This is a genomic window from Amycolatopsis tucumanensis (genome assembly GCF_021654135.1).
Classification (GTDB): Bacteria; Actinomycetota; Actinomycetes; order Mycobacteriales; family Pseudonocardiaceae; genus Amycolatopsis_E; species Amycolatopsis_E tucumanensis.
In genome coordinates this window covers 60087-117757 of record NZ_JAKGSD010000014.1, presented here as the reverse complement: position 1 = coordinate 117757, position 57671 = coordinate 60087, and the positions used below count along the sequence as shown (strand labels likewise).

24 protein-coding genes (2 of these 24 cut by a window edge) are annotated in these 57671 nt (G+C 72.0%); 13 read left to right on the top strand and 11 right to left on the bottom strand.

The genetic code is table 11. From position 1 onward, the window contains the following. Positions 1 to 688: the 5' portion of a sensor histidine kinase gene (locus L2C96_RS16510; RefSeq protein ID WP_237336823.1), read on the bottom strand. The gene continues 872 nt to the left of window position 1, outside the view; 688 of the gene's 1560 nt are visible here — the first part of the coding sequence; it begins with the start codon at positions 686 to 688; its stop codon lies off the left edge, out of view. Between the two features lie 140 nt (positions 689 to 828). Here L2C96_RS16510 and L2C96_RS16505 point away from each other — a divergent pair, with 140 nt between their 5' ends. From L2C96_RS16505 to L2C96_RS16495, 3 genes are read left to right on the top strand one after another with little or no spacing between them, the layout of a single operon-like run. Then, complete coding sequence (locus tag L2C96_RS16505; RefSeq protein WP_020416763.1) at positions 829 to 1815, top strand: Bug family tripartite tricarboxylate transporter substrate binding protein; 987 nt, start codon at positions 829 to 831, stop codon at positions 1813 to 1815. Then, a complete protein-coding gene (locus L2C96_RS16500; protein WP_020416764.1) occupies positions 1812 to 2339 on the top strand; it encodes a tripartite tricarboxylate transporter TctB family protein in 528 nt (175 codons plus the stop codon). The genes L2C96_RS16505 and L2C96_RS16500 overlap by 4 nt, the downstream gene beginning before the upstream one ends. A gap of 3 nt (positions 2340 to 2342) precedes the next feature. Beyond that, positions 2343 to 3836, top strand: a complete 1494-nt coding sequence (locus L2C96_RS16495) for a tripartite tricarboxylate transporter permease (RefSeq protein ID WP_020416765.1) — start codon at positions 2343 to 2345, stop codon at positions 3834 to 3836. Positions 3837 to 3878: 42 nt separating this feature from the next. Here the strand turns inward: L2C96_RS16495 and L2C96_RS16490 are convergent, their stop codons facing one another. Both L2C96_RS16490 and L2C96_RS16485 read right to left on the bottom strand, forming a co-directional pair. Beyond that, positions 3879 to 4358: a carboxymuconolactone decarboxylase family protein gene (locus L2C96_RS16490; protein ID WP_020416766.1), complete on the bottom strand. Its 480-nt coding sequence runs from the start codon at positions 4356 to 4358 to the stop codon at positions 3879 to 3881. A 61-nt stretch (positions 4359 to 4419) separates the two neighbouring features. After that, positions 4420 to 5271: a Vgb family protein gene (locus L2C96_RS16485; protein WP_237336822.1), complete on the bottom strand. Its 852-nt coding sequence runs from the start codon at positions 5269 to 5271 to the stop codon at positions 4420 to 4422. A gap of 44 nt (positions 5272 to 5315) precedes the next feature. On the opposite strand from L2C96_RS16485, the gene L2C96_RS16480 reads away from it, so the two are divergent. Then, complete coding sequence (locus tag L2C96_RS16480) at positions 5316 to 5945, top strand: TetR/AcrR family transcriptional regulator (protein WP_237336821.1); 630 nt, start codon at positions 5316 to 5318, stop codon at positions 5943 to 5945. On the opposite strand, the gene L2C96_RS16475 is transcribed toward L2C96_RS16480, so the two are convergent. From L2C96_RS16475 to L2C96_RS16465, 3 genes are all read right to left on the bottom strand, one after another. Beyond that, positions 5921 to 6352, bottom strand: coding sequence for a C40 family peptidase (locus tag L2C96_RS16475; RefSeq protein ID WP_237336820.1), 432 nt, complete (start codon positions 6350 to 6352; stop codon positions 5921 to 5923). The genes L2C96_RS16480 and L2C96_RS16475 overlap by 25 nt on opposite strands. Before the next feature lie 356 nt (positions 6353 to 6708). Next, entirely contained in the window at positions 6709 to 7584 is an 876-nt protein-coding gene (locus L2C96_RS16470; protein ID WP_237336819.1) for a 5-oxoprolinase subunit C family protein, read from the bottom strand. 417 nt (positions 7585 to 8001) lie between these two features. Then, positions 8002 to 8922 carry a sigma-70 family RNA polymerase sigma factor gene (locus tag L2C96_RS16465; RefSeq protein WP_237336818.1) on the bottom strand — a complete coding sequence of 307 codons (921 nt, stop codon included), beginning with the start codon at positions 8920 to 8922 and terminating at the stop codon, positions 8002 to 8004. A 231-nt stretch (positions 8923 to 9153) separates the two neighbouring features. Between L2C96_RS16465 and L2C96_RS16460 the strand changes: the two genes are divergently transcribed. Together L2C96_RS16460 and L2C96_RS16455 are read left to right on the top strand one after the other, a co-directional pair. Then, positions 9154 to 10353, top strand: a complete 1200-nt coding sequence (locus L2C96_RS16460) for a type VII secretion protein EccE (RefSeq protein WP_235716065.1) — start codon at positions 9154 to 9156, stop codon at positions 10351 to 10353. Continuing rightward, positions 10350 to 11405 (top strand): hypothetical protein, encoded by a 1056-nt coding sequence (locus L2C96_RS16455; protein WP_020416774.1) that lies wholly within the window; start codon positions 10350 to 10352, stop codon positions 11403 to 11405. Before L2C96_RS16460 ends, L2C96_RS16455 begins: the two co-directional genes overlap by 4 nt. Before the next feature lie 256 nt (positions 11406 to 11661). Here the strand turns inward: L2C96_RS16455 and L2C96_RS16450 are convergent, their stop codons facing one another. From L2C96_RS16450 to eccCa, 4 genes are all read right to left on the bottom strand, one after another. Beyond that, on the bottom strand, positions 11662 to 12270 hold the full coding sequence (locus tag L2C96_RS16450; protein ID WP_237336817.1) for a hypothetical protein: 609 nt from the start codon (positions 12268 to 12270) through the stop codon (positions 11662 to 11664). Between the two features lie 86 nt (positions 12271 to 12356). Continuing rightward, on the bottom strand, positions 12357 to 14516 hold the full coding sequence (locus L2C96_RS16445) for a hypothetical protein (protein ID WP_237336816.1): 2160 nt from the start codon (positions 14514 to 14516) through the stop codon (positions 12357 to 12359). 6 nt (positions 14517 to 14522) lie between these two features. Then, a complete protein-coding gene (locus tag L2C96_RS16440) occupies positions 14523 to 15521 on the bottom strand; it encodes a hypothetical protein (RefSeq protein ID WP_237336815.1) in 999 nt (332 codons plus the stop codon). Between the two features lie 125 nt (positions 15522 to 15646). Beyond that, positions 15647 to 19606, bottom strand: a complete 3960-nt coding sequence (eccCa, locus tag L2C96_RS16435; RefSeq protein WP_237336814.1) for a type VII secretion protein EccCa — start codon at positions 19604 to 19606, stop codon at positions 15647 to 15649. 120 nt (positions 19607 to 19726) lie between these two features. On the opposite strand from eccCa, the gene eccD reads away from it, so the two are divergent. From eccD to L2C96_RS16415, 4 genes are all read left to right on the top strand, one after another. Then, positions 19727 to 21127: a type VII secretion integral membrane protein EccD gene (eccD, locus tag L2C96_RS16430; protein ID WP_237336813.1), complete on the top strand. Its 1401-nt coding sequence runs from the start codon at positions 19727 to 19729 to the stop codon at positions 21125 to 21127. A 9-nt stretch (positions 21128 to 21136) separates the two neighbouring features. Next, positions 21137 to 22537, top strand: a complete 1401-nt coding sequence (gene eccB / locus L2C96_RS16425; protein WP_237336812.1) for a type VII secretion protein EccB — start codon at positions 21137 to 21139, stop codon at positions 22535 to 22537. 149 nt (positions 22538 to 22686) lie between these two features. Further along, positions 22687 to 23037: a hypothetical protein gene (locus L2C96_RS16420; RefSeq protein ID WP_020416780.1), complete on the top strand. Its 351-nt coding sequence runs from the start codon at positions 22687 to 22689 to the stop codon at positions 23035 to 23037. A gap of 29 nt (positions 23038 to 23066) precedes the next feature. Then, the gene (locus L2C96_RS16415) at positions 23067 to 23354 is read left to right on the top strand and encodes a WXG100 family type VII secretion target (RefSeq protein ID WP_020416781.1); all 288 of its coding nucleotides are present in this window, start codon (positions 23067 to 23069) and stop codon (positions 23352 to 23354) included. Between the two features lie 101 nt (positions 23355 to 23455). On the opposite strand, the gene L2C96_RS16410 is transcribed toward L2C96_RS16415, so the two are convergent. Then, entirely contained in the window at positions 23456 to 24733 is a 1278-nt protein-coding gene (locus L2C96_RS16410) for a S8 family serine peptidase (RefSeq protein ID WP_235716066.1), read from the bottom strand. Between the two features lie 80 nt (positions 24734 to 24813). Between L2C96_RS16410 and L2C96_RS16405 the strand changes: the two genes are divergently transcribed. The 3 genes in view from L2C96_RS16405 to L2C96_RS16395 are tightly spaced (at most 52 nt apart) and all read left to right on the top strand, a layout consistent with a single transcriptional unit that may run on beyond the window. Then, a complete protein-coding gene (locus L2C96_RS16405; RefSeq protein ID WP_027935672.1) occupies positions 24814 to 25233 on the top strand; it encodes a YbaB/EbfC family nucleoid-associated protein in 420 nt (139 codons plus the stop codon). Continuing rightward, complete coding sequence (locus L2C96_RS16400; protein WP_020416784.1) at positions 25230 to 25568, top strand: hypothetical protein; 339 nt, start codon at positions 25230 to 25232, stop codon at positions 25566 to 25568. The genes L2C96_RS16405 and L2C96_RS16400 overlap by 4 nt, the downstream gene beginning before the upstream one ends. 52 nt (positions 25569 to 25620) lie before the next feature. After that, on the top strand, positions 25621 to 57671 hold the 5' portion of the coding sequence (locus L2C96_RS16395) for a hypothetical protein (protein ID WP_237336811.1). It continues 20866 nt past the right edge of the window; 32051 of the gene's 52917 nt are visible here — the first part of the coding sequence; the start codon lies at positions 25621 to 25623; its stop codon lies off the right edge, out of view.

Below are 57671 nucleotides of genomic sequence, written 5' to 3'. Positions count from 1 at the left end.
TCACCCGGTGCTGGGAGTCCAGGCCGAGCACGCCCTCCTTGATGCCGTGCAGCAGCGCTTCCCGGTGCTCGGCCAGCGCGGTGATCTCCCGCGGCTCCATGCCCAGCGTCTGCCGCTTCACGCGCCAGGTGAGCAGCAGCGACCCGGCGACCCCGACCACGGTCGCGATGCCCAGCATCGTCAGCGCCGCGCCGGGCGAGTTCGCCACGCCCTCGAAGAAACCAGGCGTCTCGGTGCCTGCCGCGACGATCCCGACGATCTGCCCGGCGTCCCCGATCACCGGCACGTGCGCCACCAGCTGCCCGGAGATCTCGCCGACCCAGGCACGCCCCTGCAGCACGGTGCTCGCGCCCAGCGGCAGCTCCGTGCGCAGCTGGTTCGGGTCGGGGGAGGTGAGCACGATCCCGTCGGGCGCGGCGATGATCACCGAGTCCGCACCGGAGAGGGTCCGCGCGGACTCGGCGAAGGCGGGCAGCGCGTCCCGCCGGATCGGATCGGCCAGGCTCGCCCGCACCCCGGCGGTCGCCGCGACCTGCTCGGCGACGGCGAGCAGCTTGCGTCCCTGCGTGTCGGTGAACGTCCGGTCGGACTGCACGGCGGAGTAGCCGAACACGCACGCGAGCAGGGCGAACACGATGATCAGCTGCCAGCCCAGCAGCTGGCGGGCCAGCGATCCTTGCGCACCCACGCCCCTCACTATCGCATCCGCTACGCCCGATCGTGCCGTGACCACAATGACCACAACGACCGATAGGTGCCTAACGGGTGACAGCGGCGCGGCCCCGGTGCACGATGCCGGGCAACGAAGGTCCACAACGAGGTGCGCTGATGAAGAATCGCAAGGGCTGGCTCGCCGTTCTCGGCGCGGCCGTGGCTCTCCTCCTCGTCCCCCCGCTGGTGTCCGCGGGCGGCGAGGAGACCGGGCCCCAGATCAGGGGCCTGCGGATGATGGTCCCCAACTCGCCCGGCGGCGGCTACGACATCACGGCCCGCACGGCCGTGAAGGCGGTCGAGGACGCCGGGCTCAACGGCAACATCGAAGTGTTCAACCTGCCCGGCGCGGGCGGCACGGTCGGCCTCGGCCGTCTGGTGAACGAGCGCGGCAACGGCAAGCTCGCCATGTCCATGGGGCTCGGCGTGGTCGGCTCGGTCTACACCAACAAGTCGCCGTCGTCGCTGCAGGACACCACCGCGATCGCGAAGCTGACCGAAGAGGCCGACATCGTCGTGGTCAGCAAGGACTCGCCGTACCAGACGATCCAGCAGCTGGTCGAGGCGTGGCGCGCGGACCCGGGCAGCGTCCCGGTCGGCGGCGGCTCGGCGCCCGGCGGGCCGGACCACCTCGCGCCGATGCTGATGGCGCAGGCGGCCGGGATCCCGCCGACGCGGGTCAACTACATCCCGTTCGACGGCGGTGGCGAGCTGATGGCGTCCGTGCTGGGCGGCAAGGTCGGGTTCGGCGTCTCCGGCATCGGCGAGACCCGCGACCAGATCGCCTCCGGCGCGCTGCGGGCGCTGGCGGTGACCAGCCCGCAACGGGTGCCGGGCATCGACGCGCCGACACTCCAGGAGTCCGGTGTGGACGTGTCGTTCACCAACTGGCGCGGGATCGTCGCGCCGCCGGGCCTGTCCGACAGCGACCGGGAACGGCTCATCGGGTTGTTCACACGGCTGCAGGACACGCCGCAGTGGCGGGAAGCGTTGCAGCGCAACGGGTGGACGCCGGCGTTCCAGCCGGGTGACGACTTCGCCGCGTTTCTCAAGACGGAGAACGACCGGGTCGCCGCGGTGCTGAAGGAGCTGGGGCTCGCATGAGCGTGATCGAGGAGAAGACGGCGTCCGCGCCGAAGTCCTGGTGGCGCACGCACTCCGAGCTGGGTGTCTGCGTCTTCCTGTTCGCCGTCGGCGTGCTGGTGCTCGTCGACGCGCTGAGCATCCCGACCGACTTCACGCAGCGCGGGCCGGTCGGCCCGAAGGCGGTGCCGATCCTCGTCGGCTCGCTGCTGCTGCTCGTGTCGCTGCTGCTGGCGCGCGACGTGCTGCGCGGCGGCCGCGGCGAGGCGGAGGCGGGGGAGGACGTCGACCTGGACGCCCCCGCGGACTGGCGCACGGTGCTGTTGTTGTCGGGCGCGTTCCTGGCGAACGCCGCGCTGATAGACACGCTCGGGTTCCCGCTGTCGTCGGCGATCATGTTCTGGGGTGCTGCCTACGCGTTGGGCAGCAGGCACCTGGTGCGGGATCCGCTGATCGCGGCAGGCGTCTCGCTGGTCACCTGGTTCGTGTTCACGGTGCTGCTGGGCGTTCCGCTGCCCGGCGGCCCGCTGATGGGGGTGCTGTAGCTCATGGACCTGTCCAACCTGTGGGCGGGCTTCGGCACCGCGCTGACCCCGTCGCACCTGATGTTCGCCGCGATCGGTGTCCTGCTGGGCACCGCGATCGGCGTGCTGCCGGGCATCGGCCCGGCGATGGCGGTGGCACTGCTGCTGCCGGTGACCTACGGTCTAGACCCGACGGCGGCGTTCATCATGTTCGCCGGCATCTACTACGGCGGCATGTTCGGCGGCTCGACGACGTCGATCCTGCTCAACACGCCCGGGGAGAGCGCGGCGGTGGTCACCGCGATCGAGGGCAATCCCATGGCGCGCAAGGGCCGCGGCCCGCAGGCGCTGGCCGCGGCGGCGATCGGGCACTTCACCGGCGGCATCATCGGCACGATCGCGCTGGTGCTGCTCGCGCCGCTGATCGCCGACCTCGCCGTGGACATCGGGGCGCCGGACTACTTCGCGATCATGGTGCTGTCGTTCGTCGCGGTGACCTCGGTGCTGGGCAAGTCCCGCGTCCGCGGCTACGCGTCGCTGCTGATCGGGCTGACGATCGGCCTGGTCGGGCTCGACGAGATGACCGGCCAGTCGCGGCTGACGTTCGGCGCGCTGCACCTGGCGGACGGCATCGACGTGGTGATCGTCGCGGTCGGCCTGTTCGCCGTGGGCGAGTCGCTGTGGGTGGCCGCGCACCTGCGCCACAACCAGTCCGAGGCGATCCCGGTGGGGCGGCCCTGGCTGTCCCGGTCGGACCTGCGGCGGACGTGGAAGCCGTGGCTGCGCGGGCCGGTGATCGGGTTCCCGTTCGGCGCGATCCCCGCCGGTGGCGCGGAAATCCCGACGTTCCTGTCGTACGTGACCGAGAAGCGGTTGTCGCGCAGGCAGGACGAGTTCGGCAAGGGCGCGATCGAGGGCGTCGCCGGCCCGGAGTCGACGGCGAGCGCGTCGGCGGCGGGCACGCTGGTGTCGATGCTGACGCTGGGCCTGCCGACCACGGCGGTCGCCGCGGTGATGCTGGCGGCGTTCCAGCAGTACGGCATCCAGCCGGGGCCGCTGCTGTTCCAGCGCGAGTCCGCGCTGGTGTGGGCGCTGATCGCGAGCCTGTTCATCGGGCTGGTGCTGTTGCTGCTGATCAACCTGCCGATGGCGCCGGTGTGGGCGAAGCTGCTGCGGATCCCGCGGCCGTACCTGTACGCCGGGATCCTGTTCTTCGCCAGCGTCGGGGCCTACGCGGTCAGCGGCTCGGTGATCGACCTGATCCTGCTGTACGTGATCGGTGTGATCGGGTTCGCCATGCGGCGCTTCGGGTTGCCGGTGCTGCCGGCGATCATCGGGGTCATCCTCGGCCCGGCCGCGGAGCAGCAGATGCGGCGGGCGCTGCAGATCAGCGACGGCGACCTCACCGGGCTGGTGAACTCGCCGCTCGCGATCGGCGTGTACGTGCTGGTCGCGGTGCTGCTGGCGTGGCCGCTGGTGCGGAAGCTGGTGCGCCGCCGGGAACCGGCGAAGGTGTGAGTACCGGGAGGGCGGCCGCGGGTGCGGCCGCCCTCCTCTTTTTCAGCTGTAGTTTTCACCCGGTGGCGCGCCGGGGATCGGCTTGGCGATGAGCGCGACCGGGACGAAGAAGCAGATCTGGGCGATCACCAGGGTGAGCGTCCACAGTTCCCGCTCGTCGTAGTGGGCGGCGGCCCTGGCGAACAGTTCGTCGGGAACGCGTTCGCCGGACGGGTTCGGGGTGAGCACGGCCTCGGTCAGCTCCAGCGCGACCCGCTCCCCGTCGGTGAAGTACGGCGCGTTCCGCCACGACGCCACCGCGGTGATGCGCTCCTCGGTCTCCCCGGCTTTGCGCAGCTCCTCGGTCTGCCGGACGGTTTGGTAGGTGCTGCCGACCAGCTGACCGGCGCGCAGTTGCACCAGGTGGATGGTGGTGTCCGGGACGGCTCCGTTGTGGATGGCCTGCTGGGTGGCGCCGGCGATCGTGCCCACTTCGGGGATGTAGCGGGCGGGGTCGGGCAGGCGCGAGCGAAGAGTGGTCATCGGCTTCCTTTCTCGATGGTTGCTGGAAGTCCGACGACGCGGTGGCCGTGGATGTGAGGTGTTACGGGCGCAGGCGGGCCACCTTGCCGTTCTCGAGCGCGACCCACACCTTGCCGTCCAGGACGGCCAGGCCGTGTGGCTCGGAGCCCGGTGTCGGCAGCGGGTAGTGGTCGAACTCGCCGTCGGCGGTGATGTGCCCGACGCGGTTCGCGCCCCATTCGGTGAACCAGCAACCGCTTTCGCCGTCCGGGACGATCGCGTGCGGGCGCGCTTCGCGGTCGGGCAGCGGGAATTCGGTGACCTCGCCGTCGGGCGTGACGCGGCCGACCTGCCCGGCGCCGATCTCGACGAACCACACCGCCTGGTCGTCCGCGGTGATGCCGACCGGGGCGGCCTTCTCGGTGGGCAGGGCGAAGTGGGTGACCGCGCCCCCGGTGGTGACGCGCGTGATGGTGTCCGCCTGGTTCAGCGTCACCCACAGCGCGCCGTCCGGCCCGGTGACTATTGTGGACGGATAGGAACCCTTGACGCCCAGGGGGAATTCCTCGATGGCGCCGTCGTCGAGGCGGCCGACGCGGTCGGTGTTCATCTCGGTGAACCACATCGCGCCGTCCGGGCCCGCGGTGATCCCGTACGGGCCGCACTCCGGCGGGAGTTCGACGGAGGTCGCCGTGCCGTCGGTGGTGATCCGGCCGATGCGGTGGTCGTGCAGGCGGCTGAACCAGAGCGCGCCGTCCGGCCCCGGGGTGATCACGGCCGGGCCGCAGCCCGGGTCGAGGTCGAAAACCCTTGTGTCGTCGGAGATCCGCGCGATCTGGCCACTGTGGACGAGGGTGACCCACGCGGCGCCGTCCGGGCCGGCGGTGATCCCGTAGGGGCCCTTGCCCGGGACGGTGAGTTCGTCGATCTGCACGTGCTGCCTCCCTAACGCGACGGTTGTCGCGCTAAGATGATGGCATGAGCGACTCGGCACCCGCAACCGGATTGCGCAGGCCCGGCGGCCGCACCGCCCGCACCCGTGCGCTCGTGCTCGACGCCGTGACGTCTCTGCTGGTGGAGGCCGGGTACGACGGGCTGAGCATCGACGCGGTGGCGGAGCGCTCGGGCGTGCACCGGGCCACGGTCTACCGGCGGTGGCGGGACGTGGGCGGGCTGCTGGCGGACGTGTTCGACGCGGCCGCGGGGGACGACTGGGTCCCGGCCGACACGGGTTCGCTGGTCGGCGACCTCATCGCGCTCAACCAGGAGGTTTTCGAGTCGTTGCGGGACGAGTCGTCGGTGACGCGGGCGCTGATCGCGGCGTCGTTCCGGTCCGCGCAGGCCGCGGCTGCGTTGCGCGGGTTCTGGCGGGACCGGTACCGGCGGTGCGAAGTGGTGGTCTCGCGGGCCCGTCGGCGCGGCGAAATCGCGGGCGAGGTGGACGCGCACCGGCTACTGGTGGCCGCGACGGCGCCGCTTTATCACCGGCTCGTCCTGATGGGTGAACCGCCGCACGCGGAAATGGCCGAACAGGCCGCGCGGGACGCGGCCTGTTCGGTTGTGCCGGTTATCGGTGGGCCCGGTTACCAGGCCCGTCCGACGGTGTAGGAACTGGTCCAGATGTTCTGCAGTCGGACCACGTCGCCTGATTCGGGGGCGGCCCAGATCTTGTTGTTCCCGGCGTAGATCCCCACGTGGTAGACGCTGCCACCGCTGGAGAAGAACACCAGGTCACCGGGCCGCATGTCCGACTTGGACACGCTGCGCACGGCGGCCCGCTGGTCGCGGGCGGTGCGCGGCAGGTCGATCCCGACCTGCTTGTGGGCGTACTGCGTCAGGCCTGAGCAGTCGAAGCCGCTGGGGGTCTCGCCGCCCGATCGGTAGGGCGTTCCGGCCTGCGCAGCGGCCGCGTTCACGATGCGATCGCCGGTGGACAGCTGGGTCGCGCCGGCCGGCGCGGTGAGCCCCAGCAGGGCGGCGGTCGCGATGGCACAGGTGATCGGAATGGCGATCATCCTGCGTATTCGAGTGGGCACGGTGTGAACCCCTCCTTCAGTCCTTGAAGGCATTTCGGTTCTTCTTTCCGGAACTGACCCACCGGCCGGAGTCAGAACCAGCGACCGAATTCCCAGGGCGCCGATCACGAAACGGTATACACCCGGAATGGTGAATTAGAACACCATCGGCTTGCGTTCTCGTAGCAGGGGTTTCACCGTCGGTCTTGGTGGCCTGCCGACGCTCGCGTCCGCGCTGGCAGTCGCGCACCCGCGCTGGCTTCCGCGTGTGCTCACACCAACAGCCGCTACCCGCCAGCCGAAAACCGGCCCCGGCCGCAAAAACCCACCCCCGCCGCCGAGCGCGGCAGACCTGCTCAAACCCGCGCCGGCTCCGCCAGGTCGAACCGCACCTGCAAGCCCGGCCTCGCCTGTGCCGCTTTGTCGACGTCTTCCGCCACCACGACCGCGATCACCGGGTAGCCGCCGGTCACCGGGTGGTCGGCCAGGAACAGCGTCGGCTTCCCGGACGGCGGCACCTGCAGCGCCCCGGTCACCATGCCCTCGCTCGCCAGCTCGCCCTGCCGCGCGCGCGGCAGCACCGGGCCCTCCAGGCGAATGCCGATCCGGTTGCTCTCCGACGTCACCGCATACGGCTGGGCCAGCAGCGTCCGCAACGCCGACTCCGTGAACCAGTCGTCCCGAGGCCCGGGCAGGATCCGCAGCGACAACTCGTCCGACGGGGGCGCCGCGACGGGCGTGAAACGCGGCGGCGACACCGGCGCGGCAACCGAGCCCAACGGTAGCAACACCCCGCGCCGCAACGGGTCCGGGCCCAAGCCGGACAACAGGTCAGTCGCCCGGGAGCCGAGCACCGGCTCCACCGCGATGCCGCCGCGCACCGCCACGTAACTACGCAACCCGGTCGCCGGCCAGCCCAGCCTGAACTCTGAACCAGTCGGGACCCGCACGGCCGCGTTCATCGGCGCGCCCATCCGGTCGATCGTGATCGGGCACGGCGCGCCGGTCACCGCGATCGTCACGTCGGCGGTCGCGCGCGCCGCGAATCCACCGAAGGTCACCTCGATCCCGGCGGCGCCTTCGTCGTTGCCCGCCAAGCGGTTCGCCAACCGCAGCGAGGCCCGGTCAGCGGCGCCGGACTCCGTCACGCCGATGTCGGCGTACCCGGGCCGGCCCAGGTCCTGCACGGTCGACAACGGACCGCTGTCGACGACCTCGAGCACGGCGGCCATGACAACTCCGATTCGTTTCGGGTGTCGTGACCGTACAGATTGTTGAACGATCCTGCAAGAGGAATCTGTGACAGATGGACCCGAAACGTCAAAAACCGAAGGGGTCGTCCTGCCTCCGCGAGGCCGGCCGGCACCGGGGGCACGGCGCCTCGCGCGAAGTGATCAGACCGGTCACCGGATCGACGTCGGTCTCCAGGATCCAGCCACCCGAGTCCCCGCACGTCCGGCAGAGGGTGCTCGTGTCAGCCATGGTCAGCCTGCCCATCTTCCCCCTCGATGGTCGTTGCCCGATCGAGTGTGCGCCGCCGCGCTGGCGGATCGAGCGCACCGGCCTGACCGCCCTCGCAGATCGAAACCGCAGGTCAGCCACTCCGGTACGGCGGGAGCACGGCGGGACTGCGGTTGTCCACGACGGACTCAGGAGACGTAGGCCTGCAGCCGGGCGGTGCGCGATTCCTCCCGCAGCTTGCCCAGCGTGCGCCGCTCGATCTGGCGGATCCGCTCCCGCGTCACGCCCAGCTCGCGGCCGACCTCCTCGAGCGTGCGCTGACGGCCGTCGTCCAGGCCGCAGCGCAGCCGGATCACCTGCTGCTCCCGCGGTTTCAGCGTCGACAGCAGTTCGTCGATCTCCCGGCGCAGCACGTGGTAGGACGCCGGCACGCCGGGCCGGTCCGGGTGGCACAACAGGTCCGCGAGAACGCTGCTGCCGTCCGTGCCGACGGTCTGGTCGAGGCTGATCGGCTCCTCGTTGTAGGAGAGCAGCTCGATCACCTGGAACGGCGTCAGGCTCAGCTCCGCGGCGATGTCCTCGTGACCCGGCTCCCGGCCCAGCCGCGCGGCCAGTTCCCGGCGCGCGGCCAGCACGCGGTTGACCTGCTCGGCCAGGTGCACCGGGATGCGGATGGTGCGCGACTGGTCGGCCAGCGCGCGGCTGATCGCCTGCCGGATCCACCACGTCGCGTAGGTGGAGAACTTGAAACCGGGCGTGTAGTCGTACTTCTCCACGGCGCGGATCAGCCCGAGGTTGCCCTCCTGGATGAGGTCCAGCAGCGACATGCCGCGGCCGGTGTAGCGCTTGGCGATGCTCACCACCAGCCGCAGGTTCGCCTCCAGCAGCCGGTTCTTCGCCTCCCGGCCCTCCTCGGCGATCGTGAGCAGGTCGGCGCGCCGCTGCGGGCCGAGCACCCGCGTGGTCGCGAGCAGGTGCTGGGCGTAGAGCCCGGCCTCGATCCGTTTGGCGAGCGTGACCTCCTCCTCGATGGTCAGGAGGCCGGCGCGGCTGATGCCGGTGAGGTACGCGCGGACCGGATCGGCCGGCTCGAAGAGCGGTGGAGTCACCTGCCGTTGCCTCCGACAAGCCAGGGGGAGTCTGCTACGCCTGACAGAGTGGCCGAACGCGCTGGCACGGAACCGACAGCCGGTCGACGTGCGTCGAAGCGGAAAAGGCCAGGTCATGGGAAACCCGGTCGCGCCGTAGTGCGGTACGGTGCGGGTCGGCTACGGGACCGCCGTGCGCACCGCGGATTCTCGCCGGGTGATCACGGCCGGGTCCGGGGATATCGTTGGCTGGTGGAAGGGGCTCCGCAGGTGATCACGACTGGCCAGCAGCCGCAGGCAGCCGCGCAGTTCGACGCGCGCGGCGGCGGCTCCGCCGAGCTGCGTGCCCAGGCCAGGGGGCAGGCGTGGTTCCGGCCGGTCCGTGGCCGTGGGCGGCTCGGTGTGGTGAGCCTCGCCCGGCTGCTGGCGTTCGAGATCGTGCTCATGGTCGTCGCCGCGGTCGGCGTGCAGGAACTGTGGGCGATGATCGCCGCCGGCGTGATCGGGCTCGCGGTGATCATCGGCATGTTCGGCCGCTCGAAGGGCCGCTGGTGGACCGAAAGCCTGATGCTGTGGATGGGTTTCCGGTCGCGCCGAGGCACCTCGGGGGAGAAGCGGGACGACCCGCGGCTGACCGCGTTGTGCGAGCTGGCGCCGGACCTCGTCGTCGAGGACATCGACGGGCCGGGAGAGACCAAGCTCGGCATGGGCAGCGACGAGGCGGGCTGGTTCGCCGTGCTCGAGGTGTCCGGCGGCGCGGACGTGGCGACCCCGCCGGTGCCGCTGGCCGCGCTGGCCCGCACCGCCGCCGACGCCGAGCAGGCCGGCGTCGTGATGCAGGTCGTCACGCACTCCGTGCCCGGCCGCGAACCCGGGACGCGTGACCGCGCACTGTGGGTCGCGGTGCGGCTGGACGCGCGGGCCGTCGCCGAGTCCATGATCGATTCGCCGGGCGGGCGCCTCGACGTGCCCGCCGTGCTGGCCGAGATCACCCGCCGCGCCGAGCGCGTGCTGCGCCGGCGCGGGCTGCGGGCGCGGATGCTCACCGCGGACGAGGTCGTCGACGCCCTCGCCCGCTCCTGCGACCTGCTGCCCGGCGGCGGCCCGGCGCGGGTGCACGAGGCCTGGGAGTCGTGGCACTCCACGCGCCTGACGCACGGGTGCTTCTGGATCCAGTCCTGGCCCGACCCCGACCGCGGCACCGGGCTGCTCGCCGCACTGGCCGAGCTGCCCGCGGACCTGGTCAGCATCGCGCTGCTGCTGGAGCCGTCGTTCGACGGGACCACGCTGCGCTGCCTGGTCCGGGTCGGCGCGACCGCGCAGCGGTACCCGCAGGTGTGCGACCTGGTCAAGAAGCTGGCCGAGCGCAACGGCGCTCGGGTGTCGCGTTTGGACGGTCAGCACGGCCCGGCCGTGTATGCTTCGGCACCGAGCGGGGGAGGTGCACGATGAACGCGGGACAGTACCCACCGTCGCGGCCGCAGCCGCCGGCGCAGGCGATGCCGCGGCCCATGCCGCCGGCACAGGCCCAGCCCGGGCCGCCGCCCGCGCAGCAGCAACAACAGCACCAGCCCATGCCACCCGGTCAGGCCGTGCTCGGGGCGCCCGCGATGCCGCAGGCGCCCGCCGTCGTCAACGTCGCGGCGCCCGCGCCGCAGACCCAGCAGGCCGGCTCGGCCGAGGCGGCCGCCGCGACGACGGTCGAGGTCGCCCGTCCCGCGCTCGCCATCGGTGTGCCGACGCCGATGCCGCCGCAACCGCCCGGTCCCGGCCCCGTCGGTCCGGTCGTTGGCGCGCCACGCGAGCACCGCGACTGGCGCACCCGGCGGCACCGCTCGATCCCGCGGCTGCGGATCGGGGCGCACCACGCGTCTGATGCCGCGCTGGAGTTGCTGCAGGTGTCCGCGTCGTCGGTGGGGCTGCCGCTCGGGCGGGACCAGAACGGGTTCCCGGTGGCGCTGACGTTGTTCCGCCCGGAGCCGGTGTCGGTGAGCCTGATCGGCGGCGCCTGGGCGGCGCGGCTGATGGCGTACCGCGCGTTGCGGGCCGGCGCGCGGCTGCTGGTGTTCTCGCAGCACCCGGCCGACTGGGTCCAGCTCGGACAGTCGGCGACCGGCCGCACCGACCGGGTCGCCGTGGTGGCGCCGGGTTCGCCGCCCGCGGTCACCGCCAGCGCCGACGCGCCCGTGCTGTGCCTGCACGACGCGCCCCAGTCGCAGAGCGAGCCCGAGGCGTGGCAGACGCGGGTGCTGCTGCACCGGCGGCTCACGCCCGAGCGGGTGGGCGCCGTGCCGGGCTCGGACCTGGTGCTCATGCAGCGGCTCACGCCCAACGAGGCGTCGCTGCTCGCCCCGGCGCTCCGGCTGGCCCAGCGCACGACCCAGCAGTTGCAGATGCTACGGGACGACATGCTGGCCGTGCTCGCGGGCGAGACCAACCACTACGTGTGGGTGGACCCGGCGCCGGCCGAGCGAGCCCGCCTGGGACGGCCCGGGCGGTACTGACTCCGGGCGGGGAAGGCCGACCCGCCTGCCGGTCTTCCCCGCCCGGTCCCTTGTGATCCGGTGCTGCCCGCCTCCCGTGCGGTCCCTCGTGGCTGGGTCCGACCTCCCCGGCCCGGTCCCTGTGGCTGGGTCCGACCACCCCCGCCCCCTCTCCCGCCCCGATGCCTTGCGCCGGGTGCCCTCTGCCGTTTCCGGACATGGCAGCCGCGGCCGCACTCCACCCCCAGGTGAGTGCGGCCGCGCAGCTCGGGAAGGACTACTTGGTCCAGATCAGCGGGGCGTCGCTGTACTCGTCGTCGTCGAATTCGGCTCCGGCGATCTGCGCGCCGTCCTGGGTGGCGGACAGGTCGCAGGCCTCGTACTTGGCGCCGGCCGTCGTGAAGTCCTCCGGGGCGCCGTCGTCGGTGCAGCTGCCCAGCTCGCCCGTGATCACCACGCCGGTCGGGCCGCCGTCGGCCATGGCGAGGCCGAAGTTCGGCGACGAGGCGAAGGCGTGGTCCGCGCCGTCGACGTTCTCCACGGTGTACCGGATGTAGTACGGCGTCAGCCCCTTGGCGCGGTCGCCGTACTGACGCTCCATCGCGGCCTTGTCACCGGCCTCGACCGCGGTGACGGTGACCGCCGCGGTGCCCTTGTCCCACGAGATGACCGCGCGGTCGCCGACCTTGAGCTTGGTGCCCGGGGCGGTCTTCTCGGCCGCACCGGCGGGCGCCGCCTGCGCCGACGAGCTCGGCGCCGCCGAGGACGACGAAGCCGCCGCGGTGGTGGTGGCCGGGCTGCTCGGCTCCTCGTCGCCACCACAGGCCGACAGCGCCAGCACGGCGGCGGCGAGAACGGGCAAGGCGGCGATACGGGTGCTCTTCATGAAGGGGTACAACTCGCTTTCCGGTGCGTCAGTCCACTGAGGACGCGGTCAACGTCTTCTGTGGATCCGACGCACCGGAAAGCGGTTCAGTTCCGTCCGTCCAAGGCGGACGGTTCGGCCGGCCGGTACCGCTTGTCCGGCTCCCCGCCCGCGACGACCGGCCCACCAGGGGTTTCCACCTCGAAGACCGACTCGTCGGTGACGGGCGCCTTCTCGTCCTTGCGGGCGACCCGCTTGGCCTGATCGGCGTGCACGACCGGCTTGGCGTGCCGGTCCGGAACCGCGACCACGGGCGCCGGGCCCTGCAGGCCGAGCGGGATCTCCCCGAAGGAGGTGACGACCCGCTCCTCGGCGGACAGCCGCCCGTCGAACACCGGGCTCGTGCCTGCCGGGAGGTTCGCCGCGAACTCGGCTCCCGGCATTCCGGGCAGGACACGGCGCCTGGCGCGCTCACGCTGCTTCTCGGTGAACGTCTTCTCCGGCGGCTTGCGGTGCGGATTGGACAGCACTGGCGGGGCGCCGAGGCCGAGCCCACCAGGCGGGGTTGCCGGCGCCTCGGCACTGCTGCCACCACGCCGGGCTTGCTTGGCGTTGTTGTTCAGCACCGGGGGAGTGGTGGTCGGCGGCGGCGTGAAGGCAGGCGCCTGCTCGGTGTAGCCGCCATCGGCGAACGCCGATGCGGGTGCGGCCTTGTCCACCTCGCGTGTGTTCGGCATGGACGTGCCCGGCGGCAATGGTGGCGGCGGGGTGGCCGCGGCCGCCTCTTGGGCGATGGCCTTCGCCTCCATGTCCAGGTGGTCCGTGAACGACTGCGAGCCGTACGACGGGATCCCTGGCTGGTTCTCGCCAGGGGCCTTCTCCTGCGGGGTCTGCGGCGCCTGCCCGCCGGGCGGCGGCGTGATCGTCCCCGGCGGATAGAGGCTGCTCTGGTTGAACGACGGCGGAAGACCGCCAGGTGGCGCGCCCAGAGCCTTGTTCAGCGACGTGTCGCCCAGCGTCGGCGGTGTCGTGGCCGGCGTCCGTGAGCCGTCGAACAGCCCAGGCGCCAACGTGTTCGCCGAGAACGCGTTCGGCGCGACCTTGCCCCCGCCGCCGTTGAACGCGAACGGCGTCACCATGGGCGGCACCCCGCCAAAGGCGGCCGGCGGCACGCTCGTCGCGTCCGGCGGAGTGGCGCCGGGTGGCGTGGCCGGTGGTGCGCCGGGCGGAGTCCCGGGCGGGGTGACTTCGGGCGCGCCCGGCGGCGTGGCCCCCGGCGGCGTGGCGGTGGTCGTGGGCGGGTTGACCGCGGGATCACCAGGTGGGGTGCCGGGCGGCTGGGTGGTCAGGGCGTTGGGGGTGTTCGGGTTGGGCGCGCCCGGTGGCGTCGCGCCGGGCGGCGTGGCGCCGGGCGGCGTGGCGCCGGGCGTTCCCGGTGGCGTCCCGCCGGGAGCACCCGGCGGAGCCACCGGCGGCATCTTCGGGATGTCCTGGCCCAGCGCGGTGGGGTGGGCGATCGCGTCGAGCGGCGGGCTGAGCGCCTTCGCCCGCCCGGCCTGCAGCTTCGCGAGGTATGGCGCGTACTCCCCGATGTACCGGTTCGCGAGGGCACGCGCCTCCTTGTCGTACTTCTCCTTCTCCTCGTCGACCTTGCGCTGGGGCATGGCCTTCGCCACGCCGACCGGGGTGCCGACCGGCGGCAGGTCGGCGAGGTACTGCAGCCCGCCCACGACGTAGGAGTACTCGAGGTACAGCTTCCTCATCTCGGCCTGGGCCTCGTACATGACGTTCGACAGGCCGTACAACGCGACCGAGTTCTTGATCGCCGCGTCCTGCCACACCCGCAAGTACGCCAGCGTCTCGCCGACCTTGCTCAGGAACACGTCCTTCGCGCCTGGCGACTCCCAGTTCTCCGCGAGGGCCTGGGTCTGCTCGCGCAGGGTGTCGGCGGTGTTCTGCAGCAGCTGCGCGATGTTGGTCCACTGCTGGGAGCGCTCGGCGGTGGTGCCGGGCTGCTCACCCATGATCCACTTGTTGATGACCTCGATGTCGGCCCCGTCGACCTGAGCGCTCGCATCCCCGCCGCCGTCGTCGCCCTGGGCGCCGGTCTGGCCGTTCTGGCTGTTCTCGATGTCGGAGTAGTAGAAGTTGCTGCCGAGGAGCGGGCCCTGCGGTGGCTGGTAGCCGGGGGCGTACGGGACGGGCATGTAGCCCGGCTCGAGCGAGTTCGTGTTGAACCCGAAGTACGGGTCGTTTTCGTCCGCCATCCCGCGTCACATCCCCCCGGTGGCCCGCCGCGTGGCCTCCATCCGCTTCTGTGCCAGCTCCGTCCAGTCCTGGCCGGTGACCGGATCGCCCTGCACCCCGATGTGCCGCGTCTCCGACTTGTTCCCCTTGTCGTCGACCGAGTAGTAGTCCCGCGTGTGGGTCCCGTCCTGGAACGTCGTGGTGACCGCGTGGTCGTACGTGGTGCTCACGACGTCGCCGTCCGCGTCGTACTCGGTGTTCGTCGTGACCTCGTCGGTCATCCCCCGCGCCCGTTGCACCGTCTGCGTGCTGGTCACGGTCTTGCCGACCGGCTTGCCGTCCCGGTAGTTGACGGTGGTCGTCTGCCCGCTCGGCGTGGTCGTCGAGGTGTAGACGGTGTTGTTGTCCTTGTCTGTCACGGTCTCGGTGATGCCGTCGGCCGTCCTCGTGATGCTGCGGGTGCCGCCGTCGCCGGTCCGGTAGAGCTCCACGTGCCCGCCGGGGAAGTTGTACGAGCCGATCAGCTCGTCCTCGCCCGGTTCGGCGGTCTTCTTGTCCTGCTCGGCGGCGAGGCTCTGGAGGGTGTTCTTCGGATCCAGGTAGGCCGGAGCGTTGTCCGGCCTCTTGGCGCCCGGCATGCCCAGCGCCCACTGGATCGCGTTGAGCATCTCGGCGTTGTCGCCGTCCATGCCCTCGAACACGTCGCCCATGATGCAGGCGACCGAGGAGATCGCCATGCAGTTCTGGCCGATGTTCGGCAGGAACTGCGCCACCTCACCGGCGTTGCGCGCGGCCAGCTGCGCCATCTGGGTGCCAGGGGGGAAGCCACCGGTGCTCATCGACGTGTCCTTGCCGACGCCCTGCAGCGAGGTCGAGGCGGGCAGCATGTCGCTCTGGAGGTTGCTCTGCAGCGTCGCGATGTTCTTGCCGTACCCGCGGAACGAGTTCGGCTCCATCTTCAGCGGCTTGCCCTCGGTGACCCACTTCGCGAGAGGGGTGCCCTCGCCCTCGTCGGGAATAGCCATCGTGTCCCTCCCTGACCTCGTGCTGCCTGACGAGCCTGGCAGCGGGTGCCGACCGGGGGTAGGGGTCGGACGGCACCCGCCTCTCTCAGGTAACCATCCGATGTCAACCCCGGTGGAAAACTGTCCTATTCATCCGCGGGCAGGTGCGCGAGCTGGACCAGCCGGGCGCCCGCGCCGCGGGTGATGAACCAGCCGCGGCCCGGTGGCAGCTTCTGCGGCTTGATGTTGCCCAGCAGCGGCCCCTCCTCGCGGCTGCCCGACATCAGGATCCCCGGCGAGGCCAGGTCCCGGATCCGGGCGATCACCGGGTCGTACATCGCCCGCGCGGCGCCACCGATGCGCCGGGTGACGATCAGGTGGAGCCCGATGTCCCGGCCCTGCGTCATGAACTCCAGCAGCTGGGTCAGCGGGTTGTCGTGCGGGTTCGGTGCGACCAGGTCGTAGTCGTCGACCAGGATGAACAGCTCCGGGCCGCTCCACCAGCTGCGGGAGCGGAGCTGCTCCGGCGTGATGTCACCCCCCGGAAGTCGTTTCTGCATCGCGTCGATGGTCAGACGCGTCATTTCCTGAACGGTTCCGCTCGTCGTCGCGTAACCGATCAAGTACTCGTCCGGAACCAGGCCGAGCATGCTGCGCCGGAAGTCGATCAGCGCGATCTGGGCCTCGTCGGGGGTGTAGCGAGCCATGATGCTCTTGGCCAGCGCCCGCAGGAACGTGCTCTTGCCGGACTCGACGTCGCCGAAGAGGACCAGGTGGGGTTCGGTGACGAAGTCCAGGTGGACCGGCTGCAGGTCGGTCTCGGAGATCCCGATCGGGATTCCCCTCTTCTCGTCCGGCGCGGGCAGCTCGGCGTACGGCAGCACGTCCGGGAGCAGGCGCACCCTGGGGGCGGGCTTGCCGGTCCAGACGCCGCTGATGGTCTCCACCAAGTGCTGGACGCCGTCGGCGAGCCCGTCGGCGGTCTCCTGCCCGTCGATGCGGGGCACCCCGGACAGGAAGTGCATGGCGTCCGGCGACAGGCCGCGTCCCGGGGACTGCTCCGGCACACCGGCGGCCTGGCGGCGGCCGATGACCGAGTCGACCGGGTCGCCGAGGCGCAGCTCGATACGGCTGCCGAACATGTCGCGCACGTTCATCCGCAGGTCCAACCAGCGGTTGGAGCTGGCGATGACGTGGATCCCGAACGCCAGGCCACGGTTGAGCAGCTCGGTCACGCCCGGTTCCAGGTCCTCGAACTCCGCGCGCACCGTGGCCCAGCCGTCGATGACCAGGAACAGGTCGCCGAACCGATCCTCGGGGAACCGGCCTTCGCGCAGCAGCTTGCGATAGGTCGCCATGCCGTCGATGCCGTGCTCGGCGAACCGCTGCTCGCGCTCGGCGAGCAGCGTCCTGGCCTCGGCGATGCTGCGCCGGACCCGGTCGACGTCGCGCCGCGTCGCCACCCCGCCGACGTGGGCGAGGTCGCGCATGGCGGTCAATCCGCCGCCGCCGAAGTCGAGGCAGAAGAACTGCACCTCCGCGGGGGTGTGGGTGAGCGCGAGGCTGCCGATGATCGTGCGGATCACCGTGCTCTTGCCGCTCTGCGGGCCGCCGACGACGGCGATGTTGCCGCCCGCGCCGGACAGGTCGAGCCAGCACACGTCGCGGCGCTGGTCCGCGGGCCGGTCGATGATGCCCGCCGCCGCGTGCAGCGCGCCGCGGTACTGCTCCTGGCCGGTCGTGATCCCGCGCTGCGGGTCGTGCACCAGTGGTTCCAGCAGCTTGTCCAGCGACGGGGGCTCCGCCAGCGGCGGCAGCCACACCTGGTGCGCCGGCACGCCCTGCCCCTCCAGCCGCTCGACCAGCACGTCCATCAGCGTCTCGCCCAGGTCGTCGGACTCGGCGGGCTTCGGCTGCTCCACCGGCTTCTCCGCCAGCCGCGGGCGCAGGTAGGCCGTCGAGTAGTCCTGGACCGGGTCGATCTGGCGGCCCTCGTCGTCGGTGCGCTGGATCGTGCCGCGCCGGTGCACCCCCGACACGTACGCGGCCTTGAAGCGGGTCAGCTCGTCGACACCGGTCTTGAGGAAGCCGTTGCCGGGGGAGCGGGGCAGCTGGAACGCGTCCGGCGTGCCGAGCACGACCCGGCTCTCCATCGCCGAGAACGTCCGCAACGCGATGCGATAGGACAGGTGCGAGTCCAGCCCGCGCAGCCTGCCCTCCTCCAGCCGCTGCGAGGCGAGCAGCAGGTGAACGCCGAGCGAACGGCCGACGCGTCCAATCTGGACGAACATGTCAATGAAGTCCGGCCGCGCGGTGAGCAGCTCGGAGAACTCGTCGACGACGATCAGCAGCGCGGGCAGCGGGTCGAGCGGGGCGCCCGCGGTGCGGGCCTTCTCGTAGTCGCGCTGTGAACCGTAGTTGCCCGCCTTGCGCAGCAGTTCCTGCCTGCGCACCAGCTCGCCGCCGATCGCGTCGAGCATGCGGTCCACCAGGTGCAGCTCGTCGGCCAGGTTGGTGATCACCGCGCTGGTGTGCGGCAGCCGGTCGAGCTTGGTGAACGTGGCGCCACCCTTGAAGTCCACCAGCACGAAGTTGAGGATCTCCGAGTCGTGGGTGACGGCCAGCGCCAGCACCAGCGTGCGCAGCAGCTCGGACTTGCCCGAGCCGGTGGCGCCGACGAGCAGGCCGTGCGGGCCCATGCCGTCCTGCGCGGATTCCTTGAGGTCCAGCTCCATCGGGCGGCCGTCGGCGGTGATGCCGATCGGCACGCGGAGCCGGTCCCGGTTGGACCGCGTCTCCCAGCTCTTCGCCAGGTCGAACTCGTACGGGTCGCCCAGGCCGAGCAGGTCGGTCAGCTCCAGCGACCCGGACAGCGGCTGCTCGCTCGCGGTCAGCGCGGACAGCCGCAGCGGCGCGAGCGTGCGCACCAGGCCGCGCATCTCCTCGACGCCCAGCCCGTCGGCGGTGCCGATGTTGCCGGCGCCGTCCATGGTGCGGCTGGTCAGGTTGCCGTCGGGCGAGATGTCCAGGACCAGGGTGGCGGCGTCCAGCAGGCGCGGCGGCTCGCCGGAGAGGTCGATGACGGTGACGCCCTCGACGCCGCCCTCGATCATCAGGTGCTCGGACCCGCCGGTGTCGCCGCCGTCGACGAACACGACCACGTGCGTGGAGCCCTCGATCGGCTGTGTGCCCGGGTTGAAGCGCGGCCGGTTGGCCACCACGTCGTCGAGCATCGCCTCCAGCGCCGTCACGCTCGGCGCCACCAGCCGGATCTGGCCGACCGCGTCGGTCTTGGTCGGGTGCAGCGCGTGCGGCAGCCACTTGGCCCAGTCCCACAGCTCGCGCTCGCGCACGCAGAACGCGGTCAGCACGTCGCCCGGCGCGTGGAAGGTGCCCAGCTGCGCGACCAGCGCGCGGGCCATCGCGCGCTTGCGGTCGTCGTCGCCGGTCAGGTAGATCCGGGAGAACCCGCGCAGGGCGACCGCGACCGGCAGGTCGGGCACCGTCGAATAGGTGGTGACGAACTTCCGCAGCGCCATCGCGCACAGCGGTTCCAGCTCGTCGATCGGCTTGGTCTCCGGCGGCACGAGCGGGGTGGCGAGCTCCTGCGAGCCGAGGCCGATCCGGATGACAGTGAAGTCCCAGTCGCCGGGACGGCGTTCCCACACGCGCGCGCTCTGCGCCGTCGACCACAGCCGCGACGGGTCCGGGTGGCGGTAGAACATCGCCTTGCGCTGCTGGTCGATCGTGTCCCGCACCTGCGCGCGCAGCTGCGACAGCCGCCGCATGTACCGGCGGCGGTTCGCGATCATCTCCTGTTTGCTCGGCCCCTGCCCGTTCTGGCTGATGATCTGGAACAGGATCATGCCGAGCACCGCGACGCCGTACAGACCGCCGGCGACGTACATCAGGGGACCGGACCGGCCGGCGCCGATCAGCAGCGCCATGCCGCCGGTGCCGGCGAGCATGGGCAGGATCATCAGCACCCGCGTCCAGCTCTTGCCCGCGGGCGGCGGATTTTCCGGCGGGGGATCGAGCACCACGTCGCCTGAGGGCAGGTCAGGCGCGGGCCGCCGCAGTGGCCGCTTGACTATGATCGTTCCCAAGACCGAAAACCTCCCGAGCGCCCGGGTGCGCCAGCATAGAGCTTTCCGCCAGCCTAGTGTCGCGCTTTAATTGATACTCTCCCAGCCGGTCTCGGGGTCCAATTTGGAGGTAGGGGCAGCATGACGTCGGCGATGGGCACGACCCTCGCGAAGGTGAGCATCACCACGCCCAAGCGCGGGATCGACGTCGCGCTCCCGGAGAACGTGCCGGTCGCGGAACTGCTCCCCTACATCCTGCGCCACGCGGGCGAGGACGCGCCGGACACCGGCGAGCAGCACGGCGGCTGGTCGCTGCGGCGGCCCACCGGCGAGCGCCTCGACGGGCAGCAGACGCTCGCCGCGCAGCAGGTGCGCGACGGCGAGATCCTGCACCTGGTCCCCGGCCCGGTCGACTGGCCCGAGATCGAGTACGACGACCTGGTCGAGGCCATCGCCAGCGGGGCCCGGCGCTACGGCCGCAGCTGGGGTCGCGGGGCCACTCGGCGGGCCGGGCTGGTGATCGCGGCCGTGCTGCTGTGCGCGGGCAGCCTCGCCGCCCTGTTGTTCGAACCACCGTGGCTGAGCGCCGGCCTGATCACGCTGGGGGCCGCGGTGGTCCTGACCGCGCTGGGAATCGTGGTGGCGCGCGCGGTGCCGGACGCCTACGCGGGCGCGGTGTTCGCCGGATCGGCGCTGCCGTACGCCTTCCTCGGCGGTTACCTGCCGACCGCGCCGGACCACCTGGGACTGTTCTCCTTCGGGTCCGCGCAGCTGCTGCTGGGGACCATTTCACTGCTGGTCTTCGGCATCGTCGGCTACCTCGGCGTGGGCGCGATGAGCCGCGTGTTCGTCGCCGCGATCAGCACCGGATTCCTCGGCGCGCTGGGCGCGTTGTTCGGCGGCTGGATGGACCCGGACGCGGCCGGCGCGCTGGTCCTGACCATCGCGATCGGCCTGCTGCCCGGGTACCCGTGGCTGGCGCTGCGGCTGGGCCGGGTCCCGCTGCCCGCGCTGCCGCAGCGCTCGGCCGACCTGCTCAACGACGAACCGCACCCGGCCACCCCGGCGGTGTTCGACGCCGCCGCACGTGCCGACGAACTGCTCACCGGCTTCCTCACCGGCGCCGCGCTGATCAGCGCGTTGTCGTCGATCCCCCTCGCCGCGCACGGCGGCGGATCGCGGCTGATCATGCTGATCCTCGCGTGCGCGGCGCTGCTCCTGCGGGCCCGGCTGTTCCCGGTGCCGCGCCAGCGGATCCCGCTGCTGGTCGCCGGGCTGTGGGTGTTCGCGCTGCTGGCCGACTGGTGTTTTTCCACCGCCTCCGGCAACGGCGGGATCGGGCTGTTCCTGCTGGCGCTGGTGGTGCTCGCGCTGCTGGTCGCGGCGGCCGGGCTGGTCTATTCCCGCAAGAACCCGTCGCCGTGGTTCGGCCGGATCGCGGACATCGTGGACGTCATGGCTATCGTGGCCCTGATCCCGTTCGCGGGGTTCATCACCGGATTCTTCGCATACGTCCAGGGCCTGATGGCCTCGATCGGCTGAGGGATAGGCGTGCCCACTCGTCGCGACCAGCTGCAGGCCTACCAGTTCATGATGCAGCGGGTCACCTCCGCGCTCATCGTGCACGAGACCGATCCGGAGCTGACCCCGTTGCGGCGCGGAGTGGGCGCGGTGTTCGCCGGGGTGATGATCGCGGTGCTGGTCGCCGCGGGCTTCGGTGTTTACGGGGTGTTCACCGGAGTCGGTGGCACGTCCTGGAAAGCCGACGGCGCGGTGGTGATCGAGCGCGAGACGGGCGCGACGTTCGTGTACCAGTCCGGTGAGCTGCAGCCGACCCTGAACTACGCCTCGGCACGGCTGCTGACCAGCGCGGACAAGGCCGGACCGCACCGCGTGGCCGGCAAGGACCTCGCCGGGCTGCCGCGCAGGCCCGCCGTGGGCATCCCCGGCGCGCCTGCCTCGTTGCCGCCCGCGAACCGCGCGACCGCGACGCCGTGGACGATGTGTTCGGTGCTGGGGCAGAACCTGGCCGGCGCACCGCTGACCACGACGACGCTGATGGTCGGGCAGTCGATGCCGGGCGGCGCACCGCTCGGGCAGCGCGCGATCCTGGCCCGCGACTCCACCGACGGCACCGTCTACCTGGTGTGGAACAACCACCGCTACCGGATCACCGACGTCGCGGTGATCCGGTCGGTGTTCGGCGCGCAGGCCGCCGCGGTGGACGCGGGGACGGCGTGGCTGAACGGGCTGCCGGTGGGGCAGGACATCGGCCGCATCGACGTGCCCGGCCAGGGATCGCCGTCCACAGTGCTGAGTGGGTTCGCCGTCGGCGACGTCGTCTACTACCCGTTGTCCCGCGGCGTGCAGTACTACCTGGTCCGGCAGGAGGGGCTGGCCCCGCTGACCGAGCTGCAGGTGCGGATCATCTCCGGCCAGTACTCCATGCAGCCCAAGGAGATCCCCGCGGCGGCCGCCAACGCGGCCCCGACCAGCAACGCGCTGGCACCCGCGGAGGGTGAGGCGGCCCCGCCGTCGCTGCCGCCGGAGCTCGCCACCGTGCCGGACGAGGGCCGCGCCGCCTTGTGCTCGGAGACCCACGACGCGCGCACCGACCCGGTGATCTCGATCGGCGGTGACCCGAACGCGATGACGGCCGCCATCGACACCACTGTGGAGAGCGGCACCGGCACGAAGCTTGCCGACCGGGTGCTGGTCCCGCCGGGCAGCGTCGCCGTGGTGCGGGTGCTGCCGTCGGCTACGGCGACCACGGGCGCGTACACGCTGGTCACCGACACCGGCCTGCGGTACCCGGTGCCGTCGGAGGACGTGCTGGCCCAGCTCGGGTACTCGGCGTCGTCGGCCGTCGACATGCCCGCCGCGCTCGTGCAGCGCATCCCGGAGGGCCCGACGCTGAACCCGTCCGCGGCGATGGTGTCGGCGGTCCCGTAGTCGGCCCGCACCGGGCGTCCGTGAATCTCTGGCAGAAAGTCTTGACCAGCGGTTTTGCTTCGTGCCAGGGTGGTACGGGGCGACGGGGGGATGTCAGCCGCGCCGCCTATTCTGCTGATAAATGTCCCGTGATATGGGGGTGATCAGGCGTGGTCCTGAAACTCGATGAGACACAGACCCAGCACCTGAGGACGCTGCTCAGCGATGCCAAGGACCAGGGTGAGCAGCTCTGCTCGAGCATCCACAGCGACTACGCCGGCGTGGTCGGCGCCAGCTGGCTGGGCGGCGCTTCGACCGCCGCTCTCGGCAAGCAGGACGAGATGCTGAACTTCTGGAAGAGCCAGCTGGCTCCCATCCTCGACAACCTGGTGAACGGCATCCTCAGCACCACCAACCTGCTGACCAACCAGGACCAGGACAGCCAGAACGTCATCAACGCCATCGCGCCGGGCTCCGGCGGCATGAACTTCGGCCGGCTCGGCGGAACCGCCTCCGCCTGACGGCGCAGCAGCTTCGGAAGGGGACAGACATGGTTCTGCGTTACGACGGCACGGTCGGTGACACCGGCACCACGAACATCACGAAATCCGGCGAGCTGATCCAGCTGTTCGAACAGTTCAAGCAGAAGGCCAAGAACATCCTGGCCGAAGACTGGAACGGTGCGGCCGCCACGGCGTTCGACGAGGCCCAGGAGATCTGGAACCAGCGCGTCAACAACTTCGGCAGCACCCACCAGGACATGGGTAACGCCGTCATCAGGGCAGCCGAGAACGCGTTCGACAAGGACATGCAGGCGAGGGGCTACTTCAACATCTGAGAGCTCGACCGCCGAAGCCGGTCCCGGAGCGCGAACACGCTCCGGGACCGGCTTGTCTCACGCTGGGAACACCGGGGAGGGAATCGTTGTGCAGCAGGGGATCAGGACCGCTTGGGGCGGTCGCTGAACAGTTCGACGGGCGGCTCCGGACGCTCGTCCTCGGGCCGGTCCTGCGGAACCGGGGCGAGTCCGGCGCGCCAGCGGCGGCGGCGGCCGAGCGGTCCGAACACGACGATCGCGGTCACCAGCAGCACGAGCGCGAAACCGGCGGCCGCCAGGATGAACGCCCAGTCGTCACTGCGGTTTTCGGCGGCCTGTCGCGCGGCGACCTCGGGGTCGACGGTGACCGGGGTGAGCGGTGGCAGCGTCACCGGGTTGCCGGCGGCGATGTCGTCGGACACGGCCTGGTACGGGTTCACGACACCGAAGCCGTAGTACGCGCTGCCCGTGCCTTCGGGGGCCGGGGACGCGGTGGCGTACAGCCGCTGCACGACGTCCGTGTTGGACAGTTGCGGCCGGTAGGAACGGACGAGCGCGACCGTGGCCGCCACGTACGCGGTGGCGAACTGTGTGCCAGAAGCGGTGCCAAGGCCGGCGTTCGGGAAGGTCGTCACCACGTTCGCGCCCGGCGCCACCAGATCCACGGCCGTGGGGCGCGAGTTCTGGGTCACGACGCCGTTTTCGGCGATCGCGCCCACACCGACGACGCCGTCGTAAGCCGCCGGGTAGGGGACCAGGCCGGGCGGTTCGTTGCTCGCGGTTTCGCCGACGGCAGCCACGACCACGATGCCGCGGGAGAGCGCCCGCTGCACGGCGCCGCGCAGGGCGGCGTTGTCGTCGTAGGTGATGGTCGGGACCGCGATCACCGTCGCGCCGCGGTCGACGGCCCAGTTGATCGCCGCGGTCAGCGTTTCCGGGGCGACGGTCTCGCGCGGGTTTCGGTTGGACGGGTACTGGTCGGCGACGACCTTCGCGGACAGGACCTGCGCTCCCGGCGCAATGCCGTGGAACCCCACCGCGCCGCTCGGTTGTGCGGCGATGATGCCGCTGACCCCGGTGCCGTTGCCCAGGCAGTCGGGCAGGCCGCTGGGCTGACCGGTGCCGGCCGGAGCGAAGTTCGCGCGCTCCGCGATGTGCCCGGCCAGGAGCGGGTTGTCGCTGATGCCGGTGCTGAGGACCGCCACACGTTGCCCGGCCCCCGTGCTCAGCGGCCACACCCGATCGGGTGCGAGCATTTTCTGGGACCACGGAACGGGAACCAGGAGCTCCCCCGAAACGACACAGTTCTGCTGGGCCTGCGCGGCCTGCGGGGTCACCGTGACGACGGCGAGCCCGGTGACCGCGGCGGCCAGTGCCGATCGAAGACGCTTGGCTTGCACGCGCCGAATGCTATCGGAGTGCCCGCCGCATGTGGCAATGTCGCCGCTGTGCCGGGGGGACGAACGGATGGGAGACGGGCTTGAACTTCTCTTCCGACCGGGTGGACCCGGTTTTCGAGGAAATGCTGGACGAACTGCGGCAGGCGACCGCGAACCTCCCGGCGGCGCAGGAGCGGATGCTCGGCATGACCGGGGTCGCCTGGTCGCCGGACCGCACGGTCAAGGTGGTCGTGGGGCTGCGCGGCCAGCTCGTCGACCTGGAGATCGACCCGCGGGTGTTCCGCAAGCCGGACGCCGCCGCGCTTCAGGCCGCGATCCTGGAGGCGTCCGCCGAGGCCGTGGCCCAGGTGCAGGCTCAGATCAAGGAAGTGATGGCCGAGAACTTCTCGCCCGTGTTCACCGAGCTGCAGAACCAGGTGCAGCCCGAACGCGCCGGCGCCATGGACTACCTCCAGCGCACCGACGCCGAAATCTACGCCGAGCGGAAGGCAGAGCAATGAGCGGTGGTTTCGTCTCCATCAACACCAGCGCCCACGAGATCGCGTCCATGGGCGGTCAGCTGAGCGGCATCGGCACCGAGTTCAGCGGACAGGCCGCGGCCGCGAAGGCCGAACACGCGAAACTGGCCACACTCGACACCTTCGGCAACGACCGCATGGGAGAGGGCTTCTTCGCCAAGTACGGCGAGAACGACAACCCCGAAAAGGTCCTCAAGGCGCAGGGCACTCTCGGTGATCAACTGGCCGAGATCGGCGGTATGGTCAAGAAGGCTGCGATGACGCAGTACGAGGGGGAGCTGGAGAACCTCAAGATGGTGAACGACGTTCAGACCTAGTTCTTCCGCGCCAGCAACGTTTTTTCGTGTCGTCGATTCGGGGAGGTGATCGGTGAGCAGTCCCACGGATGACTGGACCGAAGCCTTCGCGAACGCGATGATGGATTTCGCCGGGCAGGTCGACGCCTACATCGACGCCTGGGAGAAGTTCCTCGGGGTCACCCTCGTCCCGGTCAAGACCACCACGCTCATCCGCGGGTTGTTCGGCGAGTACCCGAAGGGCGACCCGGACAAGATCGTCGAGGTCGTCAAGTTCTGGGCGGACCAGCAGCAGGCGACCTACGACTTCCAGATCGACGCGTCGAAGCTCACCGAGCGGATCCAGCAGCAGTACCACGGAGCCGCGCCGGCCGAGTTCGGCATGATGATGTCGCAGTTCAACACCACGGTGCTGCAGCTGGCCGAGGGCAGCCGTCAGATGATGGAGGCCAGCCAGCAGTTCCTGCAGACCGTGGTGCTGACGAAGAACAGCTACCAGCTCAACCTGGCGATGATGGCGTTTGAGCTGGGGCGAGCGCTGTTCCAGGCGCTGGCGACGTGGGGCGTCTCGCTGATCGAGATCCCGATCATCATCACCACGGTGTCGATCACCCTCCGGCGCCTGATCATGGAGGCGCTGGACGCGATCCGCAACATCGCGATCCGGGTCGCCCTCCGCGAGTTCACCTGGGCGGGTGCCCGGAGTGCGGCGATCCACGGGCTGATCGAGGGGCTCGAGCGCCTGGGCAGCGGCCTCGTCCACCTCGGGGCGGCGGCGGGACGGCGCGGGCTGGAAATCGTCACCCATCTCCCGCAGAACCTCAGGTTCACCAACATCGCCGGACGCCAGGCCGCCCGCGAGGTCCAGCAGAAGATCATCCGCCAGGCGCTGGAGAACGCGGCCGGCCGCCAGCTCGGTTTCCAGGAGCTCCGGCAGCTCGGCGGCGGCGCGGTGCAGCGGGAGATCGCCATCCAGCTCGGCCGCGGGTTCCGCGGCGAGGCGATCGCGGCGGGCGCCCGGGTGCCTGCCGCGATGCGCGGCGTGATCGACGACGCCGTCCGGCACACGCTCCGGGTCGAGGGCCTGACGGCCAGGCGGGTCGTCGGCGGCCGGGTGGTCGGTTACGGCCTGCGCAGCGCGGCGATCTACGGCGTCATCCCCGATGTGGTCGGGCAAGCCAAGACTTACTTCCAGCTGAAGGAGTACGGCAAGTTCGACAACGGCAAGCCGGTCAGCGGCGACTTCTCGTACAACGGCATGAGCACCCTGGGGGCGTTCGCCGGTGCCGCTCTCGGTGGTGCGCCACTGGGCCTGTCGACGAAACTGCCCGGCTACCTGGCCGCCGGCGCCCTCGGCGGGGCGGCCGGCCAGTTCGGCTCCGTGGCGTTCACCAACCCGGAAGCCTTCAAGGGGTTCGGCAAGAGCCTCGTGGAGTTCGCGAAGACCGGCGAGTGGAACGAATACGGGGTCGACAGCAAAGGGGACGTGGTGCCCGTCGGCGCGCAGCGCGGTGGCGCCGACAACCCGCTCGGCTGGGAGGCGATCAAACAGGCCGCGTGGGGTGGTGCGGTCGGTGGCGCCTGGGAGAAGTACATCGGCGAGGCGAGCTGGAAGGAAGCGGGGCTCAACCTCCAGGTCCTCAACACGAGTTTCCAGCACCTGACGACCCCCGACTTCACCCGGTTCGTCGCGCCGTCCCCCACGGCGACACCGTCGACGGTCGGCGCCTGGGGCGGATACAGCGATCCCGGTGGCGCGGGCTCGGCCGGGGGCTCTGGTGGTTCCGGTTCCGCGGGGTCGCAGGGCGGCGGGAACACGGGCGCACGCGGCGGCGACACCGGGACGCGTGCGCAGACGTCGGGCCAGAGCGGCGGCACCACCCGGGGAGATTCCGGCAGTGGTCCGGGACGGCAGACCGACGGCGGCAACACGGCGCAGCGTTCCGGCGGTGCGGGTGCCGATGGCGGGCAACGTTCCGCGGGCGCGGGTGCCGACGGCGGGCGACGTTCCGGAGGCGAGGGTGCCGATGGCGGGCAGCGTTCCGGCGAGGCAGACAGCGGCCGCACCGCCAGTACCGCTGCGGACAACGGTGCCCAGGCGCAGCCAGGACGGCAGGTCGCCGCGGGCGCGGGCCCCGGCACGACGGCGCCCGAAGGCGCTTCCGCCGCGAACGCCAACGGCGACGGCCGTCCGGCGGACGCCGGCAGCCAGGGCGCGGATGCCGGCGGGCGGTCCGCCGACACCGGCGACCAGGCTGCGAACGCCGGCGGCCGGGACGGTGGGTCCGCGGATGCCGGCGGCCAGGGTTCCGGTGGCCGGGACGGCGGGTCAGCCGACAGCGGCAGTCAGGGCGCGAACGCCGGTGGTGAGGGCAGCGGGCCCGCGGGCGCCGGCCGCCAGGGCGCGGACACGGGCGGTCAGAACGACGGCCGGTCCGGCGACAGTCAGGGCGTGAACACCGGCGGCCAGGACGAAACCGGCCGCCAGGGCGACGACCGCACCGCTCCGGATCACGGCCGCACCACTGACGACCACCGCACGGCCGGCGAGGAGGAGACCGGCCTCAAGGTCACCGACCGGCGCGGGGCTGGTGACCACGTCCCCGGTCTGGACGAGCAGCGCCACCGCACGCCGGACGACCAGATCCCGGACAGCGAGCGCGAGCCCACCGGCCCCAAGACCAGCGACACCCGTGCGGCTCCGGACGAGGTTCCTGGCCTCGACGAGCACCGGACCCGGACGCCGGACGACCAGATCCCCGACAGCGAACGGGAACCGGCGGCCGGCCTCAGGACCACCGACCACCGGTCCGAAGCGGCGGGCGTCCAGCGCTTCGCGAGTCCGCAGACGCCGGAGTCCACCACGGAGTGGCCCGACGCCGCGAAGTCCGTCGTGGCCCGGTTCCTGGAGGGGTTCCGGCCCGACGGTCACATCGAGCTGGACAAGAACACCGGCGTGTTCACCCTCACGTCGTCCGACGGCCAGGTCGTCCAGGTGCGGGTGGTGCTCGACAGCACCCTGCCCGCCGAGACGGTCGAGGTCCACGCGGGCCGGTTCGAGGGCGCCGTCCAGGTCGCTCCCGCGGTGCTCCACGTCTCTTCGCACGTCTCGCTCGACCGCGGGCAAGTGGTCAAGCGGCGGCTCATCCCGAAGTTCCGCCAGCCGCGCGAGTACGTCGAGGAGGTGTCGACCCTCGGCCGGAACGCCCACTTCGCGCTGAACCAGGCGATGGACCACCTGTTCGCGCAGTCGCCGGTGGTGCGGCCGGACTCGGTGTCCGCCGCGCACGGGCGGTCGGTTCCGCGCGGCGGTATGACCCGGCACCCCGAGGGGACGCACTGGCGCGCGCTGCCCCGCTCGCTGAGCGCCGGTGAGCCCCGGAGCGACGAGGTGACGACCGAGGACACCCTCGCCGGCGCGCTCCGCCACCGCCAGGAAAGCGCGTCCGTCCCCGGCTCCACCGCCTTGCCCGACCGCGGCCGCCTGCACGCCCTCACCGGGGACCCCGGCGAGGGCACCATGCTCGCCCACTTCGACGGCGGCACCCGCGTCGCGTTCGACGTCGGGCTGGACGGTCGTGTCCCGGCCGGCACGGTGCGTGTCGACCCCGGCTCCTGGCTGGTCGGCGCGGACGGCACGGCCCGGCAGGTGACCGAGGGGACCATCCTGATCGGCGAGGGCACCACGGCCGATCAGCTGGATTCCCTGCTGGACAACGGTTTGCGCACGCTCGCGCAGGGCGTGCCCGGGCTGGAGCAGCCGCACCAGGCGGTCGGCCTGCGGCAGATCCAGCAGGTGCCGACCGAACCGGTGCAGCGGACCGTGGGCACCCTGCGCTCGGAGACGGCCGACCACAGCGCCGAGGTCGGCAACCGCATCGAGGACTACCTCCGCGGCCTCGGGCAAGCCGCCGCACCGACCACGGTGCTGACCCCGACCGCGCCGTCCCTCGGTGACGCGATGCCGGTGCGGCTCGACGGCGACCAGCCCGTCCTGCCCGGCAGGGCGGAGATCGGCGCCCGCACCGCGCGGGTGTTCTACGACGACGTCAACCTCGACGTCGCTCCGGTGGTGGACTCCCAGTTGCCGCCAGGCACCTACGTCGTCGTCCCGCCGCGCGTGTCCGCCGAAGGCGTGCAGGTGAGCCCCGCGCAGATCCGCATCTCCGGCCAGGCCCCCGGCGACACCGCGCAGCAGCGGTTCGTGGTGAACATGCTGATGCGCCAGGCGCTCGGCACTTTGCACGGCATGGTGCGCGGCCTCGGCGACCTCTCCGACGGCTCCGTCGCCGCGCACATGGATCCCGCGCTACGGCCGGTGGCGCACGCGGTGGCGACCTCGGTGCGGGGTGCGCGGCTCGTGCCGGATCCGCTGGCGCCGGAACCCGGTCCCGGTGAGGCGGTGCGGTATTCGGTGCGGATGCCCGAGCCCGCGACGTTCGCGCACGACACCACGGCGGTGCTGCAAGCGCTTTCTGACACCGGGCTCCGCCTCGACACCACCCGGCTCGCGTGGGACGGCGACGATCCCGGGGTGACGACCGAGTGGACCCGCACCGAGTCGGGGGAGCGGATCGTCCTCCGGTTCGAGACGCCCGATTCCGTGGCCGCGCGCGCCCACCTCGCCCGGCTGGACGGCGCCTCGCCGCAGCAGCGGCAGGAGATCCTGGGCGCCGCGATCGCGCCGCACGGCGTCGACGAGATCGCGCTTCCGCAGGGAGCGGGAACCCGGCCCAACGCCTGGGACTCGCCGGAGGTCATCGGACACCCGAAGCGCCCCGCGCTGGGCGACATCAACCTGTCTGCCGACGTCCGCGACCGGCTCGCGGACGAACACGGCCCCACGGCGACCGATCCGCGCCGCCTGCGCATCGCGGCCGGCTGGTTCGACGAGGGCGCGGATCCGCGGACCGCGCTCGGCGCCCTCGCCAGGGACATCGCCCGGCGGCCGGACTGGGTGCAGTGGAACGCCGACAGGGACGTGTGGCTCGTGCGGGGCGAGCGGGACGGCGTCGTTCTCAACCTTCTCCTGAGCGAGCGGGGCGACATCCTGCGTGGCCAGCCCTCGCCCGGCCCCCACACCGAGGCGGGGCGCCCGGGGCCCGGCGACGCGGGCCGCTGGCTCTCGCCGCTGGTGGCGGCGGTCGGCGCAGCCGAGGGCGCCCTGCTCTTGCCGGAGGCGGCCGCGTCGCTGGCCGACCTGAGCGCGGGCCGTCCCGTCCGGTACCTGGTGCAGGTTGCCGAGGCCGGTGACAGCCGGACCGTGCTCGACTCTCTGCAGGACAACGGTTTCCGCCGCACGGGGATGACGGCGGACGGCCGGGTCGCGATCACGCACCAGGACTCCGGTCAGGTCCTGCACCTGCGCTTCGAGGAGCCGGTGACCGCTTCCCTCGACCGGCGTGACACGGACGTGCCCGCGGTCGGCGAAGCGGTGCGGGCGGTGCCGGGCGCGGCGGTGACGACGGACGAGCCGCTGAGCTACACGATCACCCTCGCCGAGGACTCCTTCGCCGACGGGGCGCAAACGGTGATCGACGACCTCGCGCGGCGCGGGCTCACCCTGCGGGACGCCGACATCGCGTGGGGCCGCCGCGGTGACCACGGCTGGCGCACCACCTGGCGTACTCTGGGTGGCCGCTCGCTCACGATCCGCTTCACGACGCCCGAGGCGGTGGCGCACGCCGGGCGGGTGGCCGAGATCGACCGCCGGATCGCCGAACTCGGCCGCGCCGACGCCCTCCAGCGCCGGTGGCTCGCCGCGCGCAGGTTGGAGATCCTGCGGACCGCGCCGGTGCCCTCCGGCGCCGACCAGCTGCGTCTGCCGGAGAACCGGAGCGCCGGGGTCGTCGTGCACCAGAACCCCGGTCAGCCGGCGGTCGTCGTCCTCGACGGCGAGGGCAGGTCGGCACCGGACGAGCTGGCGCGGCGGGCCGCGGAACAGTTGCGTGCCGAGGACAGCCCGTGGTCCGGCGAGGACGTGCTCGTCACGGTCGCGGCCGACGTCCCGCGCGACGCGCTGACCGGCGACCCCCGGGTCTTCGCCCGCACGCTCGCCGACGAACTCGGCGCCGTGCTCGACGGGCCGGACGTGGCCGGCTCGCCGCGGATCCACGGGGTGACCCCCGAGGGCTGGTCCGACGTCGCCTATCCCGGAACGGTCTCCGTCGCGGACGACGTGGTCGCCGCCGTGGCGGCGGAAGTGGGTGATGACGCCGCGGACCGGGTGCGGGAGGCGCTGCTGTCGGTCGCCAGGGAGCCCGAAGAGATCCTCGCCACCGCCCGGGGTCTGTTCGGCGCCTTCGAGGTCCGGGGCGCCCACGACGGATTGCCGCTCACCGTCGTCGTCCGCGCCGACGGCTCGATCGAGTCCGCGCGGATGGTCACCGCGGCGCCGGCGCCGTCGTCCGAACTGGCCGGTGTGCTGCGGTGGTCCGCCGGCCTGGACGGTCACGTCGTCCGCGCTGACGCCCTGCGCGATCTCGTCGGCTCGCTGGAGCCGGAGCAGCAGGTCGAAGTGCTGCGCGCCGGGATCACCGGGCAGCAGCTGTTCGAGACCGGCCGTTACCAGCGTCACTGGGAGGGCAAGGGCTGGCCGTACACCGACTCGGCGCTGCTGCGGGTTGCCGAGAACGACGCGAAGGTCCTCAACGCTGCGGTCGCCGGACAGTCGTTGCCCGGGCTCGACGACCTGAACCACGTGGGGGGCAGGCAGGGGTCGTTGCGCGGCGGCGTGTTCGAAGGCCCCGACGGCCGCTGGTACGTGAAGGCGCCGGTCACCGTCGAACAGGCGGAGGTGGAGGTGCTCGCCGCATCCTTCTACCGCATGGTGGCGGACGAGGTGCGCACCGCGACCGGGATCGACGCCCCGGTGCCGGAGACCAGGCTCGTGCGACTGGACGGCCGCTTCGGGGAGAGCCGGCCCGTCGGTGTCGCGAGCCGCTGGGTGGACAACACCGGAGCGCTGACCGACTTCGCCGCCTTGGACGAGCAGCAGCAGCGGGTGTTCTGGGCGCTGTTCGGCGCGGATGCCTGGCTCGGCCACTCCGATCTGCGTGGCTTCGAGGGCAGCAACATCGTGATGACCGCGAAGGGGCCCATGCGGGTCGAGTTCGGCGGCACGATGACGCACGCCAACACCGGTGACCCGAAGAGCTCGATCGCCGGTCACCTCCCGTTCGGCGCAGTGGTGACCGAGGCGGAGCACCTCCGCTCGCCGGTGCGCAGCCCACAGACGGCCGAACTGTTCCGCGACATGCCCGCCGACCTGGAACGCGCCTCGGTGCGTGCGGTCACGTCGATCAGCGACGACGCGATCCGCCGGACCGTCCGTGGCATCATTTCGGACCCCGTCCTGGCCGGGCAGCTGGCCGAGATGGCGATCGCCCGCCGCGACGACCTCGCCGCCAGGTACCCGGACGGCACGACCGAGCCCGCGCGCGCCCCCGACACCGTGCGCGACGACCGGGAACCCGTCGACGTCGGTTTCCTGGAGCGCCTGGTCGTGGCCGAACGGGACGGTGGCGACTCAGCAGGGCCGATGCGCCAGTTCGCCGCCGGGAAGGTCGCCGCGTTCGCGGCCGCTAGCCTGGGCGTGCAGGGGCAGGTGACCCTCGTCCGGGTCGACGGTGAGCAGACCGGTGCGGTGCCCGCGCACTTCACGCTGCGGCGCGCCGACGGCACCGATGTCGCGGTGGTGCGGCTGCACGGCGACCTCGCGGCACTGCGTGCCGAGCTCGAAGTCGTGGGCCCCACCCTGCCGGTCGCACTCGTCGGGAAGGCGGCGCTGGGCGACGCCGTCGTCGGCATGGCCGTCGCGCCGCTCGTGGACGGCCGCACCGTGGCGGAGACGGTGGCCGCCTTCGCCGACGGCACCCGCCCGAACGGCTGGGACTCGCCCGAGGTGGCCAGGCATCCGCAGCGCCCTGACCTGTCCACGCTGCGCGTCGAGGAGGACCGGCGCCGACACATCTTCGAAGGCGACGAGACCGGCGGCGGGCACCGCTCTGGTCAGGGCGTGCCCAACAAGTCCGAGTTCCCGGCGCGGTGGGGCGAGGACCCGGCTGTCCTGGACATCATCCGGGCGATCGCCCGCCACCCCGACCGCGTCGAGTGGGACCCTGACCGGGGGCCGGCGTGGCGGCTCGAGGCCGAGCGGGACGGGGTGCTCGTCCGGGTCGTGGTGCTGCCGGGCGGGCAGATCAAGACCGCCTACCCGATCGACGGCCGCGGTGTCGTCAAGAACCCGGCGGGGCCGCCGCGGCACGCCACACCGGCCAGCATCCTGCCCAAGACGCTCGACAAGCTCCTGAAGCGGCGCGGGCCGGCGAGCCGGGCGCCGGGAGTGACCCTGTTCCCCGAGGCCTGGACCCGGGAACCGGGCGGTATCGAGGGCGTCCTGACGCGGATCACCGACGAGGCGCTCCTGGCGGGGAACTTCGAACCGGCGCCGGGATCGGACGACCGGGACGTCGTGCACGCGCACTACGCTGGCGTCGACGTCGAGATCTTCATCGACCAGCAGAACAGGATCCGCGACGCCGTGCCGGACGCCGACGCGCCGGGCGTCCGGACGAATCCGCCGAGGGGAGAGGGTGGAAGCGGTGGCGCTGTCCGAGGACGAGGTGGCCGCGCTGATGGCGAAGCTGCCGGAACGGCTGGCCGACCGGATTCCGCCGGACAGGCTGCGGACGGTGCGGCAGGACCGCGACGCGGGGGAGTGGCTGGAGACCGCACAGGTGCTGATCGGGACGCTGGCGCGGACGGACAGGCCGGTGTCGACCCGGGAACGGGCACAGCTGCGGGAACTGCTGCGGACGTTCGCGAAGCCGGGACAGCCGGAGTGGCTGGCGACGACGCTGGACGGGTTGCGCAGGGCGCTGACCGGGCTGCCCGAGGTGACCAGCCTGAGCGAGCCGCAGATCGCGGAGAAGGCGAAGACCCTACGGGCGACGTTCGGCGAGCGGATTCCGGAGACGGACCGCTGGGAACTGGAGGACGCCGAGGACGAACAGGACTGGGAGGACCTGACGCAGGCGACGGTACGGTTGCTGTCGCGGCACCGGATCCCGGTGACGGCGGCGGAACGCCGGACCCTGTGGCTGCTGCTGGACGCGATGGATCTGTCCCGGGAGGGACTGCTGGCGATCCCGGAGCGCTGATCGCGGACGCCCGTGCCGTCACCGACCTCGCCGACGGCACGCGGCAGGCGCTGGCCGACTTCGGCAAGTCCGGCGCCCAGGCGATCGCCGACGCGCTTGGCGTGCCGCTGTCCACAGTGGAGGCCCGGTTCGACGAGCTGGCGGCGACGGCGTTCGCACTGGGGGAGCAGGGCATCGCCCGCGCGTTCCCCGGAGATGACGCCGCTCGGGAGCGGCTAGCACCGTACGTGACCGCGGCGAGCGTGTACGACGCGGAGGCCGGCCGCGTCGGTGTCCGGCTCGGCGTACCGGCGGCTGACGTGGTCACCGAACTCGCCCGGGGTGTCATCGCCTCGCTGAGACCGACGACCCTGGCCGAGGACGTCCGCGGTCTCGACTCCCGCGACCCGGCCGAGGTCCGGCGATTGACGGCCCGGCGCCGGGCGGCGGACCACCGTGTCGTGATGGCCTGGCTCGACAGTTTCGACGGTCCGCGGCGCGAGGTGCTCGCGGACGTGCGGGCCCGGGAAGGTCGAGTGCTCGGCGCCGCGCCCCAGCTCGGATTCCATGACCGGATCGACCACGTCGGCGAGGTGCTGTCGGCGGCGGACGGCAGACGCGCGATGCCCGAGCCGAACCTGGGTGCCGAGCAGCGCGCCGGGCGCGTGCTGCAGGTGGCGCTGCCGCGCTCCTCGTCGATCTTCGTGACGGCACCCGACCAGAACGGGATGGCCGATGCGGTCGAACGAGCGCTCGCCGGCGCCGGCGTGCACGCCGACCGCGAGGCCAATGGCGCGACCACGACCTGGACGCTGACGGACCGAGGCGTCTCGTGGCGGTTGGCGGTTCGCGTGGACCCGGACGCCACCGAGCCCGCGGTGACGGTGCCGCCGCCACGGTTCGATGGTGCGCGCTGGGTCCAGGACCCGGTGACGGTTGTGGTCCCTCAGGTGCCGGTGCATCCGATGTGGCAGGCCGAGGTGGCCGAAGCGCTGGTCCAGGCGCTCCTGACGCGGGTGCCTCCCGCCATCCGCGGGCTCGCTAAAAACGTGGCGTCCACCGGGTGGCCGGCGCTGGCCACCCGGGAGATCACCGCGCCCGAATCCGGCACGGCCGCGGCCGACCCGTCCGTGGTGCTGGCGGTCGACCCGGCACTGGTGTTCCACACCCTGGACGGCACCGTGGCACTCGACGTCGCCCCGGTGTTGCCTTGGCTGACCACGTCGGCCGACCCGGCGCTCGTGGCCGCCACCATCAACGGCACGCTGGACGACACCGGCGCCCGCGACGTCACCTTCGACGGCACCACGGTGTCCGGGGTCTTCGGTCCAGAGGGGTTCGGGTTCACCGTCCGGGTCGACCCCCGGGCAACCCACCCGTCCGTGACGCTGCCGGTCGTCCGGTTGCGCGTCGATCCAGCCGCGGACCCGGCGACCCGGCTGCGGGACGGCCGCTGGGAGCAGTCACACGCCGTCGAGATCGTGCTGCCCCCGGTTGCGGTGGATCCGGTCTCCCGGCACCCGATGGTGGTGTCCGCGCTGCGGGACGCGCAGTCCAAGGCCGGTCAGCCCGTGAAGCGGGTCATCGAGAACCTGCGGCAGGATGACCTGCCGTCCCTGACGGACCTTTCCTCGAACGCCCATTCCCGCGCCGCCGTGGCGGTCGAGCCGCCCCGGGGTGAGCAGACCGTCGTGACGCTGCCGGGACGCGAGCGGGACGTGCCGGTGCGGCTGGATGGCGGGTCGTGGCGCACCAGCACCACGGACGTGCACCGGATCGAGAGCACGCTCCTGGACATGCTCACCGGCGCGTACTGGGCCGGCGATGTCCGCCCCGACCCGGACGGTGACGGGACGACGTGGCTGCTCGTGGCTCGCGACGCCGGACCGGTGATCCGGTTCCGCGTGCGGGTCGATCCGGCCGCCACCGCTGCCCGGGTCGTGCAGCCGGGCCTGGAGCTTCGCGCCGACGTCACAGCCGCGGCGGAGGGCGGTTCGTGGGCGCGGCTGGCCGGCGGACGCTGGGTGCAGGACGGCGTCGCCGAGGTCGTGGTGCCCCCCATGCCCGTCGAACCGTCCTGGCAGCGCCGCGCGCTGGTCCCCGTCGCCGTCGCCCTGGGCGTCACCCTGCCGGAAGCCCTGCGCTCCTCCGTAGAGGACCTCCGGGGGCGGTGGGCGGTGACTCTGCCCGACCTCGCCCACCTCGCCACCGAACCTCTCGCCGGCACGGCGACGGTCGCGCCGCCGGCACCGGCCTCGACCGCTGTGCTGGCGACCGGGCCGTCGGAGATGGGGCTGCCGTCCTCCGCCGTGGATCCCACCGCCGATCCGGACGGGGTCGTCCGTGCCGTGCACGAGGCGTTCGCCGCCGCCGGCGTCGGCACATCTGTCGACGGTGTGGCGATCGGCATCGTGCGTGCCGACGGGTTGCGCTGGCAGTACCAGGTGCGTGTCGATCCGGACGCGTCCGCGCCGCGGGTGCACGTCCCGGCCATCGAACTGCACCTCGGCCACAGCTCGATGGCCGGCCACGGCCGTTCCGGCAGCCGCGTCGCGGACGGCCGCTGGATCCAAGCGGCCCCCGTGGAGCTCGCCGTGCCGCCGACGACGGACGCGGCGGCGCTCACCGAACTGGCCACTGCGACGGTCGAACTGGTGAACGGCCACATCCGCGGCGACGTGCGGTTCCTGGACAGCGCGCTGACCGGGGAACCGCCACTCCCGCACCCCGGTGACCTCGTCCCGTCCCCGTACCCGGTCGCGACGTCCCCGACCGCGTTGCGCGCGGAAATCGGGGCCTTCGCCAAGCAGGGCAGTGAGGCGGTCGCCGAAGCCCTCGGGGTGACGGTGGCCGAGGTCGAGCGCCGCATCGACGAGAAGCTCGCGTCGGTCTTCGACCTCACGCCGCGCGGAATCGTCCGCGCGTTCGGCGGTGACCGGGCGGCCTGGGACCGCCTCACGCCGTACCTCGACTCGGCGGCGGTCTACGACTGGGCGTCGGGCCGGGTCGGCCTCGCGGCCGGCGCGGCGCTGGACGTCGTCGCGGCCGGCCTGGTGAAGGAAGTCGTCACCTCGTTCCGCGAATCCCCCGCCGAAGCCGCCCACGATTACGCCGGCTCCCCGGCCGACCTGCTGCTCGACCGTGAGATCGCCGACCACCAGGCGGTGCTGGCCTGGATCCGTTCCCTCGACGCACCGCTCAGCGCCGAGCTGGCGGAGGTGCGGACCTGGACGCCGGAGCTGCTGACGGAGGTCCTGCGATGGCGGTATCCGTCCACAGTGGACCACGTCGACCGGTTCACCACGGCGATCCGCGAGGGCAAGCCCGTGGTCGAGCCGAGCCTGGGCGGGGAACGCACGACGAGGCAGGCGCTCGCCGAAGCCGTCCACGATCGGCTGCCCGGCGCTGTCGCCGAAGTAGAGGCTCACCCGTCCGGCGTGACGATCCGGGTGTCGACGGCCGATCGTGACACCACCATCGTCGTCCGGGAGGGCTCCGGCAGGGTCGATCTCCCGGCGCTGCGGGCTCGGCTGGCCGACGCCGGGGCGGACCGCGGCGAGGTCGCACTGGAGCTGCCGCTGGCTCGGCTGGGAGACCTGGTCGTGCCGGTTCTCGGCGACATCGCCGCCACTCTCGCCGGCCCAGAGGCGTCAGCCGGGGAGTCCGGTGCCGCGGCGGCCACGGCCGCCGGCATCGCGGCCCAGGGCATCGGCCAGGCCGATCTCGAAGAGATCGTCCGTCGCGGGATTTCGCGCGCCGGGCTGTCCGAATACGTCCCGGACCTCGTCCTCATGCCCATCGCTCCGCATGGCGTCGCAGTGGCGGGAACGGACGCCGCGGGTCGGAGGTTCCGGTTGGTCATCACCGCCCCGTTCGGGAATGACCCGGCGCTGCGGCTGCACACGGGCGATCCCGCAGTCCACCGGCTCGAGCTGTCACCGTTGTTGCTGGCTCCGGGCAGGCGGGAGCGCGAGGTCGCGCTGGCCCTGCACGCGGTGGTCGCGTACCGGGCGCTGCTGACCGGCGAGGGTGGTTTTCCGGCACCGGGCGAGCGAGGCCCGCAAGTCCCCGCCGGGTGGATTTCCGCGTGGGATCTGGGGCAGGTTCTCGAGGAGGCGGCACAGAACATCGCGGCGGCGGCGCAGTTCTTCCGCACAATCAAACAAATCGGGGGACGCCAGTCGCCGACCGACCGCTGGTCTGCGCGCTACCTCGCTCGCGCGATCGAGAACACGAGCTCGACGCTGATGGCGCCGACCCACGAGAAGGATCTCGTGAGCTTGACCGAGGAAGTCCAAAGCACGCACAGCAACATGGTGTTCCTCGACGAGTGGCTGCACCACGAGGAGCCGAACCTCGTCACACGGGCGCACCCGGCTCCGGCTTCGTCGTTGCTCGAGACCCTGCGCGGACAGCAGGCCTTCACCACCTGGATGCGCGAGATCGGCGGGCCCCTCGACCGCCGCTACCTGAGCCGGTTGCCGGCACGGGGCACGTTCGCGCAGGCGCACCTGGTCGCCGCGCTAGGACGGCACATCGGCCCCGAGGAGAACGCCCGTTGGATCCCGGCGGCGCAGAAGCTCCTGCCGGTGGGTCCGGGCACACCGTCCTACGAGGACGGTGTGTCGGTCGTTGACCTGGTGGACCTCGCCACTGCCGTGTACGGGCCCGGCGCCGAAGTGGCTCTCGTGTCCAGGATCCTGACTGCGGTCGACGACGCGTTGCGCGTGACGGGGTTGACGGATGCGGAGCGCGAGGCACTGACGGAAGTCGCGAAACGGGTGGAGCGGCTCGACGACGCGGTGCACGACGCCGAGCGTGGCCAGATCGATCCGGTCGCGAACGCGTTGTCGGACCTGCGCGAGAGTCTGCGGCACCTCGCCGTCTTCGGCATCGATGTCTCGTCGCCGACCTGGACCTCGCCGGCCGCGCACAGCACGGGCGCCGAAGTTTTCCTGCCTCCCGCGCCACCGAAGCCCGCCATGGGCGAGAACCTCATGGGCGGCGGTTCCGGTCAATGGGGCTCGGAGCGGCCCACTGTGTGGTCCCAGGGGTTCAAGGCACTCGGAAGGGCCATCGTGCTCGGCGGTCTGGCGCGGGGAATGCCTGCCGCCGCCGGGATGTTGCGTCACTACCTCGGCAACTCCGGGCAGGACTTCGTGGTCCAGCCCGATGTCCTGTTGCGCGAGATCCCTGGTTTGCGTGAGCGCGTGACGCAGCGCGTGCGGTTCGAGGCGCTCCGGCTCGCCCAGGCCGCCGAAGCGCGTGATGAGGGCGGGACGTACACGTTCTCGACGCGCTGGTGGCGCTACGAGCCTGGATCGACCGGAGCCAGCAATGACTGGTTCCACGCGGTCGGCACGTTCTACTACGCCGTCACCGGAGTCGTGACCGTCGGCCCGAGCCCCACGGGCGGACGCCCCCAGGTGCAGGTGGAGTACCAGGTCCACGTGTACGACCGGTACAGCTGGCACGCCGGACCGGGTCTCACCCTCACCAAGTTCAACATTCCGCCCGCGTTGTGGGGTCGCGTCGCAGGCACCAAACTGGGACGGCTGCTCGAACGAGCGAACGATCCTGGTCGCCTGTTCCAGGTCGGGCCCTTCCCGCAGGGGCTGGTCCACGTTCAAGACGAGGCGTGGCAAACCCTGCATCGCGCGGGCCTGGCGCGGGAGTTCGACATCGTCGGCTCGACGGGGCGAAAGGTCCACCACGGGACGATGGCGTCGCTGTACGACCTGGAGGTGCCTGCCGGACGCGTGCCCTCCCGCTGGGACCGCCTGCTGGACGGCGTGCTGCGCCCCGTCCTGCCCCACGCCCTCGAGCCGGAGAAGGTCGAGCAGGTCGCAGGCACGTGGATCCACTACGCCGCTTCCGAAGACGGAACCGCGGCCACGTGGATCCGGTTCGACGCGCCGTCGCGATCCGTGCTCGTCAGCCGTCCCGGTGACGACCCGGACGGCGAATGGACCGCACGGCTGCACTGGGACGAGGCAGAGCGAGCGTACGTCGGCGACGCCGGCCGGATCGAGCTGCTCCTCGACGGCACGCGGACGAACGGCCTCGACGGAGTGGCAGACACCTTGCGGGTCCGGTTCGCGGACGGGTTGCGGGGCACTCTCGCGTTCCAGGGCGTCCACACCCCTGATCAGCTCCGGGTGAACGGGCATCCGGCGCACTCGGGAATCGTCGGCGTGCGTGACGCCGTCACCGAAGACGTGGTCGCCCGGTACGAGATTCGCGACGATTGGCGACGGCAGGAGCCGGTGCGCATCCCGGGGCGCGACGTCGCGCTGACGTCCGAGCTGCCCGGTGGCGCTCCCACCACCAGCGATGCCGGGGCCGTCGAAGTCACGGTCGCCGAGTTGTTCGGGGAGGGTGTGCCGGATGTCGAAAGCGCACGCCGGATCCCGGATCCCTCCGGTTCCGGTGTGCTCTGGCTCGTCCGGCTGACCGGCGGTTCCGAGTTCGCGCTGCGCGTCACGTCCGAGACAACGCAGACCGGCGCCTGGCTGCACGTCGCTCCGCTGAGCGTGTCCAAGCGGGTGGAGCAGCTCATTCCGATGGAACTCGCCGTTCCCGCACTCCCCGCCGACGGCGGCGCACGGCGCGCCGTGCTCGGGCGGATCCTGCAACAGGCGGTGGACTTGCTGCCGCAGGCCCTCGATTCGATGCTCGCGGCGGTCGCCGAAGCCAAGGGACCGGAGTTGGCGGAGCCCGGTGACCTCGTCCCGGAGGTGATCCGCGAACAAGACGGCGAGCGGACGGGCCTCCGCGAGTGGACGCTCCGGCGGTGGCGGCTCGACGAGATCTTGATCGGGCAGGCACGTGGGCGGAAGCAACCGCCGCAAGACCTCGAGATCGTCTACGCCGGGACCCGGCCGCGCACTCCGCTCTACGTCGCCACCACTGACCTGAGCCCGCGTGCACTGGACTCCCACCGAACTCTGCTGACCAAGTCCCCGCTCGTGTCGACCGCCGACCTCGCGAACGCTGTGGCGGTCGCGACGGCCGATGAGGTGGAGACGGTTTGGATCTACGAGCACCACGCCGGCGGGGGCGAGGCGGAAACCGATGACGCGACGGGGGAGACGCGCATCCGGCACGACCGGGTCCCGATCGAGGAGATCGCCGGCTGGTGGGAGATCACCCGGCGATCCGGCCGGTTCCTGGAACAGGTCACCTGGTACGAGAATCCCCGCTTCCGGGGGGTGCCCGGTCCCGCTGAAGCCGTGGTGGACACCCTCGACGACGGCGCCCGGCGAGACTTGTCCACGTTCGCGAAGCAGAACGTCGAGAAGCTGGCCGATGCACTGGGCATACCGGCCGAGGAGGTCGAGCGGCGGATCGACGAGAAGCTTGCTTCGTCGTTCGAGTTGAGCGAAAGCGGGTTGGCGGAAGCGTTCCCGGACGACGAGGCCGCACGGACCCGTCTGTCGCCCTACCTGGACTCGGCGGCGGTGTACGACTGGGGGACGGGCCGCGTCGGTCTGCGGCCGGGGACCCCGCTCGCCGTGATGGCGACGGGTCTGGTGAAGGAAGTCGTCACCTCGTTCCGGACGGTGCCGACGGCTCTGGACGGTTCACCCGCGGACGTGCTGATGCGGCGGGAGGTCCAGGATCACCTGGTCGTGCTGCGCTGGGTCAAGGCACTGAAGGGAGCGTTGCCGGACGAGCTGGCGGAGGTGCGGACCTGGACGCCGGAGCTGCTGACCGAGGTGCTGCAGTGGCGGTATCCGTCCACCGTCGACCATGTCGACCGGTTCACCACCGCGATCCGGGAAGGTTCTCCGGTCGTCGAGCCGAGTCTCGGACGGGATCGGAGCGTCGCGCAGGCTGTCGCCGCAGCCGTCACCGACGGCATGGCCGGCGTCCGCGCGCGCGTGTTCGATCTGGTGGACAAGCCGGCGGTCGGCCTGCTCCTCGACGTCGCGATGGGCGACGTGAGCTTCACCATGGTCGTGCGCGACGGAATCGCGGCCAGGCCATCCCGGTCTGCTGACGCGACGAACACCTTCGAGGCCTCGTTGCCGCTCGCGAAGCTCGGCGAGCTGTCGTCGCCGCTGTTGGGCGAGATGATCGCCGACCTCATGAAGATCGAGTTCGGGCAGGACCAGACGAGCGGCGCTCCGGTTGCCGCCGAGCGGACACGGGGAGCGGAACCGGGGCAGACCCGCGAGTCGTGGGACGGGGTGGTCCGGAGCGGCCTGGGCAAGGCTCGCCTCGACGGGTTCCTCCGCGGCGTCGAGATCGTGCACAGCCCGCCCACGGTCACGATCACCGGTGTCGACCGGGCCGGTCGTGAGTTCGCACTGCGGATCAGCTCGGAAGCGGAACTCGCTGAGCCGCGGTTGCGGTTGTCGACCGGCGACCCGTCGACCCACCTGCTCGACCTGCCGACCGCGATGGACCGTGCGGACCAGGAGCGGGCGATCGCGGACGCCTTGCGGGCGATGACCGCGTACCGGGCGCTGACCGCCGGGACCGAGGACATTCCGCCACCGGGACGGGACAGTGCGCGGGGCTGGATCGACAACGACGACTTCGAACAGCTTCTGCGGGACGTCGCGGATGCCGTCGAGCGGTCCTACGGCTACCTGGACCGGACCAGGGACCCGTCGGACGCGCTGCACATCTCCGAGCAGTACCGGACGCATTCGGGCGCGGTGGCGCTCGCGCGTGGCTGGCCCGAGCTGCACGGGCCGCGACGGTCCTTCGCGCCGGCCGAGGGAATCTCGGCCCTGCACGACAACATGGTGCGGGCCGCGGAGTGGTTCCTCCGCTACGCGCCGGAACTGACCGTGCGCGCGAACGCGTTCCCGGGCGTTTCGATGCTCGAGCACCTGCGCACCCAGCGCGCTCTGATGTCCTGGATGGACACGACCGGCGGTCCGCTCGACCGGCGGTTCCTGGACCGTGTTCCCGCTCGCGGCGAACTCGCGCGGCTGCACCTGGTTGCCGCACTGGGCAGGCACATCGGCCCCGAGCTGTCCGCCAAGTGGCACCTCGTCGCGATGCAGCTGTTGCCCACGGGAACGTCGGCTCCGGCGTTCCTCGACGGGGTTTCGCTGGGCGACCTCCTCGACATCACCGCTGCGGTGCATGGAGCGGGCGGGGGAACGGACCTGACGGGCAGGGTGCTCACCGCCGCCGCACGTGCGGCGGAGCAGCCCGGCCGCACCACCGAAGCGCGCGCGGCGCTGGACGCGGTCGTGGCGGACGCCCGTGCTCTCGACAATGCGCTCGCCGAGGCTGAGCCCGGCGAAATCGGCACGGTGGCCCATGCGCTCGCACGGCTGCGCGACAGCCTGCTCACGCTCGGGATGCACGGCGTGGACGTGTCGACCCCGGATTGGGTGGCACCGGCACAAGGGGACGGTAGTGCCGGCCCCGTCCTGCCCGGCCGCCCCGCCAAGCCCGCGCCGGGTGCCAACATGATGGGCGGCGGCTCGGGCCTTTGGAACAGTGAGACGCCGAGTCTTCGGGCGTACCGGACCAAGGCCCTCGGGTACGCCATCGTCCTTGGCGGGTTGCTGACCGGCAGGCCAGTCGCCGCGGGGATGATGCGTCACTTCCTCGGCAACACCGGCGAGGATTTCATCGTCGAGCCCGACCGTCTCCTCCGGGACATCCCGCAACTGCGCGAGAACGCGGCGGCCCAAGTGCGCTACGAGGCGCTCCGCCTCGCCCAGGCCGCGGAGGCACGAGGCGAGACAGGCAGGTTCACGTTCTCGTCGGGGTGGCAGCGGTTCGACACGGTCACCGTCGCGGAGCAGAGCCAGGACTGGTACCTGGGTGTCGGCACGTTCTACTACGCGGTGAGCGGGTCCGTCACCGTCGTGCCGGGTGCCGACGGTGCTCGCCCGGACGTCCGGGTTGACTACCAGGTGCACGTCTACGACCGGTACAACTGGCATCCGGGGCCGGGGCTTCCGGTCGGTCCGTTCGTGATCCCCGACGCCAGCTGGCAGGTCCTCCACCGCAGTGGTCTGGCACGGGAGTTCGACATCGTCGGCTCCACCCCGCGGAAGGTCCACACGGGATCGATCGCGTCGCTGTACGACCTCGAGGTGCCCACGCCCGGAAAGCGCCTGTGGGAGCGGATGCTCGACGGCGCCACCACGCTCGCCGTGCACCACGTGCCTGAACCGGTGGCGGTGGACCGGTTGTCCGGGCGGTGGTTGTACTACTCGTCCCCTGGCCACGACGCCGGTGTCGTCTGGATTCAGCCGGATCCCACGACCGGGTCGCTCGTGGTCAGTGTGCCCGGGACCGAGGACGGCGCCCCCGGCTGGGACGCGCGGCTGACGTGGAACACCGCGGAGGGCGCCTACGTCGGTGATCACGGTCGAGTCGAGCTCTTGATCGACGGCGTGGGGACGGACGGGCGCTCCGGTGTCGCCGACGCGGTGCGCGTGACCCGTCCTGACGGCACGATCAACACCCTCGGGTTCCAGGGTCTCTACTCACCGGAGGCCGGCACCAGGAGCGAGCACCCGGTGCGGTCCGCCCTCGTCCCTGAGATGGGCAGGGCGGCCAGGACCGCGGTGATGCGGTTCGCGAGCAACGGCTCGGTGCGGCTGCCCGGGCGCGCTCTCGCGTTGTCGGAGGTCTGGCCGCGAGGCGAGAGCACCGCGGACCCGGCGGCGATCGACTCGACCCTCGCGGAGTTGTTCGCCGAGGGGGTGGCGGGCGTGGAGTCGGTGCGTACCGTGCCGGACCCCGGTGACGACGGCGTTCTCTGGCTCGTCACGACTACGGGCGGTCTCGAATTCGCGCTGCGGTTCCGGGCCGACGACCAGCTGACCGGGCCGTGGCTGCAGGTCGGCGCGCTCCGGGTCGGCGACCGGATCGAGCAGGAAGCACCGATCGAGGTCGTCACGCCGGGTGTGCCAGTCGACGGCGCCGCCCGGCGGATCGCATTGGAACTCGTGCTCCGCCAGGGGCTCGACATGGTGCCGCGCACCATCGACGCGATGACCGGTCCCGTCATCGCCGCGGTCCCCGAGCACCGCCGACCGGTTCCCGGCCGGCTCGTGCCGGACGAGATCGCCGGCGAGAGCCGCCGCGGGTCCCGAGCGCGGGTGTGGGAACTGAACCGCGCACTGGCCCAGCACGAACAAGGCGCGACGCGTGAGCGCGGTACCGTCGCTCCTCGCCCCGGCGATCCGTTGCCAGCCAACCTGCGGACGGTGCCGCTGAGCGATCCCGGTGGTGAGCCGGTCCCGGGCGCCCAGCGCACCCGGCTGCATCCCCAGGCTCCGGTCTATCACGTGAGTACGCTCAGCCCCGCCGAAGTGGCGGCCCGCGGTGGAATCACCGCTGTGAACCGCGGCCGGACGCCCACCGCCGCGGACGTCCGCGGGCTGGATGGCGGCGAGACGCCGTGGCACCTGGTCGTGTCCGGCGGCGACCTCGTGGCCGCGCTGCGGATCCTGGGTTCGCGAAGCGGGTGGATCTACGAACATCACGCTCCGGGTGGTCTCGACGTCGATGCCACCAACGCCCTCCAGGGGAACGAAGCGACGGAGCAGAACCTCGTTCTGCACTCCGGTGTTCCGCTGAGCGAGATCTCCGGCTGGTGGCAGGTCAGCCGGGACCTCGCGGACGAGATCGAATCCGTCACGTGGTTGCCGAACCCGGACTTCCACGGCGTGCGGACACCGGCCGAGACCGTGGTCGGGACCCTGGACGCGGGGGCGCGCCAGGACATCGCCGACTTCGCGAAGCGGGATCTCCGGGCGCTGGCCGACGTGCTGGGTGTGTCGATCGCCGAGCTGGAGCGGCGGATCGAGGAGAAGGCCGTTTCGGCGTTCGAGCTGACCGATGACGGTCTGGCTGCGGAGTTCGTCTCCGACGGCGCGGCGTACGAGCGGTTGTCGCCGTACGTCGGTGCGGCGGCGGTGTACGACTGGGCATCGGGCCGGGTGGGGTTGCGACCGGGCGACCCGCTCGCGGTGATGGCGACGGGCTTGGTGAAGGAGGTCATCACCTCCTTCCGCCCCGACCCCGCAGTGGCCGCGGCGGAGTTCGAGGGATCGCCGGCGGACTTGATGTTGCAGCGCGAGATCGAGGACCACCTCGCTCTGCTGGAGTGGGTGCGGGGGTTGCAGGGAGCGTTGCCTGCGGAGCTGGCGGAGGTGCGGACCTGGACGCCGGAGCTGTTGACCGAGGTCCTGCGGTGGCGGTACCCGTCCACAACGGACCACGTCGATCGCTTCACACTCGCCCTGAGCCGGGGAGAGCCGATCGTCGAGCCGAGTCTGGGGCGTGACGAGGACCTCTGGCTGCTGCGGATGGCGGAGAACCGTCTGCCGGCGGAGCTCGGAGCCCCGGTCCACGTGAGTGCGCACGTCGACGGGGATCGCGTGGCGGTGCGAGTGCACTACCGCGGGCAGCGCACCGCGACGGTGTTCCTGCAGCCCATCGCGCCCGCCGAAGAGCTGGCTGAGCAGGTCCGGCTTGTCGAGGAGCGGTTCGGGACCGAGCCACCGGCAACCGGAGTCGTCGAGGACGTGACGACTGCTCTCGCCCGGCTGGGAGTGCGGGACGGCTCGTTCATGCTGACCGAACACACCGACGGGGCCGACCTGACGGTGCGCGACCGCGCCGGCGGGACGCACCGGGTCGAGATCCGGTCCGGGGACGACGCCGACGTCTTCGCCATCTCCTCACCCGGTGGATCGAACCAGGTGGTGGTCTCGGAGTGGGCCGGGGACGGCAGCCGGGCGGACCGGATCGCGGACGCGCTGCGCCAGATCGTGGAGTCGACCGCGCGTGTCGTCGACGTGGATGAGGTGGTGCCCCCGGCCGAAGGGAACGCGGATGACCAGTGGCTGTTGACGATGGCCCTGGACGGTGCCCCGGCCGGCCGGGGCACTCCGGTGCACGTGATGGCGCGGGTCCGCAACGGCCTGGTGCTGGTCCAGCTGTACTACGCCGACGGCTCGATCCAGTCCGTCCACCTGTCGCCCCGCGCGCCGGCGGAGGACATCACGGAGCAGGTCCGGCGCATCGAGGAGCGGTTTGGCACGAACCTGCCTTCCGGACTCACCGCGGCGCCCGAGCTGGTGAGCACCGGCGAGATCGCGGCCGTGATGCGCGAGCTGGGGTGGAGCGACTCCGAGTTCACCGTGGTGCGAGAAGCGGACGGCATCACCGTGAGCGCGGCCGGTCGGGAGCGGTCCGTCGAGATCCGGACGGCGATCTACCCGTACATCGCCACACTGCCCAACCGGGACGACGGCGTCGAACGGATGGCGATTCCCGCGTTCACCGACGAGGACGGTCGGGCGCGCGACCTGAACAGGCTCCTGCGCTCGGTGGTCGGAGCGCGGTCGCAGGAGCCGGAGATCCTGCTGCCGAGCATCGGGCACACCATCCCGAGTCCGACGCCGGCGGAGCTGGCTCAGCGAGCGCTGGACAGGCTGCTGCCGACGGCGGCGCCGGAACCCGCCGCGGCGCCGGACGAGGCCCAGCAGGCCGCCATCGCCTCGCTGCACGCCTCCGTCGAACGCGCCGTCGTCGACGCCGGCCTGCGGAGCCATGGCGGCCAGGCCGCCAGCGTGCGCGAGGCCGACCACGTCGAGGTCGTGGTGATCGACCGCGCCGGCCGCTCGTTCCGCGCTCGGATCAGCCTCGGCGACGGGCACTTCGTGGAGCCGGAGGGCCGCTGGGTCGGGACGGCCCGGTTCACGGTGCCGCGCGACGCCACCGACGAGATCCGCACTCAGATGATCACCGCCGAGCTGCGCAGCCTCGCCGCCGAATGGGCGCTCGCCGAGGCCGAGCCGTTGCGGCCCGGCCCGCAGGAGATCCAGTCGCCGGCGCCGGCCGAGATCCGGTCCCGTCCCGCGCCCGTCGTGGAACCCGTTGCTCCCGCCTGGATCCGCCAGGGCGACGGCAGCGACGGTCCGATGCGGACACTCGCCGAAACCGTCGTCGCCCGGATGGCCGGGCACCCCGTTCAGGTCACCGCGACCCGCGTCGACGCGGGCGAGGTCCACCTCCAGATCGCCTACGGCGACCAGCGGCCCTTCACCGTCGTGGTCCGCGAAGGCAGCGAGGTGTGGCCGTACTTCCAGGACCTGCGCGACGGCGTCCCACCGCGCGACGACACGTTCGGGCTGCGGACCGGCAACACTTACGACATCCAGCTGCCCCTGGCGGCGCTCGGTGACACGCTGCCCGCGGTCGTCGCCGACGCGGTCCTGCAGATCACCCTGTCCCGCTTCCGGGCGCAGCTCAACACCCCGGACGCGGTCCGGTTCTCGCACGAGCGGGGCGAAGCCATCCCGGCCGCGGTGGCCGAGCGCGGGGTGGCGCGGGCGAGCCTGGGGAGCTCGGCTCGCGACCTGCTCGTCACGGCGGGCCCGGAAACCGGCACGGTCACCGTCCGGGCCACCGACTCCGGCGGGAGGCCCTTCCGCGTCGAGTTCCGGACCGTCGAGGGCATCGACGCCCCGCGGCTGCGGGTCGCGGTCGGCGACCACCGGCCCTACGTCGTCGAGGTGCCGCCGGGCGCCACGCAGGCGACCCAGGTCCGCATGGTCGCCGACGGGCTGCGAAACGTCCTCGGGTACCGGCACGCCGCGCTCGGGCTGGGGGACCCGCCGCCGCCCCGCGCGGCGACCGCGCCGGACAGCCAGGCGGACCTGCTGCCCGCGATCCCCGCCGACCCGGCGCTGCCTGCGGAGTTCGGCATCCGGTCGATGGACCTCACCGCGCTGTTCCCGCAGGCAGAGCCGCTGCGCACCGCGGTGGACGGGATCGCCGACCGGGTCGGCGAGGCGCACGCGGAATTCCTCCGCGCGCAGCAGGCGCACCTGGCCGCGCTGAACGCGATCGAGGACGACGAGTCCTACCTGCCGTGGGTCGCGCAGCGGCTGTCCGACCTGCTCGGCGTCCCGCTCAACGACGGCCGGGTGCTCGACGCCCTGGAGACGGCGTACGACCTTCCCCGCGCGGAGATCGAGGCGCGCATCGTCGAACCGGCGAAGGTGCTCCCGAACGCGCGCGTGGTCGAGCCGCCGCCGAAGATCGCGCGCGAGATCATCGGGCAGGACGCCGCGGACACCGTGCGGCTGGTCGCCGACCACCGTGATCGCCTCCTGGTGGCGGCCGAGAACGCCGGCAACCGCATGGTCGAGGCCGAGCAGCGGTGGACCCGGGAGCGTGACGGCGGCGTCCGCGAACTGGAACGGGTCCGCCAGGACGCGATCGACGACGGCCTGCCGGACTGGGCCGCGCGGAACGCGACTTCCCAGGCGCTCGCTCGCATCCTCGACGCGAGCAGGCGGCCCGGCTTCACACCGCGAGAGTTCGACCACCGCACGAACAAGATCACCTACGGGGTGCGCCGGTTCCGCGCGAGCGACCTGGTGGGCACCCGCCGCGATCTCTCCCGTGCCGTGCGGGCCAACGAACCGGCTCGCCGCGCCGCGGAGCGGCGATACCGCGCGGCCGCGGCGGACCTGCGCCAGGCGCGGTCGCGGCTCAACGAACGCCGTGGCTGGGTGCCGGGCCTGCTGCGCAACGAGGGCGACTCGCCCGGCGCCGCGCAGGTGGTGGCCAACGCCCTCAACCTCCCGGTGCGGTACGTCACCGCGAGCCAGGCCGCCGACGCCGAGCTGCCGTTCCGGGGCAACCGGGCCGAAGTGCTGCGCCAGGCCGCGAACTCCGTCCGCGCCGCGCAGGCCGAGCTGGACCGGGCGATCGACGCCTACCTGGCTGCCGAGCGTGAGCGGGACGCCGCGCACGAGCAATACGTGAACGCACTGCGCCCGGCGGTCAACGCCGCCGCCGACGACGGGGTCCGGCTCGTCGAGATCGCGCACCGCACCGGCCTGACCGACGCCGAGGTCAGCGAGATCACCGGGCGAGTGGTCGCCTCCGGCCGAGCCGAGACGGAGTCGCGATACAGCCTGCCGTACGTCGACCGCTACCTCGAGGGCCGCGGCCTGCTGGCCAAGCTCGGCCGCCGGTTCCTCGGCACGCAGGCGCTGATCGACATCGACGGGCTCATCGCGCAGGTCGAGGCGATCGACCCGAACTCGCCGGACGCCCTGCAGCAGCTGCTCGACCTGGGCACGTCGATGGACACGGCGCTGGCGATGTTCACCAACCGCCTGTCCACCCGCGACATCAGCGACGTGCACCACCACCTGCTCAGCTACGCGCTGGACAACCAGTACCTGGGGGCGGGCCGGGAGAACACCGAAGAAGCCAAGACCCGGATGAAGCAGCTGCTCGAGTGGCTCAAGCAGGAGCCGAAGATGAGCCTCGCCGAGCGGCAGTTGCGCTACCGGGCGGCGCGCGGCGACCTCGGGCGGATCCTGTACTCGGCGATCCGCGAGCGGGCGTTCGGTCTCGCCGCGGCCAGTGGCGCGACCTACTACGGCCTGGTCCACTCGCTGCGCGCGGGCCTGATCGACAAGAAGAACGTCCTGGAACTGCAGGGCAAGCTCGCCGACGCGCTGATGCTCAAGATGTACCGCGAGATGTCCGAGGACGTGCGGTGGCGGGCCGACGTGGGCCTGGTCGGCACCCGCTGGGACATCACCGGCGCCGAGGGCTACGACCTGACCATGCTGATGGCCGAGTTCGCCTACCTCGGCGCCGAGCAGACCGACGACAAGGAGGCCATCAAGCAGCTCCTCGGCGACGAAGCCAACACCACCTACAACCCCCGGTGGATCAACCAGCTGAAGCTGTCCGTCGCCGCCGCCGTGCAGGTCAAGAAGGACCTGGCCGAGGGCAGGCTGACCGGCACCGCGGCCGAGGAGGCCCGGGCGCTGGTCGGCGACTCCCAGTCCGTGACCTCGCCCGTGGACCAGGCCGACTACCTGGAGCACTTGGTGCGCAACGGTGACACCCTGCGGTACCTGCTGCGCGCGGCCGGGCATCCGGAGATGGCGGCGAGCCTGCCCGCGGAGGTGCCTGGAATGTTCAACCCGCACCTGCTGTCGAAGCTGCGCGGGAACCGGATGACGGGCCAGACCTTCCTGCTGCACAAGGACAACGGGTTCGCCACCGTCGACCTGAACGGGCTGTTCCGGGCGGGCGAGCCGGACGAGCGCGGCCTGATCCCGATGATGGCGCTGATGAAGCACCACCCCGAGTTCCGGGACAACCGGATCATCTGGGCGCACCTCGGCGTCGGGAACTGGACCCACCTGACCCCCGAGCACATCGACATGCTCGACCGGATGATGCAGCTGGTCCCCGGCCTGCACTACGACTTCTCGTGGACGCCGCTCGGCCAGTACATGCGCGACGACCCCGCGGTGTTCGAGCGGTTCATCGAGTTCGCGGTGAAGTACCAGGACCGGCTGATCTTCGGGTCGGACGGCATCAGCATGATGCCCAGCACCCAGCTGGACCGGCACTCCACCGAGATGGAGCCGGTCTACCGGGCGATCATGCAGCGCTTCCCGGACGGGGAGGCGATCGTCGCGAAGATGCGCGGCGGCAACTACGTCCGGGTGATGAACGAGGCCGAGCGGGACGCGAGCCAGCGGTTCGTCGACGAGTACTTCTCCCGGCACCACAACGCCTGGGTGGAGCTGCTGTCGAACTACCCGCAGCACGTCCAGGAGGGTTTCCACCGCAAGGCTGCCGAGCTCGTCGAAAAGGGGTTCGTGCCGCACCCCGACCAGGCCGTCGGCCCCGGTGTCGGCATGGGCGACGGGTCCGACGCGCGGCAGGCCGAAACCCCGGACGACCGCAGCCAGCGGTTCGTCGACGAGTACTACTCCGACCACCGCGACGCCTGGTTGGACACCATGGCCGACGCGCCCGAGGAGGTGCGGCAGGCCTTCCACGCCCGCGCGCAGGAGCTGTGGGACCAGGGCTTCCGCCCGCGCGAAGGCCAGGCGGCCGGTCCGGCCGGCACCCGGGATGGGATCTGGCGCGAGAACCCGCAGATCCAGTCGTCGATTCAGGCCTACCGGATCGCCTACGGCGACTTCCGGCGTACGGAGGCCGCCGGGCAGGTCGTGCGCGACATGCGGTCGCAGATCCGCCGGACGGTGGCCGAGCGCTGGGCCCAGCTGCGCAACCGCAACCGGCTCGAGCCCGTGGAGCGGGACGGCTCGAAGACGCCGGTGGAGGCGCTGATCGCCGCGCACTTCGCGTTGCAGGCGGCGGAAGACCTGAGCCCGGAGGACCGGCGGAAGTTCGTCGGCAAGGTGTTCGGCGACGTCACCAGGACCGAGGAGCAGCGCCTCGCGACCGAGGAGACGCAGCGGAAGCTGCACAAGTACTGGCGCAACCGCGGCCTGGTCGGCTGGACGACCGTCACGGCAGGGACCGCGGCCGCGGCCACCGCCGTCGTGGTCGGTGCCGTGCCCGCGGCGATCGTCGGCTCGGCCACCGCGATCGCGGGTTTGGCGTTCGTCACGCGGTCGCTGCTGTCGAACCTGAAGGTCGCGCACGGGCAGGACCTCCGCGTCACTGTCGAGTCGATGATGGAGCGGGAGCGCGTCGACGTCGAGTCGGTGCACCGGCTCATGAAGATGACCCGGCAGCTGATGGTCAACGACATCGCGCCGGGCGGGAAGAACCTCCGCGAGCGGTTCGCGCACATCGTCGAGCGCGTCGTCACGCAGTTCGAGCAGCGGGTCAAGCAGATGCTGATCGACTACATCGTGACCGTCCACTTCAGACTTCCGGACGGCGTGACCGCGCAGAGCAGGCGGGTCTGGGCGAACATGAAGTTCTCCCAGCTCAAGGATTACGTCAACCGGATCATCGGCGCCACGGCCGACTCGATGAACCGGATGAACCCGACCGCCGGCTTCTTCGGCCGCGGTTCGCACGTGGTCACGGCACTGACGTGGCTGGTGAACGGGCTGAACCAGCTGTACCAGGGGTTGCACACGGTGGGGCTGGCCGCGTGGGTGTCGCTGGCCTACGTGCCGTCCTCGCTGTTCTTCGCGATCACCGCGGTGCCCGGCATCTGGGCGCAGTACGACCCGGTGGCGCGGCCGGGCATGCGCAAGCTCCAGAACCTGTTGGCGTTCCCGTTGCTGACCCTGGGCAACGCGGCGCTCACCGTGCAGTACATCGCGGAAGGGAACTGGCTCAATGCCGTCGTCGCGACCAGCCTCACCGCGGCCACCGCGAAACTGACCCAGATCGGCTTCAAGATCGAGCGCAAGGAGGGCCGGGTCGGCGCCAAGCTCGGTCCCGGCGCGATGTTCTTCGCGCAGAGCGCCCTGACCGCGATCGGCGCGTCGATGATCACCACCAATCCGGTGGTGCTGGCGGCGACCGGGGCGTTCGCACTCGCCGGCCCGGCGATCTACCTCGCCCGCGGCGCGTGGGCGAGGTTCCGGGCGATCGAGCGGTTCAAGCCGGCCGTGCACACCCGGTACGAGGGCGACTCGCCGGAGCGGGCGGAGCGGCCGGAGATCGCCGCGACCGCGCTCGGCGACGGCACCCAGCTGTCGTGGGGACGGGTCCGGCGAGGCCTGGACGCTGTCAGCCGCCTCTCCCACCAGCCCGAGCCCGCCACCCCGGCCGAACGGTCCACGCTCGCCGCCAAGGTCGCGGAGAACCTTCGCGAGGGCGACGCGGAGAAGCTGGCCGAGCACGCCCGGCGCGCGTCGCGCGGCCCGGCGACCGGCCCGGGCACCCGTCGCGACCCGGCACAGGGCCCGGCCCGCCCGGCGCGGACCGTGCACCGCGGCGATAGTCCGGCGGAGGCCGGTGGTCCGGCTCGGACCGCGGACCGCGGGGATGGGCCGGCGCAGGGCCCGGCCCGCCCGGCGCGGACCGTGCACCGCGGTGACGACCCGTTCGGCACCGGGCGCGTCGACACCGACACCGCGCCGGTTCCGGCGCCGCGTACCGGCCGCGACCCCGGCGGCCTCGCTGGTGGCGCGTTCGCCTACCACTCCGCGCCGGGCGAGACCCCGGGTGAGGGAAACGTCTTCGGGGAACCCGAGGTCGTCCCGTTCCGGGAACGGCCGCACCACGTCCTGGGACGTCCCTGGAACGTCGACCAGGCGGCCGACCCGGAGGACGGATTCGCCGAGGCGCTGGGCGCCTGGATGCGCAACCGCCACGGTGAGCAGGACGAGCAGGGCGTGTGGCAGTTCACCGACCCGCAGGGCAACACCTTCCGCGCCCGGGTGACGGTCGATCCGGACGCGCCGCGGCCACGCCTGTACCCGCCAGGGGACGACGGTCTCGCCGAGGTGAAGCTGCCGTGGATGCCGGCCGATGCCGCCCACCGCACCGTGCTCCTGGGCAAGACGATGACCCACGCCCTGCGGCTGCTGCCCAACCTCGTGCAGCCCGTGGTGCCGGCGCCGGTGGGGATCGGTGACTTCGTTCCGCGCCCCGGCACGCCACTGTCCTCTGCGGACGCCGGTCGCGGGTTCGCCCGCCTGGTACGGGAAACCACCTTCGCCGGCGCTGAAGTTCACCTCGCGGACGCTCGCACCGACGAGAACTCGGTCCACCTCCGCTTCGCCTCCGCCGACGAAGAGTTCGTCGCCCTGCGCACCTTCTTCTGGGACGGCGACACGCTCCGGGCGCGGCACGACCACCTCGCCGATTCGCCGGCCGCCACGGCTCTGGACGAGTTCCTGCGCGAGCGCTACCGCGAGTGGGGCGTGTCCTCTGTGGACGAGTTCGCCGCGGGCGAGACGGCCGTGGCCAGGGCGCTGGCGGGCCAGGACTGGGCACCGGGCGCCTCCGGGCGGAACGCCGCAGGCGAAGTCATCGGCGCACTCTCCGAGAAGCTCGGCACCCTGCGCGACAGTGCCGCACGGTTGGACCGCCAGCTCGCGCTCGGGGCGCGGGCAGGCGTCGAACAGACTCTCCGCCGTCACGGCGTGCCGGACGCCGGGGCGTTGCAGAGCCAAATCGCGGCCGTCGAGGACGTGCTGCGCCGCGCGGATGCGAACGAGTACGCGACGGCGGGTTACCCGACGCCGCGGGAGATCGCCGAGCTCGGCGCGCCCGGCCGGGCCGCCCTGACCGAGCCGGCGTCGCTCCGCTTCCGCGAGGACCTGACCGCGCCCGCGCGGGAACCGTCGTGGCGGCCGGGGCCGGTGGCCGTGCTGGAACTCGCGACCGGCGCGGACCTGGTGCTGCAGCGCCGCGACGTTGTGCACGACGAAATCGTCCTCGGCGAGCTGCCCCGGCACGAGCGGACCGGCGGGTTCGGCCGGACGGCCGGGGAGGCGTGGCACCTGCTCAGCGCCGAGGGCAGGCTCGTCGTGCGCATCCCGGACACAGCGGCGCCGGAGTACGTCAGCGAGCTGCGGGACAGCCTGGGCAAGTGGTTCGCCCGCACCCGCGAAGAGCGGGCTTCCGACGGCGCGCGGCAGATCGTCGCCTGGGTGCCGCGCGGCCGCCCGGTCCTGACCGCACCCGGACCCGGGCCGGTGTTCACCGCCGGGGCGGACATCGCGCGCACCGTGCCGGACGGCGAGTTCGCCCAGGTCTTGTTGGAGGACCTGCCGCCGGCGGTGTTCACCGGGCCGGCGATCGCGGCGGTGGCGAACGGGATGTCGGCTGTGCGCACGGACGGCACGCTGACGATCACGGGTGGCGTCCGGGTCGCTCCGCACCTGCCCGATCTGATGCGCGCGCTGATCGCTTCGGGGGCCGTCTCGATCACCGCGACCGGGGATGTGGGCGTTGCGATCACGGCCCGCAAGGGCGGCCCCGCCATCGAACAGCTCGACGGCCGACCCAGCCGGTTCGCCGAGGGCCAGGACCCCGATTACGCGCGGGTGTACACCGAAGCGGTGCGGCGCCTCGAAGCGGCAGGAGCGGCGAACGTGGACGCCCCGGCCGAGCTGCGGGACGCGCTGGCGCACGCGCGCGAGCGGCTCGCCGCCCACACCGCGACGGGACGGCGCCCTGGCCCGATCGAGCTGCGCCTGGACCACTGGAACCACCGGGACCTGACGAGCGAGACGCTCGCCCAGCTGGCTGAGGCACTGCCGGCGGGGTCGACCGTCCACATCAGCACGTCCGCCGCCGCTCCGGTGGCCGTGATCCGGACGATCCTGGACACCGCGGGTGTCCAGGTCACCCTGGAGACGAGCACCGACAAGGCCGTCCTCCGCGGATACGCCCGGTCGCCGATGGACGTGCCGCTCCAGGGCGCCCCCGCGCCGGAGCCGGGTGAGCGGCCGGACGGCATCGCCGGGTTCTTCCCGCACCGCGGACAATGGGCGCCGGACATCGAGCAGACGGTGCGCGGCTGGTTCCCCTACATCGACCTGACCAGCCGGGAGGTCCGGCTCGCCGACTTGGCCACCGTCAGCGCCGCCGGCCGGGACACCGTCACGCTGACCTTCGCGATCGGCCGCGGCAACGCGGACGACGCGACGTTGCAGGTGCGCCTGCACCGCGAGCCGGACGGCCGGATGTGGGCCGAGCACCGCAACCCGGACTCTCCTGATGCTCGCCGGTACTCGGAGCGAACCTCGCAGGTGAACCAGATTCTGGTGGCGAACTACCGCGAGGCCGGTCTCACCCATCTCCTGCACGAGGTGAGCGGGCACCGTGGCGTCGACCTCGCCAAGGCCGGGTACGGCTGGCACCCGGGGAAGCGCGGCAGGCAGGACGCCGCGCGGGCACTGGCACACCTGCGCGAGCAGCGCGACGCGATGGCCCGAGCGCTCGGGCAGGGCAGCCCGTTCCAGACCGAGCACGGCCCGCTGCACGCCGACCGGCTGCGGCTCGCGGTACGGGATGCCGACACCGTGCTGCTCCGGGCAGCAGAGCACGAGTTCGGCACCACCGGATTCCCGTCTCCGAACGACGTCGTCGAGGTGGGTGCACCGGTCCTGCTGCACGGTTACACCGATCCCTGGCCGGGCGAGGACGTCCTGCGCGCCGCAGGCACGTGGGCCGCGTTCCAGGACCTGTCCCGGGACGACGGTGGTGACGATCCGGGCACCGCGCCGGGTCCGCGGCCGGCGCCGTCCGGACAGCTGGTGGTCGACGACGCCACCGC

Bases quoted from the DNA above. Each gene is read 5' to 3' on its own strand.
- L2C96_RS16505 (WP_020416763.1), top strand. From the start codon at position 829: ATGAAGAATCGCAAGGGCTGGCTCGCCGTTCTCGGCGCGGCCGTGGCT.
- L2C96_RS16500 (WP_020416764.1), top strand. From the start codon at position 1,812: ATGAGCGTGATCGAGGAGAAGACGGCGTCCGCGCCGAAGTCCTGGTGG.
- L2C96_RS16495 (WP_020416765.1), top strand. From the start codon at position 2,343: ATGGACCTGTCCAACCTGTGGGCGGGCTTCGGCACCGCGCTGACCCCG.
- L2C96_RS16490 (WP_020416766.1), bottom strand. From the start codon at position 4,358: ATGACCACTCTTCGCTCGCGCCTGCCCGACCCCGCCCGCTACATCCCC.
- L2C96_RS16480 (WP_237336821.1), top strand. From the start codon at position 5,316: ATGAGCGACTCGGCACCCGCAACCGGATTGCGCAGGCCCGGCGGCCGC.
- L2C96_RS16475 (WP_237336820.1), bottom strand. From the start codon at position 6,352: ATGATCGCCATTCCGATCACCTGTGCCATCGCGACCGCCGCCCTGCTG.
- L2C96_RS16470 (WP_237336819.1), bottom strand. From the start codon at position 7,584: ATGGCCGCCGTGCTCGAGGTCGTCGACAGCGGTCCGTTGTCGACCGTG.
- L2C96_RS16455 (WP_020416774.1), top strand. From the start codon at position 10,350: ATGAACGCGGGACAGTACCCACCGTCGCGGCCGCAGCCGCCGGCGCAG.
- L2C96_RS16450 (WP_237336817.1), bottom strand. From the start codon at position 12,270: ATGAAGAGCACCCGTATCGCCGCCTTGCCCGTTCTCGCCGCCGCCGTG.
- L2C96_RS16445 (WP_237336816.1), bottom strand. From the start codon at position 14,516: ATGGCGGACGAAAACGACCCGTACTTCGGGTTCAACACGAACTCGCTC.
- L2C96_RS16440 (WP_237336815.1), bottom strand. From the start codon at position 15,521: ATGGCTATTCCCGACGAGGGCGAGGGCACCCCTCTCGCGAAGTGGGTC.
- eccD (WP_237336813.1), top strand. From the start codon at position 19,727: ATGACGTCGGCGATGGGCACGACCCTCGCGAAGGTGAGCATCACCACG.
- L2C96_RS16415 (WP_020416781.1), top strand. From the start codon at position 23,067: ATGGTTCTGCGTTACGACGGCACGGTCGGTGACACCGGCACCACGAAC.
- L2C96_RS16400 (WP_020416784.1), top strand. From the start codon at position 25,230: ATGAGCGGTGGTTTCGTCTCCATCAACACCAGCGCCCACGAGATCGCG.